Genomic DNA, 57671 nt, shown 5'->3' with positions numbered 1-57671 from the left:
CATGCCAAAGTGCACTTTCTTCTCGATCATAATGTTTGTGAAAAGGGAATGCATCGATGAGTTCATCTGGGAGCTGATTAATATCTTTCTCATATTCATCCCAATCTCCAAACCACACATGCGTAAACAGCTGAGTTAAAACTAACTTTCCATAAGTTTCTTCAATTGTATTTGGCATATGACTTTCCTCCTTTTCAAATCTATCCTTTACGTTTGATATTAACATACATGTCTAGTTGACCAGGTGACCCACCTATTTCATCAAATAAAACACCATTTTCAAAGTTTTCATCTACTTCGGTTAGTTTATTAACAACGAATCCGTCGCCACGATGCCCTGGATAACCGCCTTCTTCATGCATGACTTCTGAGAAAGCATAAGGTGTATGGTTGTATGATGGTAGCTTTTTCTCTTTTGTACCATCAATTGAATTTCGAGTAACACCATAGCCAGTCTGTCCCATATTATATGCAGATCCTACAACACCAGGAGCAATTCCTCCAGTAACATAGACAGTTCCTTCTTGCTCTATGTTTCCATTCGAGATAGATACCTTATCACCTGTTTTAATATGGTCTCTATTGGCGTCTAATGGATTCATCCAAATATAATTATCTGAGCGAATTTCACGAAGCCAAGCACTGCTCACATTGCGATACGTACCAAGATTTCTTGATTTCCAGTTAATAAATTGAAGTGGTTGATTATTATCGACTACTTTTCTATCAAATGTTTTGATTTCTTGATAGAGTGGCATACCTTCAAAAAAATCACCGTCAAATGAATTCTTTCCTGCTGCTACACCTTCATCATAAAAATCGGCCTGACCACCGTGACCATATTTAATGTGGTTTCCTACATACTCATTTCCAGCAGCTTCAAATCTTCCGCCACGGTTGAGTACATAAACAACTTTCTTCCATTCTTCAGGCTTAACAGCTTTTTTCCACTTTTCTAAATCAAAGAATTTACCTAAAGCTTTTGTACGTGCTCTTTCGAAAATTTCTAGTTCTCTTTGATTGGCATCTGGAACAGGCTTTTCATCATAAGCAATATTTGCGACACGCTTGATATAGAAATCTTCTTCACAATGTAATGAACTTCCATCTGCAAATGCATTATCGCCAACTCCACTGAGACCTAGCATTTTACCCATTTCGATTGCGCTATCTTCAAATGAACGAACATTTGGATAGACTCTTGTCACTGGTTGATAAATACTTGCATATTTCGTTGTAATGTTAGGGTAGATTGCTTCTCTTCCCCAGCGTTCGAGATAAGTTGTATCAGGCAAGATAAAGTCAGCATATTTAGTTGAGTCACCAATTTGTACGTCTGAAGCAACAAATAGCGGTAATATATCAGGATCTTTGAGCGCTAGTTCTTGTATCTGACCATTTGGGGCAGATAGTACAGGTGATAGTCTGTGTGTAATCAACGCCTTAAGTCCATATGGATATTTTTCCAATGCGCTTGGAAGAACATCTCCAACCGTTTGGGGACTGAAAGGGAACCAAGGTCGTTTTGCGGGATAACCGTCTTGTTCAAATAAACTTGTGTCTTCATAATTTACTTGGTTTCTTCCAATTGGAATACCCCATGCTTCACGTCCATCAGGTACAGTTGTTAAGTCATATCGACCTTCAAACTCTTGATAGAAAGCACCCGTTGTAATGTTACCGCCTTTCCAGTCATAGCTTCCAATAAGGTGATTCAAAATAGCAAGTAACCGTTGACTATAATAGCCATTTTCATGCATTGCTGCTCCACGATAAGTTAGGATTGATGAACGTTTTCCGTAAGATGTGAGTTGTTTTGCAACTTGTTTAATTTGTTTTTTAGGAATTGTGGTAATCTCTGAGTATTCATCCAGTGTTTTTTCCATTGTTCGTTCTTTATACATTTGGAATGTTGACTTGACTTTTTTGCCGTCAATTTTCATGTCAACTTCTAATTCACCCTCGTTTGCTTTATCATGTGGAACTGGTTTTCCATTTTGAATGACAACAAACTGATCTTCTGAGCCAATTCCTAAATCGCTTGCACGTAGTTTAGGTCGTTCTGGATTACTCAGGTTTACAAGGTGAGTTGCATCACTCCAAGTTGGTTCGTTATCATCTTCCGCTGCATCTTTATTAGGATTTGTTAAATATATTTCATCATATAACTCTTTTTCAATAATTTCTCGACCAATGGCTAGTGCAAGAGCACCATCCGTTCCGGGTTTAAGTGGCAACCACATTTGTGCTTTTTCTGCAGTTTTACTAAAACGCGGATCAACAACCGCCATTTGCATACCATCCATTATCGCATTTGTTATTTTGGGTGCTAGGTATGTTGGTCCTTTATTTGCGACCATCGGGTTTGCTCCCCAGACAAGTAAGAAGAGGGTATTCTCAATGTCTGCATATTGACGCTTTTTCGCTTTCTCACTCGCAGAGTAAGATCTAGTATTACCAACAACAGAACTAATTCCGCAAATACCCCCATGGTGATAATAGTTTTTGGAACCTAGGCTATTCGTAATGAAACGTTCCATGAAGTCACGACGATCACCAACCATAAAGCTAATCTGATTTACTTTTGGACCAAAGTCAGGATGTTTCGTATCAATTAAGCTATCTTTATATTTTTTATCAAACTCTTCAAATGTCATATCATCGTTTTTCACTTTATCCCAATCTGACATGACTTCTTCTTCAGGAATATATTGTGCAAGTTCCTTTAGCCCAGGTGTACCAAGATCAGAGCTACCATTAATAATTTCTTCATAGGCTTCATCCCAGGAAACACTCTTCCATTTTCCACTACCGCGGGGGCCGACACGTTTTAATGGATTTTTCACACGAAAGGCATCATAAGCGGTTTGAATTCCTGCTTGCCCTTTAAGACAAATTCGTCCACCACGTGCACCGCGTCCACCACGCTTCACATCACCTGTACCTTTAACAGCATCATCTACAGAAGTGTTATAGGCGATAGCTCCCATTGGCACCATATTGAGTGGGCTATATTGATTTCCTGCAAGTTTACGAATAATTGATGTATAAGGACCGGCCTTATCTCCACCAGTTATATAAGCCTTTATCGTACAATACGTATTACATTGTTCACATGTTGAGAAGATAACATCTTCAGCACCGTAATCTTGATAATCCGTTCCAACCCCGTGACCTTCATCAGCAAATACTCCATTGATCATTTGATTCACTGGACCAATAAAGGCTGGACCAACAGCAGCTACTGCACCAAAAGCGCCTAGTGCTTTTAAGAATTTTCTTCGATTCATCTTTTTATCAACCATTGCTTATCCCTCCACTTCTTCAAGCTGATCGTTTTCTTCAAGAGGAAGTAGTCGATCTCCTATAGTAAAAATTAATAATCCCATAGCAACAATTCCGACACTGACTAACCATTCTCTTATTGTAGGGAAATAGTTACTAGCTGGAAAACCCTCCATAATTGGTATAATTTGGGATGGGACAACAATATTAAATCGAACACCGATGATTCCTATAACTACTGATATAGCAGCAATTAAAAGTGCGTTAATGTTATGGGATGTTTTCTTGAAAAATACTAGAAATATTGGTACAACCACACCAAGCCCCATCTGAACTCCCCAATAAGACCAGCTATAAGCACTTCCCATCATTGTTCCCAAGCTTTGCAATGATGTTTCACTTAAAGAGTACCAACCAACTAGTAAATCGTAAAATTGCAACAATAAGTCAACGAATAAGAATGCTGCCATCATTTTTGCTAAACTGACAACCATTTGTGTATCAATAGGTTTTTTCATTGCTTTATTTTTAATGACATAGATTGCGAGTAATAAAGCAGTTCCAGATACCATCGCTGATACAACGAAGATAATGGGGAAGACCCCTGAGTTCCATGATTCTTTCGCACTGACAACAGCGAAAATAGCCCCCGTTCCTCCGTGTACACCTAATATCGCTAATGGAATACCAATTGTTCCAAGAATTTTCATCCATTTATTATCCCGTTTTTTAGTTTTGTCATTAATTTTACTGTTCTTGAACGTTAACATACGGGCGATTTTACCTTTCAAATCATTGACAGGTCGAAGGCGAACAAGATCTTCTCGCATCGCGATATAAAGCTCTGTTACAAGAAGTGCAATATAGACAACATAGAAATGAATCTCCCAGGCTAAAATGCTCGTAACGTTCCAGTAAATCATTGCATTCATAGCACGTTCAGGTTTTCCTAAGTCCATTAGTACGAATGTTAATGCAATAATCATACAAACAATGGCAGTGAAAAGAGCCATCTTTCCAACACGTTCATACTGTTCCATTCCGAAAACGAAAATCATTGTTGATAGAAGAAAGGAACCTGCACTTAAACCGACGAAAAAGATATAAAAAGCAATCCAGGCTCCCCAAGGAGTGAATGATGAGAGATTTGTTGTTGTTAGACCAACAACCAATCGTTCAATAATGAAGTAACCACCAATGGCAAATAAAACCATTAGTATCCCAATCCACCATTTAAACATAGGAGAAAATTTTTTATGCTGATTATGTTGATTTAATTGAGCATTCCCAGTAATTGCTGGCATATTTACACCACCTTTATTTTAAGTAAATAACGTTTGGTCCAGCGCCAAGTTCACTTTTTAGAGTAAATGCACGTGGACTGCTGGCTAATTTAGAAACTGTACTGTTTGGATCGTTTAAGTTACCAAAAAATCTTGCGTCTCCAATACAAGTTTCAACACATGCTGGTTCTTCACCACGTTCAAGTCTATGCAGGCAGAAGTTACATTTTCTAACTGTTCCAATTGGTGTTTTTCGTGTACCACGTTCCCCGCGTTCAATTCCATATTCAGGACTTGTAACATCATTAAAACCAAGCATTTCATCTTCATAAGTTTCTCCAAAGTCATAAGAACGTGCTCCGTATGGGCAGGCAACGATACAATATCTACATCCAATACAACGATCGTTATCAATTGTTACGATGCCATTATCAAGTTTGAACGTTGCTCTTACAGGACAAACTTGAACACATGGAGGATTGTCACAATGCATACAAGGCATTGGTAAGTTGACCTTAGCTAAATGTGGGAAGTTACCAATTTCTTTTTCTAAGACAACGTTATAAGAAATTCCTGGGGGTGTGCGGTTTTCTGCTTTACAAGCAACCGTACACGAGTCACACCCAACACATTTCTGGAGATCAATTACCATCCCCCATTTAACAGGCTGATCTTTACCATCTTCTTCAGGGGCTGCTTCCGCAACAACGTCTCCAAATTCACCCACTAATGACGAGTAATATTTTTTATGGAAATCTTTGATATTCAGTTTTCCACCGACAACCTTACGAGCATCATCAGCCATGTTTTTACCTAAGACAGAGTCGTAAGGTGAATTTTTAAGTTCGTCGTCCGGGTTGGGAAGACGTTGATCTGCCAGCTCATTCCAATCTTTTTCAAGCATTTGTTTGAGCATTCAATCTCACCTCTTTCATGTACTATCTTCAATGTAAACGATGGCACGCTGCAAAAGATGTAACATCCGTCACAAAATGGGTTGTTTTCAACGAGTTGTCAGAAAGCCGCCATATTTCATGAGCCAGATAAAAAGTGCTTGGAATGTGGGAAAATAAGGTTTAGATAGAAAGTGAGAGAGCAGAGTCTTTTAATCACGGGCAGGTATCCATTTGTGGAAGAATGGTGTCAGGAGCGTATCTATAAATTTAAAATATTCCCAGATTAATTCGGAAGCTCAAAAAGAAAAGCTTGATTATATTTTGACAGCCAATAATATGAATTCTTCGTTCATATTGTTCATATAGAATGACACAATTTTAAAAAATTAATTATTTTAGGTGTAGCTTGAAAACCTTGTGGCTACATCTTTTTTGTGTATTTTTTAAAAGTTACTTCTTTACATTTCACAATTTAGACACATTTATGACAATAATTAGTCACATTTTATTCATCTTCCGTTCATTGTTATATGTATGGTTTGTTGGTATCTTTAATATAGTGTGAAATAAGGGGATTAAAAGTTGGTTAGCTCAATTTAATAAAATATTAAACAAGGTTACGGTAGTTGATACATAACTATTCAAACAAGAGTAAGTCTTCAACAGCTTGATCATGGATGCTGGGCACATATGAATCTACCAGTATACCATTAATACCTTGAAGCTAGATAACTTTTAAAATCTCTATCCATAAAGACATTTTTATTTTTATAAGGAGGAAGAAGGAATGGCTAAAAGATTTTCATCTTTCATAGCTTTAACAGCTATGGTATTAACGCTCTCATTATTTATCTTGCCTCAGGAACCCATTTTTGCCGACATTGCGGATGGTACATATGAGGTCAATTATGAAATGAAAGAAGCAGGAAGTGACAACACTTCTATTGCTGACGGTTATTTTTCTAAACCAGCTACGTTAACGGTTGAGAATGGAGTTAAAACTATTCAATTGACAGTAACGGGAGCGGACATGATTAAATCACTAAGTGCACCAAACGGGCCAGTTGATGTTGTAAGTGATAATGGCGACACAAGAACTGTTAAATTCAATGTCGATGGTGATTTTTCACAACCAGTCAGTATGGAAATGCATATCAAAGTTCCTGATTTGTATGACACAACTCACACAGCACGTGCCGTTTTTGATGTCAGTGGTTTAGATCAAGCTGGGTCAACTGCATCTAAAGAAGATTCTTCAGACGAAGATAATGCTACACCAGCAGCAGGATCTAACAAAGCTGAAGAAAATCCACCAACAGGAGACAGTACACCAATTGTCATGTACACTATTTTACTTGTTGGCTCAGTTGTAGCTTTAGTTGCTGCAAGAAAATTACGCCCAGCAAAAAACTAAATCATTGTTAAAGGAGAGAAGACTTTAATGAAGAAATTTTTATCTATATTATTAACCTTAACGATTGCTTTCTTCACATTGCCATTCAGCGGTAATATGGTTTTAGCGGATGGTAAAAATATTGACGATATTGAAGATGGCGATTATGGCATAACAGCAAAAGCAATGCATGAAGATAAAGATGAAGCATCAGGAGCTGCAGGATTTATTAATGAAGAAGCAGTGCTTTCTATTAAAGATGGAAAAGCGCAATTGACAATAACAGTACCGAAAACTGACGGGGCTGAAATCACAGGTCTCCAAGTAGAAGGGCAAGAGCCTGTAGTGAATGAAGGCCAAGACGCTAAAGACATGACTTATGAATTAACTAATCTGAAGTCAGAATTAAACGCACAAGTTCAATATGAAGTTCCTTCAATCGGCTTGGATCATGATGTTCCCTTTAGATTTATCCTAGAAGGTTTAGATGACCTTCCAGTCAAAGAAGAGGAAGCAACTGAACCGGAAGATGATGACACAGATGGTGTAGAAGAAGATAACGATAAAGGAAATAATGACTCTGAAGAAGGAACGGAACCTGAGGAAGAACCTGAACAGGACTCTGATGATTCTGTAATTAAACTAGACAAAGGTTATTACACAATCGATACTTCTTATTTACGAGATGATAATGATGATAAATCATCAATGGCGAGTTATCTCGAGTCACCAGTATTCCTTGAAGTAAAAGACGGAAAAGTCCTTGCAACCATCACAATTAGTGAAGATGAAACTGTAACAAAGATGCAAGTTGAAGGTAAAAATGCTGTGAACAAGGTCGTGGATGGGAAAAAACGTCACGAAACATTCGAGTTAGATCAATTAGACTCAATTATAAACGCTTATGTTGAATATCAAGCACCATTTCAGGGTGATGTCTTTAAAGGTAATGCAGAATTTCGTATTTCATTTGATAAGGATTCTGTAGAAAAATCTAAAAAATCGTTAAAGCCTGGTATAGATGCAGAGCAAGACGCTGATAAGGATTCTGATAAGAATAAAGATGGAGATAAATCTGATGAAAAGGATAACGGTAAGCAAGAATCAGATCAAAACAAAGATAACAAAGGAACAAAGCAAGAGAAGAAATCCGATCAGCTTGTTCCAGACAAAGCCTATGAAATTAACTATACCATTATGCACGAAGACGGTAATAAGCCATCTATATCAGATGAGTTCTTTAAGAAACCAGCAAAATTATTTGAAAAAGACGGTAAGACATATTTACAGATGACAATTATGAATGGCGATATGATTAGTGAGTTAAGCAATAAATACGGTAATGCTGTTATCGTTGAGAAAAATGACGACGGATCTATTGTTGTTCAGCTTAGAGTAAATGATAACTTATCTGATATGCTATTAGACATGCATGTTAAGGTTCCAGCAGGTGCGATTCCGGGCTTCCCTGGTTATGATGAAGATCATGCTGCTATTCTAGTTTTTGATAAAGATAGTATGAAAGAAATCGACGTAGGAAACTCAAAATTAGTAGCTTCAGACAATGAAAATGGTCCAACAGTCAAAGGTACGGGTAACGGGGATCAATTAGGTTCAAAAGGTGATGAGAATGACAAAACTCCTAAAAAACCAGAATTCGGTTCCAATGATGATAACGGATCAAATGGCTCCAATGGTAATAAAGCACAGAACCCTAAAACAGGAGACACAAGTGGTATTCTTCTATACACACTCTTACTTTTAGGTTCGGCACTACCTTTAGTAGCCAAATTAAGACGCCGTTTCATCTAATAGTTTTATAAAAGAACATCAAGAGCAAGGGAGTCTTACAGTTTATTAAACTGTAAGACTCTGTTTAATGTTTATGTGGTAATTATATAGGGGCATGTCCTATCTCAAAAAGAGGTGAAAGCAACATGAAAAATAAATTATCATTATTGATGATTATTCTTTTTGGTCTACTTTTATTTGCTGGATGTGGATCAGACGATAATTCAAGTGCAGCAGAAGATCAAGCGAATGATGAAGCAAGCAATGAGGAAGAAAAAACAACCTCTGAAGATGTTAAAGAAACTGACGGTGACATTATCGCTACCACAGTGGCTTTGGTGGAAATCATGGATAAATTAGAATTAGATTTAGTTGGTGTACCAACTAGCTACAAAGACCTTCCCGAACGCTATGCTGACGCTACAGAAGTAGGGATGGCTATGGATCCTGATATGGAAATCATTAAATCTCTCAAACCGACAGATGTCTTATCTGTAACCACGTTGGAAGCGGATTTAGAAGATACATTTGAAAAAACAGATACACCTGTTTCTTTTATTGATCTTGAAAGTGTTGAAGGCATGTACGATGCTATTCTTGACCTTGGTGAAAAATATGATCGCACCGAACAAGCAGAGGAACTTGTCAATAGTTACGATCAACAGCTGTCTGAACTAGAAAAAGAAGTCGAAGGGAAAGATTCGCCTTCTGTTCTTATTTTATTAGGTGTTCCTGGCAGTTACTTAGTAGCAACAGAAAACTCCTATATCGGTGATCTTGTCAAACGCGCTGGTGGCGAAAATGTCATTCAGGGAGAAGACGTCGAATATATCTCCTCAAACACAGAACACTTACAACAATCAAATCCAGATATCATTTTACGGGCCGCTCACGGCATGCCAGATGAAGTGGTGGAAATGTTTGATAAAGAATTTAAGGAAAACGACATTTGGCAACACTTTAAAGCAGTACAAGATAATCGTGTCTACGATTTAGAGGAAACCAGATTTGGCACGACGGCTAATCTAGCAGCCCCAGAAGCGCTCGATGAACTAGTCGACATGCTCTACCCTAAAGAGAATGAATAAAACAGATATTGGTAAAGAGGTTTTAACATGAACAAAAAGGTCATTAGCTTCATAGCAATTATTATTCTACTTCCGGTAGTTACCATATATTCAGCTATTACAGGCAGCATTGAAATTTCAGCTTTTGAAATGATAAAGGGATTATTTTCTGGAGCGGATGAAAATGTTGCAATTATCCAAGATTTACGTTTTCCACGGATTATCATTTCCTTATTTGCAGGTGCTGCTTTATCTGTTTCAGGTGTTTTGCTTCAGGCGGTTATGCGTAATCCATTAGCTGAACCTGGAATTATTGGAGTTTCTTCTGGAGCGGGCTTTTTTACAATCTTAATGGTGACTCTATTCCCGACGTTATTTTTCTTTAGTCCGTTATTCGCTTTTCTCGGAGGGGCACTTGCCTTTTTACTCGTCTATCTTTTTTCATGGAAATCTGGATTAGACCCTTTACGGATGATACTCATCGGGGTGGCGATTAACGCGGTGTTCACAGGATTAAGTGAGTTGATGAGTGCGCAAGCAGCGAGTAGTATGATGTCTAATATTTCTGTTACGACGTCAACGCTGTCGATGAAGACTTGGGATGACGTTGAAATTATGGTTCTATATGGTTCCATCGGTTTGATAGCGAGTTTTCTCCTTTTTGCTTGGTGTAATCATTTGTCACTTAGAGATAAAACATTAAAAAACTTAGGATTTAATGTTAATCGAGCAAGATTTGTGATTTCAATTGTTGCTGTTTTGCTTGCCTCAATTGCTACAGCCATTGCTGGTATGTTTACGTTTGTTGGCCTATTGATTCCACATATTGGAAGGTCTCTGGTAGGAACAGATCATAAGGTACTTATTCCTTTTTCAGCTATGGCAGGGGCTTTGTTAATCGTTGTGGCTGACACGTTAGGAAGAACGATTATAGCACCGATTGAAATCCCAGCTTCGATTATCATGGCTGTCATTGGTGGTCCATTCTTAATCTTCTTGCTTAGAAAGAGTGATCGTATTTATGGAAATTAAAAACATAACTTTTGCCTATCAAGATAAAATTACAAGACTTCATAACATAGATACGGACATTAAGAAAGGCGAGATAACGACCATTATCGGACCGAATGGTTCTGGGAAATCAACGCTACTCAGTGTCATGACAAACAACAACCAACCCCAACAAGGGAAAATCCTACTTGAAGGAAAAGGTATTAATGAATATAAGCCAAAAGAACTTGCTCAAACGTTGGGTGTCGTACACCAACAGAACTCAGCTCCTTCAGATATGACGGTTGAAAAGCTAGTGGAATATGGTAGATTACCATACAAGGGAACGTTTTCTCCCCTTTCAGAAAAAGATCAAGAGATGATAGATTGGGCACTTCACGCAACAGGGATATATGAAAAACGTGACATGCCGATTGATACTTTGTCAGGGGGACAACAGCAGAGAGTATGGATTGCTATGGTTCTTGCTCAAGATACACCTTATTTATTTTTAGATGAACCTACATCTAATTTGGATATCTATTTCCAATATGAAATTTTAGAACTTGTGAAGAAACTAAATGAAGAGCATAACTTGACGATTGGTATGGTTCTTCATGATATCAATCAAGCAATTCAGTACAGTGATACTATCATTGCCATGAAACAAGGTGAAATTATTCAAAAAGGAAATCCAAAGGAAATTATCACTGAGCGATTAATTTATGATGTCTATGGTGTTCATGTCGTTGTTAAAAGAGATGATAGCTTAGGCACATATATTGTCCCAACAGGGATTTAATTTCAAAAGAGTTAATATTTTTACGGTGAAAGTTCGGGGGAGTATAACGATGAAAGATAAACGTAAATCAACCAAAAAAATGTTTTCAAAACTGGTTACCATCATTTGTATAGGTGTGTTCGCTTTTGCTGCACATGGTTTGTTTGATATATTTATGGATTATTATCAAAATAGAAAAATGATGAGCAATGTCCAAGACACATTTTATAATGCCGTATCAGCAGAGGAAGGTACTCAACAAGAAGGAGATGATGGGTCCAAGACCATCCGTCCAGGATTTGAAGAACTACTTAAACATAATCCAGATGTTGTTGGCTGGATCACCATTGACGGAACACAAATTGATTATCCAATCTTGCAATCAAGCAATAATCAAACCTATCTAACTAAGAATTATAATAACAATGAGTCCCGTGCGGGGAGTATCTTTTTAGATTATCGTAATGATGTGGGAATAGACGAGTTGAATACCGTTGTTTACGGTCACCGTATGAAAGACGGATCGATGTTTCAGCACCTCACTAAGTTTTTAGATAAGGACTTTTTTGATGAACATCGAACATTTGAGGTTGATACGTTATATGACAGTTATGAAGCAGAAATCTTTGCTGTTTATAATACATTGACAGATTTCAATTATATCGAGACAGATTTTGCAAATGAAGCAGAATATGAACAATTACTTAAAGATATCCAAGATGTATCAAAGTTTAAAACAGACGTCGATATTACTCCAGATGACCGAATCATTACATTATCGACGTGTGATTATGAATTAGACCAAAATGAAGGCAGATTAGTCATTCAAGCAAAGTTGGTTGAAAAGTAATCGATGCTCCCTTTTCGCCAGGAATAATAATATTAAATTTGTAATGGGCCTACTGCTAATCTCTTATTTTTTATGATTGGACAGGGGCTTTTTTGTCAGATTGCTTCACATTTAAGTCGGCTACGAATATAGTATAACTGACTATTGTTACTTTCTGTTCTACCCATAATAAGAAGTGAGTTCAATTCTTTTCCCAACTTGCTGATAAGATTAATAGAGAAAAAGCCATAGAGAGGGGATGCCCACTCTATGGCTTTTTTATATTGAGATTTAAGCTTTAACACTTTCCGCTTCTTGTTCTTTTTTATGTGATAAATAGATCTTTTTAGAAATCAATGTTTGGAAAATCATAAACAAGCCACCAACAGCCCAATATAAAGGTAACGCTGCGGGGAAGTTAAATGACATTAACCCAATCATCACGGGAGAAACAATCCCCATAACTGCCATTTGCTTTCGTTGTGCTTCGTCAAGTCCAATTAATGATACTCGTGATTGGATGAAATAAACGGTAATCGCAATTAGAGCTAAGATGATATCAGTTTGTCCTAGATTAAACCAAAGAAAATTATGCGCCGCAATTTCTGGTGTCCTTCGAATAGCATGATAAAAAGCAATTAGGATCGGCATTTGAATCAGCATAGGCAAGCACCCTGAGAATGAAGCTAACGGATTAAAATTGTGCTCTTGATAAAGTTTCATCATCTCTTGCTGCATTTCAGATTGTGCTTTAGGATCTTTTTTACCTTTATATTTCTTTTGGATGGCATCCATTTCTGGTTTAATGACTTTCATTTTATCTTGGACTTCTAAACTATTACGAGTTTGCTTAATCATGAACGGCATAATCGCTAAGCGAATGATTAATGTAATTAGAATAATTGACCATCCATAACTACCATTGAAAAATGAAGCAAGTCCTTTAATGATTATTGAAAAGTTGTAAACAAAATAATGGTCAAACCAACCTGATGACTGGGCATCAATCGGTTCATTCATATTAGAACACCCAGTCAGTAGTAGAATTAAAATAATTCCTAAAAAGCTATATTTTCTAAGGGACGTGAATACAGTTTGTTTTTCCAAAATAGTCCTCCTCTAATTTTTATAATTTGCTTTGAAATCGAGGAGGAATCAACGTCACTATCATCATCGGGTGTTTCGATGCGTTTTGTTTTATGTGTTAGCCACGTTATGACGGCATCATTTCCAACCATAGGTTCTTGAATTAATGTGGTATCAACTTGGAACGTATTCACATTTTTTACATACAAATAGTGATTCTTTCTAAATTTATGCATGTCCATGTTGATTAGTTGAAGAGCGCCAACCATAGACCATAACAATCCAACATAAAGATAAAATGGTGACGTGTTATTAATCAACTCACTTAAAAGATCGAAAAACATGTGTATTCACCTCCTTATTGCAGTCTTATCATTCTATTATACATCATAATTATCATCAACAAAAGAGTAGATCATTAAGAGATTAAATTAATAGCTATATAAAGAATTTATTCCTACTGGGCATCGAAGATAAATGGAGATGGACTTTTGATTATTCATTTAACCCCCCCCCTCTTGCCTGGTCAGTGTAATTAAGAATTCTTTTAAGAATACCATTCGTTTGGAAGGATTCTAAATTATTATAAAATAACTTCTTTAAAGGAAAAACTACCACTTTTCTTGTTACAGAGTTACTAGCTATAACAGCGGCAACCCTTCGATTTGGACTTGCGGGATTTTTTTGATGGTCATCGTTGCTTTTCGTGAAAAATACCACAGCCCTAATCGCGGTATTGATTTATGGCTTTCCACTTACTTTTTCACAAGTTTTTGGTATGATAATGGTATTGACAGGTGTTTATTTAGTAACGTTTCATCAGTATCTGAGAAATAAACGAGCTGTGCGAAAAATGAAAGCATCACAGCAGGCCGTTAATTAATAAATAGGATGTGACTAAACAATGGAAGAAGGAATTAATAAGCGGAAAACCGAGCATATTCGACTTTGTTTAAATGATAATGTGGAAGGTGTAAACAAGTCAACAGGCCTTGAGGGGATTTCTTTTATACATAATGCCCTGCCTGAAATCAATTTTAAAGATGTTAATTTAGAGACGAGCTTCTTGAATAAACCGCTACAAGCACCGTTTTTAGTAAGTTCGATGACAGGCGGTTCAAAACTTGCAGCTGATATTAATCAAAATTTAGCCCGAGCTGCGGAAGAAAAAGGGTGGGTTATCGCACTTGGTTCAACTCGTGCCTTACTGGAAAGTGATGCTCATCAAGAGTCATTTCTCATTCGCAAACAGGCACCAACAGTTCCGTTGATTGCCAATCTCGGTGCAGTTCAGCTTAATTATGGATATGGTGCCGAGGAAGCACAGCGTATTGTTGATATGACTGAAGCCGATTCACTCGTGCTTCATTTCAACAGCTTGCAGGAAGTCTTCCAAGACGAGGGGGACTTGAACTTTGACACCTTATTGCCAAAAATAGAAGCACTTTGTAAAAAAGTTAATGTTCCAGTTGGGGCGAAAGAAGTGGGCTTTGGAATTGACGGGCCCGTCGCTAAGAAATTATATGATGTAGGTGTATCGTACATTGATGTAGCTGGTGCAGGTGGAACGTCTTGGAGTCAAGTTGAAAAGCTGCGTTCCGAAGATCCGATGCGAAAAGCAGCAGCTGAAGCATTTAATAATTGGGGAAATCCGACAAAAGATTGTCTTGTTTCCGTAAAAAGCCTATTGGATAACGTGCCCCTTGTTGCTAGTGGTGGTATGAAAACGGGTGTTGATGCAGCTAAGGCACTCACAATAGGGGCTGATGTTGTCGGCTTTGCAAGGCAACTACTCCAAGCTGCTACTGAATCGACTGAAGCGGTAATCAAACAAATGGATCAAATTGAATTTGAACTAAAAACAACAATGTTTGGCATCGGCGCTAAGTTCTTGGATGAGTTAAAAAATACAAAACGTGTCAATATTATGGGTCGTTCATTGTTAGAGGATAACTTTTAAAGGTTACAAGTATGGGAGCTAACTTCTAAAATACTTTGTGAACTTTTAAGGGTAAAACAAAGTCATTAGTCCATAATAAGATAAGAGTTTTCGCCCAAAATAAATGAGTAGGGAGGTAGACAAATGAACAAAGAAATGCATCAGGGAAAAGACGAAAAGTTTATCCCGATGACGTCTATTTCAAGTGGTTCACTGCGAAAAATAATGGATGACGTCTATTACTTCACAGACCAAATTGCGAATGTGATTCTAGTTGGTAAGTCTAAAGATGATTGGGTATTAATTGATACGGGTTTGCCGGAAAGAGAGGATGCGATTCGAAATGCTATTCACGAGCGTTTTGGACAGGATGCAAAACCAAAGGCAATTCTGCTTACCCACGGCCACTTCGATCATGTAGGCGGGTTGGTTGAACTTCTCGAGGATTGGAAGGTTCCTGTTTATGCGCATGAGTTAGAATTCCCCTATTTAACGGGTGAACAAAGCTATCCTGAGCCTGATGTTACAGTAGAAGGCGGATTACTTGCAAAAATTTCAAGTATCTACCCAAACGCTCCGATTAATGTTGAGCCTTATTTAAAGCCGTTGCCAGCCGATCACACTGTTCCAGAACTTTCAGGGTGGGAGTGGTTGCATACGCCAGGTCATTCTCCTGGGCATGTTACCTTCTATCGACAAGATGATGGACTTCTCATTGCTGGAGATGCATTTATTACAGTTAAACAAGATTCGTTCTATAAAGTATTAACGCAAAAAACTGAATTGAACGGTCCGCCAAGATATTTAACAACGGACTGGAGTGCTGCAAAACAATCCGTGGAGCAATTGGCAGATCTACATCCTAAAATGGCTGTCACAGGTCATGGCACTGCGATGAAAGGAGATGGGTTTGCTGAAAAACTCCATCAATTTGTAAAAGAGTTTGATCAAGTGGCGGTGCCTGATTACGGGATATATGCGCCTGATCAAGAACATTAAAAAGTTAAGATCTTGATGTAGATGCACCGGCCTAAAAGGTTAGTCGGTGTCTTTTATAACTTTTTAGAAAACTATAACAGGAAAAGTTCTGTGGCCAATTTATACTGAAATTGGCCACGTCTAACTTCAGCGCCCAGCCCCTAGAGGTCTTAAGCAATAATCCTTCATGGCATAGATCGCCATTATGGCTTCTTGCTTAAGCTTGTCGGGGCTACCCGGGCGCTTCAGCTTTTGTTGGTCTAACTTCAGCGCCCAGCCCCTCGAGATTTTAAGCAATAATCCTTCATGGCATAGATCGCCATTACGGCTTCTTGCTTAAGCTTGTCGGGGCTACCCGGGCGCTTCAGCTTTTGTTCGTCTAACTTCAGCGCCCAGCCCCCTCGAGGTCTTAAGCAATAATCCTTCATGGCATAGATTGCCATTACGGCTTCTTGCTTAAGCTTGTCGGGGCTACCCGGGCGCTTCAGCTTTTGTTCTTATTTTTTATCGTGACATGTTTTAAAGGCGTCGTACATGTGATTGAAATGGACGGCATCTAGCGCTGATAATTCACTTAGTTGAATGACATCTATTATATAGAAGTGGAACGACCATATTTTATGTTTTGTTTGTTCATCACTAACCACAGACAATTTATAAAGCACTTCCAAAATGCCATACATGATGGAAATATCATGTTTACCATAATGGCGGATTTGGTAAAAACTTTTATATAAATAATCCTCAAATTTCTTTTGTTTTAATATACAACGTATCTGTTGTTGCTTGTCGGCCAAATAGAGAAGCTCAGGATTACCTTTTGTCAGTTCATGTAAAAGCTCTCCCATCCGATTAATACAGTTGATCGCTGTATGAGGGTCGTTTACAGCGGGAGAAATTGCCTTAAGGGCTATGTCCACTAACTTTTGAATTGAGAATTCAATGTCTAGGAGATCCGTTCGTTCACTGTCGATAATGATGTGCTCGTGCAATTCCTTCATAGGTGGTTTGTCGTTATTTATTGTAACGATATAGGCTAAAGGATAATCATTGAAAACAAACGCACCAACTTGGACATTCATAAATATTATAGTTTCATATTTTTTAGCCCATGAAACAAGGTCATTAAAATCCATTGATTGGATGTAGCCTGATTTTTTTGCCGTAAGCTTTTCGGAAATTTGTTTTTTATATGTTTTAATTTCTGCTTGATTCCAATGTTTGAAACCTAAATAATGTTTACTCGGCTTATTATTATTTTTAATAACGCGCGCCCCATCTGCTCGAAGCTTCGAAATGAGATGGTTAACATGAACCCAATTGGACGAATAATGTATAAAGTAAATAAAAATACCAAGAATCACTATCGCAATCACGCCCATAAGGATAGGACCTGCGACAAGGTTGTTTTTATCAACCATAATTAAATGAAGTAAGGCAAATATAAAACCGAAACTATAAAATCCTAAGACATGGTGTGTTGAGCTACTCCGCATAAAGTCTTGTAATGTCCGGGGTGAAAATTGTGAAGAATAGGTCGTAAGTACAGCCATAATGACTGATATACTAATTGTTGTTAACGTCAAAATGGCAGTGACAAGCGCTGAATACAGTTCTTTTGCTACCTCTGGATGTGTAAGCAGAATATTAGGCAGCGCATCCTTATATTCATCAATGAGCCAAGAATCGATTTTATGCACTAGAAAGGAGAGGATAATAGCGATAACTCCATATATCGTAGGTAAAAACCAGAAACTACTTCTCAGTTTTAACCATATTTTCTCCTGTATCATGTTGAACCTCCACTTAGATAACTTACTAAATGGTAATTACCCCTCTTTCCAGTTGTTCACACGTCAATTGAATACTTAGATGTTAACTATTTTCGTTAAATAAACTTTATGCAATCTTTAGTTTGAATTGTAATTACTGTCAAATTAAGCAAAAAATTATTAACACTTCTTTTGGCTGTGCTAGAATGACATCATAGAATGCGAGGTGTATAGCATGAAAATCGAAATTTGGTCAGACTATGCTTGTCCATTTTGCTATATCGGTAAACGTAACTTAGAACAAGCTATTGAAAATATTGATTTTAAAGATAATATTGTCATTCGACATAAAAGCTATGAGTTAAATCCTAACTCTGATTACACACGAGAAAAGACATATTATGAAGTGTTAGTTGAAAAGTATGATTTGTCTTTAAAAAAAGTAGAACAGATAAATGAAAATATAACAAACCAAGCTGCTAGGGTGGGCTTGGTATATAATTTTGATACGTTGAAACCTACAACTACATTTGACGCACATCGAGTAACACAATTAGCAACAAAAGAAGGAAAAGGTGACGAAATGGCTGAACGTTTGTTCAGGGCTTTCTTTACTGAGGGTCAATTGATTAGTGATGAAGACGTACTAAGAAATCTTGCGGATGAAGTGGGATTGAATTGTGACAAGGTGGATAAAGTTCTGGGATCAAGAAAGTTTTCATCGATGGTCCGTGATGACGAAGACGAAGCTGAGCAAATGGACGTGCAAGGTGTGCCGTTTTTTGTCTTCAATGAAACCTACGCTGTGTCTGGAGTTCAGTCCGTAGAAACTTTCACAGAAGTAATCAATGCCGTTTGGAAAGAGGAAAATGAAGACCCAGTCTTAAAATCATTGACCACAGAAAACTCGGAGACATCTTGTTGTTCCGGTGAAACATGTAGAATCGATAAAGAATGGAGCTAACAGACGGAAAACGAAAAAATTTAGCTCTTCAAATAAATTAGTTAAAGCATATAACATCTCGACATGATATTATATGCTTTTTCATATTGTGGTAACCTTTATCTTCCCAAAATCATTGGAAGTCGTTCCTAAGCGTAGTATAAAGAAGCTTTTTATCTCACAATCAGCTTGCCCTATCCTTTTAAAGGGCAAAGGTAAATCTCCTTTTTTCAGTTTACTTTCAAATAAATTTAGAGACCAGCTCACATTAATAAAACAAGCAATCATGTTATTTAATTCAACAAGCATGATGGTTAGCATGAATGTCTATTTAATGAAGCTTTCATTATTTTGGTATGGAGTTTAGGATTTATCCATAATTATAAAAAGAGCAGACCGACTTTTCATTGACTGTATGTATTTATATGCTATACTTTAGATAGAATCTAATTGATAATGAATCTCATTCTTAATTAGATTTATTTAAATGTAATAATCATTATTATTAGGCAAAATTATGAGAGCCCGTCCAAAAAGGTGGAAATAAGGGCATCTGTAAGTAGGTCGTCTTATGAAATTACGTTACTTAATTGCATCTTTAGTTATTTTATCCTTGGTGTCCATATTTATTGGTGTTTCTGATGTTTCACCTTTAGATATCTTTCAACTCACCGAAGATCAAAGAGAAGTTTTACTCATCAGTCGAATTCCCAGGCTTATGAGTATTCTAATTGCCGGGATGAGCATGAGCATCTGTGGTTTAATTATGCAACAGCTAAGTAAAAACAAATTTGTCTCGCCTACAACGGCAGGCACATTAGATTCTGCTAGACTTGGTATTCTCGTGTCAATGATGTTTTTCACGGGATCCAGTCCGATTATAAAAATCATAGTATCTTTTGCATTTGCTCTAATGGGTACATTTATATTTATGAAAATACTTGAGAAGATCAAGTTTAAAGATGCTATATTCATTCCGTTGGTAGGGTTAATGTTTGGTAGTATTATTAGCTCAGTCGCTACATTCTTTGCATATGGAAATGACTTGATTCAAAATATGACGTCATGGATGCAGGGCGACTTTTCAATGATTATGAGTGGTAACTATGAGCTAATGTATATTAGTATACCTATCCTGTTAATCGCTTACTTTTATGCAAATAAGTTCACGATAGCAGGCATGGGTGAAGACTTTGCTAGAAACCTAGGGCTCGATTATCGTCAAGTTGTCAATATTGGCTTGATAATTGTGGCGTTAGTAACAGCTTCAGTCGTATTATCAATTGGAACAATTCCATTTTTAGGCTTAATTATCCCTAATATTGTTACTATCTACCAAGGTGATCATTTGAAAAAGAGTCTGGCACATACGGCAGTGCTTGGCGCGGTTTTCGTTCTTCTCTGTGATATTATCGGAAGGGTCATCATTTATCCATATGAGATTCCAATTAGTTTAACAGTTGGAGTCATTGGTAGTGGGATATTTGTCTATTTACTGTTAAGGAGAAAGAAATATGGGATATAAAAAAAAGACAATCATCCTAGCCGTCATTGCCGTAGTTTTGACAGCTTTATATATTTTCTATAACTTAACAGGCAATATTGGATACATATTGCCGAGACGAATTATTAAAGTCATAGCGATTATTATAACAGGTGGAGCTATTGCCTTTTCAACAACAATTTTTATGACGATAACAAACAATCGAATATTAACTCCAAGTGTATTAGGTCTCGACTCGTTATACTTATTAACACAAACAATGATTATTTTTATCCTAGGTTCTAAATCACTTGTCATGATGAATAGTAATATCAACTATTTATTATCAATTGGAGTGATGGTGCTCTTTTCTTTAATTCTTTATCGCCTGTTATTTAGAGGTGAAGGTAATAATATTTACTTTCTCTTGCTAATAGGAATGATACTAGGCACTTTCTTTCAGAGCTTCACCTCATTCATGCAAGTGCTGATTGATCCAAATGAATTTATGATTGCACAAGACAAAATGTTTGCGAGCATTAATAATGTTAATAGTGATTTAGTTTATCTATCAATCATACTCATTATTGTTATTACACTCTACTTTTTACGGTTTTATAAGTATTTAGATGTGCTTGCGCTTGGAAAGGATCATGCTGTTAATTTAGGTGTTCCTTATGATTCTGTGGTAAAGCAATTGCTTGTTATCGTGGCAATGTTAATATCTATTTCAACTGCTTTAATTGGACCAATTACATTCTTAGGATTACTCGTCGTTAATATTGCACATGAATTTTTAAAAACTTTTCGCCATCTTTATCTTATACTCGGTTCAATGTTTCTTAGTATTATAGCCTTAGTGGGTGGTCAGCTTATTGCTGAGAGAATTCTCGCATTCCAAACACCGATTAGCGTCATTATTAATTTTGTTGGCGGAATTTACTTCATATATCTTTTGTTAAAGGAGAATAAATCATGGTAGGAATAAGAAATCTTTTTAAATCATATAACCAAAAAAAGGTTATTGACGATGTCTCTGTAGAAATTGAGAAAGGGACGATTACCTCGTTTATCGGTCCTAATGGTGCAGGAAAAAGTACGTTGATTTCAATGGTGAGTCGCTTGATTGAAAAAGATGATGGAAAAATCACAATTGACGGCCAAGATATTATGGAGTCGAAAAATAATGAACTTGCAAAGAAAATCTCTATATTAAAACAATCCAACGAAATTAGAATGAAATTAACTGTACGCGAATTGGTGTCTTTTGGGCGTTTTCCTTATTCTCAAGGTAGACTTAAAGATGATGACTGGCTGAAAGTGGATGAAGCCATTGATTATATGGAACTTCGAGATATGCAGCATAAATATTTGGATGAGTTAAGTGGTGGTCAGCGTCAACGCGCCCATATTGCTATGGTTATTGCCCAAGATACTGAATATATTTTACTCGATGAGCCACTAAATAACTTAGATATGCGCCATTCTGTACAAATCATGCAAACATTACGCCGTCTTGTTGACGAGCTAGGTAAAACAATTTTAATTGTTATTCATGATATTAATTTTGCTTCCTGCTATTCTGACAACATTGTAGCTTTGAAAGATGGGAGAATTGTTAAACAGGGAAGAGCTTGCGATGTTATTGATAAATGTGTGTTGAAGGAAATTTATGATATGGATATAGACATTAAGCATATTGAAGACAAACGAATTTGTGTTTATTTTTGATCACTAATACTGCATGATATGTTTCGTATATATGATTATGGTTAAAGAGAATAAAAAGAGTCCCAAATATTAGAAAGCCAAGGACGGGGCAAAACTAATATAAGGAACTCCACTACTTTTACTGTACCTTATTTTCTTTTGTTAGTAAAGTAATTGATTTTACTTAATACAAGAATAAGGCTGTTATGGTGACAAAGAATATCGACTCTATCATATAGGCAAAAAATTATTTCTATGTCACTGTTTAATTAATGGACATGAACATACTCTTTATTATAGAAGCCTTTTACATCTGGTAGTAATAAGGCGCTCTCTTTAGTCGTGAAGTACTGACTATAAGTTACATATTTATGCAGTATTAGTTATTTAAAATAAAATTGCATAAAAAGGAGTTTTTTATATGAAAAAACATAGGTTGTTAATTATCTTAGGTATATTGTTATTTGTTTTAGGAGCATGTGGGTCAGCTGATGATGAAGATGAGGCGGGGAATGATGCCGCTGATGAACAGCCCGAAACAGTGACAGTAGAGCATGAATTAGGCACAACAGAACTTGAAAAAAACCCAGAAAAAGTTGTTGTATTTGATTTTGGTGTACTAGATTCACTTGATGAATTAGGTATTAACGTAGCAGGTGTACCACAGTCTAACCTTCCGTCCTATTTAGATAAATATGAGGGTGATGAGTATGAGAATGTCGGAGGTCTTAAAGAACCAGACTTTGAGAAGATTGCAGAAATTGATCCGGATTTAATCATTATATCTGGGCGTCAGTCCGACCTTTATGATCAATTCACTGAGATTACAGACAATACAATTTACCTAGGTGTTGATGCTACACGATATATGGATTCATTTGAAGAAAACATGCATGTTTTAGGTGAAATTTTTGATAAAGAATCAGAAGTTGACAAAGAATTAGCAGATATAGAAGATTCAATCGATACAATACATGAAAAAGCTTCTGACAGTGACAAAGAAGGTTTAATTATTTTAGCGAATGATGATAAAATTAGCGCTTATGGATCTAGCTCACGCTTTGGTTTGATCCATGATGTATTTGGAGTTAAAGCATCAGACGAGAACATTGAAGTATCTACACACGGTAAAAACGTTTCGTTTGAATATGTCAAAGAGCAAAATCCCGATCTTTTATATGTGATTGATCGCAGTGCTGCAATAGGTGAAGAATCTGCGGCGGAACAAATAGTTGAAAATAAATTAGTCGAAAGTACAAATGCTTATAAAAATGATGATATCATTTACTTAAATCCTGATGTATGGTATCTTTCAGGTGGCGGTTTAATTTCTGTCAAAGAAATGCTTAATGAAATTGATGAAAGTATTGAATAAATGAAACTAATAAGAGCAACCCTAATTATAGGCGTTGCTCTTTAATAGTTTATGGCAAAAGTATGGAAAAGGGTGGGATTTTGTTATTCAAATGTAAACAAGCTGTATAAAGACTGTGGTGAACGGGATTACAGGACCTTTACGACAATCATGTCACTTGCAAATGTATGAAGGTCTATGGTTGAATAGAAATACAATGTTTAGAAATGAGGGTCAATCAAATATGAAGAAACTTACGATGTTTTTAATAACTTTAACTTTGGCTATGGTACTTGCTGCATGTGGCAATGATGATGCTGAAGAAAATCAAGAACCTGATGAAGATGTTGCTGAGCAGGCGAATGCCGAAGTAGAAGTAACAGATGAGGAAAAAGTTAAAGATGATGACATTGTTGCTAATATAAACGATGAAGGTGTCAAAGGGACACATTATAATATAATTTATAAACAAACAAAAATGCAAATGCACCAATTCGGCCAAGATACAAGTGATCTAGATACAGTGAAAGAACACACTCTCGATGAACTTATTGCACAGGAGTTATTAAAACAAGATGCAGAGAAAAAAGGCGTCAAAGTAAGTGATGAAGAAATACAAACAGAGTTAGAGGATTTTAAAGAAGAAAATGATGAAGATCTCGAATCTTATCTTGATGAATTTGATATAAGTGAAGAAACATTCAAAGAACAACTTTTCTTTAGTCTTGTTCTTGATAAATACATGGACGAAGAAATAAAAGGTGAAGAAGTGTCCGACGATGAGGCTAAAGAAATGTATGAGGACTTAAAACAGCAAAACGATGAGATTGCTGAGTATGATGAACTTAAGGATGAATTAAAGGACTCAATTGAAGCTCAGAAAAAACAAGAGAAACTTCAAGCTAAATTAGAAGAACTTAAAGATTCTGCAGACATCGAAAAATTAATCTAAATTATTATAAAGAACCCCGTCGATAAAACGGCGGGTTTTTTTACGTATAATTCCACTATAAGACTAGAAAAACAGGGTATACTGTAGTAGCTCGAATTTTTAGTTAGAGGTGTCAAATTTATGGGGAAACAACATACTATAATTACTGTATCTGTCTTGATTTTACTTATGGGATTATTTTTAATCATACCACGCTTATTCGGAATGGTTAATTCTAAACAATTGTCCGGAATGCCGACTGTTTTTGTACATGGCTATAAGGGGACTTTTAATTCATTCGCTAATATGTTGAAACGATTTGAAGACCAGGACTGGGGAAAGAAAGTACTTGTCTATCATATATCTAAAAAAGGTAACATCCGTGTGACCCATTCAGGCGATATAGATGCTAGTCCAGCATATATCCAAGTTGTTTTTGAAGATAACCGAGCCAGTTTTGAAGATACATCCGAATGGCTATCAAAAGTACTTGCTCATCTGAAGAAAAATTATAACGCTAAGTCAATTAATTTAGTGGGTCACTCAATGGGTGGCGTCGTGTCATTAAAGTATATTGAAGACTATCAAGATGAGAATAAATATCCTCGCATTAATAAGCTTATAACATTAGGCAGTCCTTTTGATGGCATATACAGTGAGGAATATTTTCGATTACACCGTGACGCTGCGGCAATAGATTTAATGCCGGATTCAGCTGCACTGAATATATTAAGAAGTAATAAGGATGCGTTTCCAGATCATATTGATGTGCTGAATGTAGGGAGTACCGGAGATTTGATTGCTGTTCCCGATAGTGTAAACTCTCTTCAAGATATTGTTACTGATGATAAATTAACCGAAGTAATAGTTGATAATGAAAAACTGGGTCATAGCGCTCTTCATGAAAATGAACATGTTGATAAACTTGTCCATGACTTTTTAAACGAAAAGTAGCAATTAAAAGTGGCAACTGTGTCTAGAATCACTTACAATAAAACAGGAGATTAAAATTTTCACAAGAAGTGAAGGAATTTTTCATAAGGGAATGATTTAAGTGGTGAATCATCAAACGTACAAACAATTGGTTAGTATTGTTTCAGAGGAAAATGTAATGGTTGATGAACCCTTGAAAAAACATACGTACACCAAATTAGGCGGCAATGCTGATTATTTTATAACACCTGAAACATATGAACAGGTTCAACAAACTATTATTTTAGCCAATCAAGAAAACATACCTTTTACATTATTAGCCAATGGGTCTAATCTGATTGTTAAAGACGGAGGAATCCGAGGTATTGTTATGAACCTTCATAAACTAAGTGATATCTCGGTAGATGAGAAAGTTATTGTCGCTCAAAGTGGGGCGCGGATCATCGATGTATCCCAAGCGGCTTTAAAAAAGGACTTGACTGGTTTGGAATTTGCTTGTGGTATTCCCGGTTCAGTTGGTGGGGCTTTATATATGAATGCCGGAGCGTATGGTGGGGAAATAAAAGACGTTCTTCTAAAGACGACAGTAGTCACACGTGCAGGAGAACTTCTAAATCTTAGTGCCGAAGATCTTGATTTAGAATATAGAACAAGTAACATTCCAAATCATGGATATATTGTCTTGGAAGCTACATTTGGTTTAGAATATGGAAGCCATGAAAATATTAAAGCTGTTATGGATGATCTTACATTTAAGAGGGAATCTAAGCAGCCCTTAGAATATCCATCATGTGGAAGTGTCTTTAAACGCCCACCAGGATATTTTGCAGGAAAACTAATTCAAGATAGCGGGCTACAAGGAAAGCAGATTGGCGGGGCACAAGTATCATTAAAACATGCTGGATTTATCGTTAACAAAGAGCATGCCACTGCAAACGAATATATGGAACTCATTAAATTTGTGCAAGCCACCGTAAAAGAAAAATACGGCGTCACCCTCGAAAGAGAAGTGCGGATTATTGGAGAAGACTAAGTAGGACAACTAAAAAAGCTGTTACAATCAAAGGAGATTGTAACAGCTTTTTTTAGTATAACATCTGTATGGAACTTAATAAATTCACTTAACACATAAACTCCGACATAGTTTCAATGCTGAATTTTCCCCGTCCTGTTAAAGTAAGCGATAATCCGAACGCTACGGAAAAAACGCTACGCTTTCCGTGGGCGGCTGATGAGCCTCCGAATGCTAACGCATTTCGGGGTCTCATCTAGGCCTCAGCTCCCACAGGAGTCTCCGCGTTTTTCCTTCGCTTATAATAGCTTTCTTTCATGGTATGAAGATGTTTGTAATAATCAACCTTCCGGAGAATGTCTAATCATGAATCGTAGAGTATATCTTAGCGTAGGCAGAATACGAAGACTCCTGCGGGAATAGCACGAGTCTGAAGACCCCGCAGAGTGGTTTTCTCGAGGAGGCTGAAGCCGTGCCCGCGGAAAGCGAAGTATTCTGCCGAAGCGAAGTGCACGCACTCAATTTGCTAGGAGAACCTCATGATTAATTCTCACTGTGTCGTAGTTTACATCTGTTGTGCAATATCTACTATTTCTATATTGCACAAGAAGTGTGGCTACATGTATGAATGAGATAACTAAACGCTTTTGTATTTTTACCGATTAAATCGGTGCAAGAAGTCTTGGAGTCGTTCGTTTTCTGGGTTTTCGATGACTTCTTGTGGTGTGCCTTGTTCTGCAATGACTCCTCCGTCTAAGAAGAGGACTTTATCAGCAATGTCAAGAGCGAAGTCCATCTCATGGGTGACCAGCACCATGGCCATTTCACCTTCTTTTGCTATATCTCGAATAACTTCAAGCACTTCACCGACTAACTCAGGGTCAAGGGCCGACGTAACTTCATCAAACAGCATAACTTTTGGTTTCATCACTAAAGCTCTCGCCATGGCGACCCTCTGTTTTTGTCCACCTGAAAGTTGCTGTGGATACTTTTCAACATGATCGCCAAGTCCAACTTTTTCTAGCATATCAATTGAATCTTTCTTTGCTGTTTCTTTATCTACTTTTTTAACATTTGTTAATGCGGTCATACAATTTTCTAAAATAGTCATATGCGGAAATAAATTGAAATGCTGAAACACCATGCCAATGTCCCCTCTGACTTCACGGAGGTGCTTCTCATTGGCTCGAACCATTTTACCGCTCTTTTCCATCTTCCATAAATTTTCACCATCAACAATAATATCGCCAGAAGTGGGCTCTTCTAAAGTCATTAACATTCGGATAATCGTTGTTTTTCCCGATCCACTTGGACCAATAACCGCAACCTTTTCAGCAGGTTGAATATCTAAATCAATTCCTGTCAAAACTTTGACATCTCCAAAGGACTTATGCACATCTTTATAACTTACGATTGGCTTTGCCATTACGATACTACTCCTTTACTTTCTGAAAGTGGTTTACTTCCAGTAGGTTCATTTTTATCAAAACGTCGATTCAACTTTTGTTCCAGTTTATTAATTAATAAAGCAGATGGGTAACTTAAAACTAGGAATAACATAGCCACAATTGTCAAAGGTTCTAAATAATTGAAGTGTTGCGCACCGAAGTCCTTTGCCAATTGTAATATACCGACAACACCGATGGTTGAAGCTAACGGAACTTCTTTAAATAAGATGATTAAATAGTTCCCAAGCATTGGAATGGTCGGTGGTATTGCTTGCGGGAGGATAATTTTAAACCATTTTTCCCGCGTTGAAAAGTTGAGAGCTTTCGCAGCTTCCCATTGCCCTTTTTCAACTGCTTCGATACCGGAGCGATAGACTTCTCCAATATACGTACTAAAGTGAATTCCTAATCCGAGTACCGCACTAGTAAACGGTGATAATGCTACACCAATGCCAGGTACCATCGGAAAAGCATAATAAAGGAAAAACAGCTGAACCAGCGGTGGTGTTGAACGAATAAACTCCATTGTCCAGACCACAACCCACTGGACTATCTTACTAGGAATGTTTCTCATAAAGACCCAGAAAAAGCCAAATACTAATGCAAAGAGAAAACAGGCAAAAGTTAAACCAATAGTTATTTTCAACCCTGTTACGACAAATGGAAATGCTTCGAGAAAATAACTCCAATCCCAATTATTCATTAATTTGCCACCCCTTTCTTAGAAATACTTTCCGCTTTCCGTGTTAGCCAGATGAGAGGTAAGGCAAGGACGAAATAAAACAGAAGAACAATCAGATAAATTGTTGGAGCCATTGCTAAGTTTGAGCTTCTTAAAATGTCTCCATGATATAACACGTCAGTAAGTCCGATTAAAGACACAAGTGATGTTGCTTTTAACATTTGAATCAAGTAATTTCCAAATTCAGGTAACATCATACGAACAGCTTGAGGCAAAATGACAAGGCGCATTCTTTGGAAACGTGACATATTTAAGGCAGTCGCCGCTTCAGTTTGTCCCTTCGCAACGGAAAGAATTGAACCACGAACAATTTCAGACATATATGCGCCATAGTTAAGGCCAATTGCTAGAGAACCTGCCCAGAATTCGTTCCCTAAATTAATATTAAATAAGATAGGTAAGGCGTAAAACAACCAAAACAATTGTACAATTAACGATGTGCCTCTGAATACTTCAACATAAAACGTGGTGAATCCACGCAAAATAGGATTGCTTGATAATCTGCATAACCCAGCAATGAATGCTAGTGAATAACCGAAAATGGCTGAAGCAATAAGGACGGTTATAGTTATGTTAATCCCTTTCCAAAGTGCGGGAAATATATCAATGATGCTAATCGTCATCACTCCTTTAATTTTTATTATTTGTCTATATTAATCTGTATGATAGTAAGCCTGTAACTTACTCTTTTTTATATCTTTTTAAATTTTTAGCAAGTCCACTTTTCTTGCCAAATGAGAAAGGGTCAAACTCCCTTAGGTGCGGGAGCCTGACCCTTTGGAGTGTTGTTAGTTAAATGTCTGTTCTAAAGAAACAAAAATCTCGAGAATTACTCTTCACCATCACAAACCATTTCAGCTGTGACATCATCTTCTGGGAAATTCATTTCCCCACTGAATCCGTTATCCTCTAAGATTTCTTCAACAGTACCGTCATCCTTCAACTCCTGAAGCTTTTCATTAAATGCATCTAAAAGTTCTTGGTGTTCAGGGTGGAATGCAACCGCACCATAACTAGGTACGCCCTCTATATCTGGTTGCTCAAAATCTTCAACGAACTCTAAGTCTTCTGTATCTGCTGACTCAAGAGCCATTTTAATAGTCATTTCTGTACCAGTTGTAGCATCTGCACGATCAGATTCTACTGCTGAAAATGTTGCAGGTATGTCCGGTGCACTTTGAATTTGATCAGGATCTACTCCCTCAGATTTCAAGAAGTCATTCTCAGTTGCTCCTGACATAACTGAAACAACAACATCTGGATTATCAGCAATATCTTCATAACTGTGTAAATCTAGTGGATTACCTTTTTTAACTATTAAACCTTCACCATATTTCATATCAGGCTCTGCGAAAGCGACGTTTTCACAACGATCCGGTGTGATCGCCATCCCCGATGTAATTGCATCAAATTTTTTAGCAGCAAGTCCAGAAACAAGTTGGTCATAATCTGTTAGGTGACCTTCAACGTCATCAATACCAAGTTCTTTGAAGACAGCTTTTGCTGTTTCAACTGATGCTCCCGTTATTTCACCGTCATCATTCTGATAACCATAAGGTTCCTCATTCGCGAATCCAACTTTAACTGTTCCTTTTTCTTGTAATTCTTCTAATATACCTTTCTCTCCATCATTTCCACTTGTCTCGTCTGACCCACAAGCAGCAAGGAAAATGATTGAAAAAATGATGAGTGGTGCTAATAAATAGTTTCTCATCTAAAAAATAGACCTCCCCTTTGTATTAACACTCAAATGTAAAAGTGTTTGTCTAGAATTTAGTCGCACAACTTTCGACCGACTAAGCCCATAGACATATTCTTATGTTAACGATATTCAAATATCACTTCAAACCTAATATGTTTAGATAATTTGGAAAAAAGTTTCGTATAAAAGTATATGGACAATCAAGCTAGTTTTAACTGAAACATCCTCTTATATGTTCTCCTTTACTCGTATATCCACAATTTTCATAAAAATTCTATTTTATATTGGCTAATATATGAGTTTTTTACAGATAAACTAGGTAATTTCGACGGAAAAAGGTAGTAGGAGTATACGATTTGTTTGACTTATTTAGGAAAACATAAAAAGAAATCACTTTTTTAAAGAATTCATGTTAATATGGAAGGTGAATTATATGTATCTTATACAAGGTCATTTATATAGAATCTTTTTATAAACATACAAATATAAGGAGAATGGTAAATGGGAATTTCAATGTTTGTATCGATTGTAGGGACAATTGTTGTGTTGATTCTAACCATCATAACCATCACAAAGGGTTATGGTTATAAACACACGGTTGATGAACTTCCTGAGGAAGAAGAGCAAAGTACAACATATGAAGCAAGTAAAGAATCATCGAGGTGAAACTAGATGAAGTTCTCAATTATAGGAACAAACTGGATTACTGAAATGTTTATTAAAGCGGCTAAAGAAACTCAACTAGCAAAACTCAATGGGGTATATTCGCGGACTGAAACAAAAGCTAAAGAATTTGCTGAAAAACATGAGGCAGAGCATTGGTATACACAAATAGACGAACTATTAAGTGATGAGAGTGATTTTGTTTATATTGCCTCACCGAATAGTTTACATTATGAACAAGTTCTTGCTTGTGTCAATTACGGCAAGCATGTTTTTTGTGAGAAACCGATGGGGTATACTGAACAACAGATTGTTGAAATAGATGATGCAGCATCTAAACATGGCGTCTATGTATTTGAAGGTTACCGTCATTTGTTTTCACCGAATTATGTACAGTTGAAGAAAAATTTAACCACAGTTGGTAAAATACGAGGTGTCTTATTACAATATATCCAGTATTCTTCCCGTTATGATGCTTATCAAAAAGGGCAAATAGCAAACGTCTTTTCTAAAGAGTTTGCGGGTGGAGTATTGATGGACTTGGGTGTTTATCCATTAAGTATGGCGATTGATTTATTTGGAGAACCAGAAGCAATCGATTACCATCCAGTCAAACTGTCGAATGGAATTGATGGAAGTGGTACCCTTGTTTTGAATTATTCGGAACACCAGGTGACTATCATCGTTTCAAAAATAGCTGACGCTACGCTGCCATCTGAAATTCACGGGGAAGAAGGAACTCTCACAATCAATCATATCGCCCCTATTTCAAAATTAACTTTTACAGACCGAGAAACTAAGGAAGTTAAAGAATTAGCCGGTGAACAGCTCGAATTGGATATGATCTATGAGCTTGATAAATTCAAACAAATGATTGATCAAGAGGATAAACAAAGTTATGAAAAATGGATGGAACGTAGTAGACGAGTGGCCAAATGGTCTGAAATAGCAAGACATAAGGCTGGAATCTATTTTCCGGGGGAGTAAGTATGAGTAGCGTGTAATTTAATAATACTAAATGAGAAAACCACCAGTGAAAAGACCAATCAAGAACTTTTTTACTGGTGGTTATTTCGTTTGAGAAAAGTAGTTTGAGTTCCCGCTGGAACAGGAAAGTGTATGTTGTGGTAAGAGTAAACAGCATAATTTGTTATTATTCTTGTAAAAGTGGCTAGAATGTTAATTAGCTTTAGTTTATAGTACAATTTATTATATAAAGTCTACATGTTGGAAGGTAGTCACATGACAGATATTTTACTTTGGATAGTTATTATATTGTTATTTATAGCGAGTTATATTGGCTTGATTTACCCAATTATTCCATCATCTTTATTTATATGGATTAGTTTTTTGATGTATCATTTCCTTATAGATTCCACGAATCTAGGATGGTTTTTTTGGAGTGCTATGGTAGGGCTTACCGCTATATTATTGTTTGCTGATGTGATTGCGAATAGTTTTTTTGTGAAAAGGTATGGAGGGAGTAAGTGGGGCGAGCGTGGAGCAGCCATTGCTGTGATTGTTGGATCATTTATTATCCCACCGTTTGGAATTATTATCGTTCCTTTTATAACTGTTTTAGTGATTGAGATGATTCAACAAAATACATTTAAAAAATCTTTCAAAACAGCAATTGGATCATTGTTTGGATTTCTAGGTGGAACAATAGTAAAAATAATTATCCAAACGGTTATGATTATCTGGTTTTTGTTCACAATTTTATTCTAAAAAGAGAGGGTTTTTAAAAAATGACATATCCATCACGAGTCATGACAATTGCGGGTTCAGCATCTGGGGGAAGCGCAGGTATTCAAGCAGATTTAAAAACATTTCAGGAATTAGATGTCTACGGTATGAGCGTTGTGACAGCTATTGTTGGTAGGCATCCTGTTACAAATAAAAATGTGCATCCTATGACGATCGAAGCAATTGAAGCGCAATTTGATACAGCTATGAAACAGGTTGGAATTGATAGTTTGAAAACAGGGATGCTTTTTTCAAAAACTGTGATTGAAAAAGTAGCGGAACTTCTTGAAAGTGAAACGATTAAGCATATTGTTGTTGATCCAGTTATGGTAGGGAAGCTCGATTCCAAGTTATTAGAAGATGAAGCGATCGAAGCGTTAAAAGAGAAGTTGATCCCATTAGCAGAAATTATTACACCAAATATGCCTGAAGCCTCTTTCTTATTAGATGGACGAGAAATTAAAAGCGTTGAGGATTTATACCAGGCAGCAGAAGATCTTTATAAACTGGGTTCTAGATATGTACTTGTTAAAGGTGGAAGACTAGATGGACCAGCCGTTGACGTGTTATTTGATGGCGAAGTATTTACCGAATTTGAAGCCCCGCGTATTGACACCGTTAACACAAGTGGAGCGGGTTGCTCATATTCTGCGGCGATTACAGCTAATTTAGCGAAAGAAATGACAGTCGTGGATGCAGTGCTCCAAGCTAAAAACTTTGTCACAACAGCAATTGAGCATGGTTTTACCTATACAGAAGCCGTCGGGCCAACCTATCACGCAGCATTACGTACACGTGGAGAAGCACATAAGATTAAAATGACACAATCTAAAAAATAAAGTAGGAGGGACAAGATGGAACATGAACACGGGCACGATCACCGTCACAGTACGATAAGTAAGACTGAAAAAGAAGATTTACTAGGTCTCTTGCACATGCGATTTGGTCATATTTCTCATGAGATTCATGAAAAGATATTTGCAATTGATGATTTGGATGTGTTGGACAGACTATTTTTAATCGCAGTCAACTCAGCAAACTGGGAAGTTTTCGAGGCTGAATTAAATGAAGGAAAAGATTCTTTTAAGATGGTCGGCGATGGTTTTGATCCACTAGCTGAACATCGTGATGATGAGTAGTTTATTTTTAAAATTCTTTAATTGAAATAAGCACAATCAAACTGAAAGGGAGGAATGAAATGGACATTGATAAGATGAGAAATGACTTATCAATTAGAGGAAAAAATGGATTGCCATTTTTGATGGCTGCAACTATAATATGGCTCATTATTACCGTCATTTATTTTCAGTCAGGTTTAGATATAAAAACAAAAAATATTTTTATGTTTATATTTACAGGTTTGATGCTTCCTTTAGCTGTTGGGTTTTCAAAAGTTATTAAGGCAGAGTGGAAATTTGACCATCCTTTAGGAAATTTAGGCTTATTGTTCAACCTGGCTCAATTTATCTACTTTCCGATTATTTTTTGGGCGTTTATTAAAAGCCCATCTGAAATGGTTGTCTTTTTTGCTATTATTACAGGAGCACACTTACTCCCGTATGGATGGTTTTATAATGTCCGTGCTTATTATATTTTGGCTCCTGTGACGTCACTATTGATATTTCTTTTAAGCTTGCAAACTAGTATTGCACTATGGTTCATACCTTTAGTCATGGCTGCTTTGTTAGTCATATTAAATATTTGTTTATATGTTGACTATAAATCTAAAAAGAGGGATATAAATGGGGAAACGAGCATTAATCAACATCGATTACACGTATGACTTTGTAGCTGAAGATGGAAAACTGACATGTGGAACACCGGGACAGGTTTTAGAAGATTATATTGTTTCTTTAACGGAAGAATTTATTGAAGCAGGTGACTTTGTGGCTTTGGCTATTGATGCACATGAAGAAGGGGATACATTGCATCCTGAATCCAAACAGTTTCCACCACATAATATCATTGGAACGTCAGGTCGGGAACTATACGGAAAGCTAGCTGATGTTTATGAAAAGCATCAAGATAATAAAAATGTTTATTATTATGACAAGACAAGATTCAGCGCTTTTGCCGGAACTGACTTAGAACTCAAACTCCGTGAACGAGGTATTCAGGAGCTACACTTAGTTGGTGTGTGTACCGATATATGCATCCTACATACAGCCGTAGATGCTTATAATAAAGGCTTTGACATTATTGTACATAAAGGTGGCGTCGCCAGTTTTAATCAGACAGGTCATGAGTGGGCGCTTGGTCATTTTGAAAACACAATGGGTGCGAAAGTCGTGTAATATGAAATCTTAGGTTAGGGAATCGACTGTAGATGATTCCCTAATCCCAATAAACTTGACTTTATGAGAAGTCCGATATATATTTAAAGCTAACTATCATCATATATTTAAAACGTAAAAAAGGACTAGTACAATTTTTGAGATGTCTTATACAGAGAGGAAATGGTGCTGAGAATTTCCTAAGGCTGAAATTGGAACCTGCCTTTTTAGTTCGCATATGAAGTAAGGCTTTGCCTTAAAAAAATGTGCGCGGTTCGATACCGTTATCATGATAAAGTGTGTAGTCGAATATCGGCTACAAACAAGGGTGGTACCACCAGACCTCGGTCCCTTATCGGATGGAGGATTTTTTGTGTTCAATTTTAATTTCAATATAAAATATAAAAGGACGTGTTAACGTGGCTAAAAACAAACAATTTGTTGAAAAAGTTACCGCGATGGAGGATGACTTTGGACAGTGGTATACTGATGTCGTCAAGCAAGCTGAACTCGTGGATTATGGTCCGGTCCGTGGAACGATGATTATTAAGCCCTATGGTTTTGCTATTTGGGAAAATATTCAATCGGAGTTTGACCGCCAGTTTAAAGAAACGGGTCACTCGAATGTTTATTTTCCACTCTTTATTCCTAAAAGTATGCTTCAAAAAGAAAAAGATCATATTGAAGGGTTTGCTCCTGAAGTAGCATGGGTTACGCATGGTGGCGATGAGGAGTTAGAAGAACCAATTGTTGTTCGTCCGACATCTGAAGTGTTATTTGGTGATTATTACTCAAAAAACATTCATTCTTATCGTGATTTACCGAAACTTTATAACCAGTGGGCTAACGTTGTACGCTGGGAAAAAACGACAAGACCATTCTTGCGCTCATCAGAATTTTTATGGCAGGAAGGTCATACATGTCATGCGACACAAGATGAAGCGGAAGGTGAAACAAGCCAGATGCTTGAAGTCTATGCAGACATATGTGAGAACTATTTGGCAATTCCAGTTTTAAAGGGAAAGAAAACGGAAAAGGAAAAATTCGCTGGGGCAGAGTATACATTAACCATTGAAGCTTTAATGCATGACGGACGTGCTTTACAATCAGGAACGTCGCATTATCTTGGTACAGGATTTGCGGAAGCCTTTGACATCCAATATCTAGATAAAGAGGGCAAACAGCAATATGTTCATCAAACGTCTTGGGGTGTATCAACTAGAATTATGGGAGCTCTTATCATGGTTCATGGTGACAACCGCGGACTCGTCGTTCCACCACGTATAGCCCCGACTCAAGCTATGATTGTGCCGGTTGCTCAGCATAAAGAAGGTGTGCTTGATAAAGCATACGACTTACGTGACCAATTAAAAGAAATAGCGCGTGTCGACATCGATGCGAGCGATAAAATGCCTGGCTGGAAATTCAACGAATATGAAATGAAAGGGATTCCCGTTCGAATTGAAATGGGACCTAGAGATATCGAGAAAGATCAAGTCGTTCTTGTTCGTCGCGACACCGGAGAAAAAGAATTCGTTGCTATGAGTGAACTTGAAGAACGCTTACCTGCACTACTTAATGAAATTCAAAAGGGTCTTTATGATAAGGCCGCTGCTCACAGAGCTGAAAAGACATCCGTCACCACAACACTTGATGAATTCAAACAAAAGCTTGATGAAAAAGGTGGGTTCATTAAAGCTATGTGGTGTGGTGAACTACAATGTGAGGAGAAAATCAGAGAAGAAACATCCGCAACTTCCCGTTGTATTCCATTTGAACAGGAAGAAGTGTCAGACAAATGTGTCTGCTGTGGAAAAGATGCTAAAGAAATGGTAGTTTGGGCTAGAGCGTATTAATTTTTTGAAAATGAGGATGGGACATAAGTATTTTAGTTAATGTAAAAGCGAACGTATTAAAGTATATTTCTTTTAATATACACTTTTAAAATCAGCGTAGGAAAAATACGTAGACTCCTTGAAAAAATCGCGATGAATCGCTGTCGAAGCATTCCTTGTCCAGCAGGATGAAAAGCTTAGATGAGACCCCCGCAGAGCGCCATGAATGATGGAAGGCTAAATTCGCGACGTCCTGTGAGGGCGCCTTCATGACCAACATCCTGTTGGCCCGAGGCTCATCAGCAAAGAAGAATGAACTGCAATTCTTCTCCCCCTGCGGAAAGCGAAGTATTTTTCCGAAGCGAATAACGCTCGCTTAAAATTGTTCGTCTTTTAATTACTAATACTTAGTTTTGTCCCAGCCTCTTGCTTTTGTTTAATGCTTGCTCAATATCGCTCTCTAGTTTGTTTGGTTTCGTTTGAGGTGCAAAGCGATCAATTACATGTCCCTCTCGATCAACTAAAAACTTAGTGAAATTCCATTTGATTTGATCATTAAGCATACCGCTCGCTTCTTCGGTTAAATATTTGAAAAGCGGATGGGCATCATTTCCCTTAACATCGACTTTAGCGAACATAGGAAAAGTGACCCCATAATTCTTCTGACAAAAAGTCTCTATGTCTTGCTCTGAACCAGGCTCTTGCTTGCCAAATTGATTACATGGAAATCCAAGAATTTCAAATCCTTGGTCATGATACTTTTCGTAAAGGTGTTGTAACCCTTTGTATTGTGGTGTAAATCCGCATTCACTTGCTGTATTCACTATAAGAAGTACTTTTCTCTTAAAATCTGATAAAGACTTATCTCCCCCTGAAATTGTCTCTGCCGAATAATCATATACAGTCATATTAACTCAGCCTCCTATTATATTAATAGTAACAAGGATTGCAGTATATTAAAATTGATTGCATCCAGGGTAAACGAAAACGCTCATTAAACAGTGAAACTATTTAATGAGCGTTTTATTTACGCGTTTTGTTTCATATTTTCTTTTTCCTCATTCGCAATAATATCAAGTCGGCGTTCAATTTCCTCAGTTGCTAAATCATGTTCTTTTACGTACATATTACGAGGACTCACGCGACATTCATGTGTACAACCACGCATATATTTATGTTCATTTTCTTCTGAACAAAGGATTTGTTTATTACATTCAGGGTTGGCACAATTGACGTATCTCTCGCAAGGCTCACCGTCAAAGTAATCTTTTCCAACCACGACATGTTCTTTTTGATTAACTGGGACTGATATACGTTCATCAAATACGTAACACTGACCATCCCATAGCTCACCTTGTACTTCTGGGTCTTTACCATAGGTGACAATACCACCGTGAAGTTGATGGACGTCTTCAATTCCCTCTTCCATAAGCCATCCGCCAAATTTTTCACAACGGATACCGCCAGTGCAATACATTAAGACACGTTTATCTTTAAGATCTTCTTTGTTGTCTTTAATCCATTGAGGCAATTCGCGGAATGTCTCGATATCAGGATTGATGGCGCCACGAAAATGACCTAACTCATATTCATAATCATTTCGAGTGTCTAGGATAACGGTGTCTTCATCTTGCATGGCCTTAAAAAACTCTTGAGGCTCCATAAAGTGAGCTGTTTTCTCTAATGGACTAACGTCTTCATCATTAAGACGAAGTGTCACGAGTTCTTCACGAGGACGTACATGCATTTTTTTGAAAGCATGACCATCATGCTCATCAATTTTAAACATCATATCCTTAAACAAAGGATTATCATGCATGGTTTTCATATATTTTTCAGTTTGTTCGACAGTTCCAGAAACGGTTCCGTTAATTCCCTCTGGAGCAATTAAAATGCGGCCTTTTAAACCTAATTCTTTACAAAATTGAAGATGTTCAGCCGCAAACGTTTCAGGATCCTCAATTTCAACAAAATTATAATACAATAATACTTGATAATTATTACTGTTCTCCATGTTTATTTACCACCTATCATTTATATTTGCAAGATACAAATGTATGGGGTTTGGTATTAATTTATATTCTTGCAATAATATATTTTACCACGATTGTCACCTTTTAACCAGTATCGATTTATTTGAATCAATTATCTAAAATAATCAATCTATTTAATTGAGAATTATTATCATTTACTGTATATTGGACAGTAACGAAATATAACAGATTAAGGAGAGAATATATAATGAAAATATACTGGACTAAAATAAATGAGATCATCGAAGAAACCCCTGAGGTTAAGACGTATCTGCTCGACTGTCCTAAAGATTTCACATGGGAAGAAGGGTCCTTCACTCACTTTGCACTGGAAGGGTTTAATTCTGGAGATAAACCAAACCGCGAACTAGTTCGCCACATGTCAATTTCGACTTTACCACACGAAGACACAATCGGTATTACAACTCGTATTAGAGAGAACTGCTCTGAATTTAAATCGGTTTTAAGAAACCTTGATGTTGGCAGTAACGTTGCCCTTTTTAAAACATATACAAATGTTCCACTTAGGAGAGAAGACAAAAATGTTTACCTACTGTCACAAGGGGTAGGCTTGGCAACTTTCAGACCACTCGTACTGGATTACTTTGAACGTGCTGACAATATCAAACATATTCATTCCCTGAACATCGATTCATCCAAAGATTTCTTATTCACTCATATTTTTGACCCTGCACCTGATAAGAAATTCACATCACAGTTCATCGATAATCGCCAAGACTATTATGAAGAAGTGAAAAACCTTGCTGCAGATAAGGATGGAATTTTCTACGTTGTCGGCAGCGATGAATTTCTTGTGCAGAACATTGACGTACTGCGTGAACAGGGCATTAAGCCAGAACAAATTATGCTCGACAAACATGAACAAGAAAGACTTGAGTTTTTACCAGTTGATTTATCAATTTTAGCAAGGCTTGGGAAATACAATATTCGATTAATATGCGTGAAAATGGAACAAAACAAGATTATTGTAAATCGCTAGGGAATATTAAACTGTAAACTTTGCAAATTTGTTTCGGCAATACAGTTGATATAACGAATCCATCAATGATGTCTACTAAAATAATGCTCAGAACATTAAAAAGCACAGATTAATTTAAATCTGTGCTTTTTAAGTTGATCTTTATATTGTTAATTCGAAAACTTAACTCCTTACTAATTCTTTTTCTTTCTCTTTATCTTTACTATTTTTGACGTCTTCTATTCGCGTGATTTGAGCGCTGGATGAGTTATTAATATGTCTTGCTACGTTGTTTCTATATTTGCTCACGTCATTATTGGATTCGCGTAATGCAATATGCTCTGTGCTGAATTTAGATGGCGAATCGATGCCACATGATGCACCAAGCATGAATAACCCTTCACGCATGGTTCTTAAATAGTTGGCAGTACGGAATCTTTTTTCTTCTACAACTAAGCCAGCTTCAAGATGTGGTAAGTGTGACGTAACACCTACAGGGCAATGGTTTGTATGGCATTTGCCTGCATTAATACAACCGACAGTATTCATAGCGGCACGTGCCACGTAAATAAGATCAGCACCTAACGATAAGGCAATCGCCATTTTATCCGCTGTCGCGAGCATTCCAGATGCAATAATTTTAACATCTTTACGGACACCGTATTTTCTTAATGTTTGATCAAGAATATGGATACCTGAGTAGATCGGCATTCCTAAACTATCGGCCATTTCTTGATAGGTTGCACCTGTTCCACCTTCAGCACCGTCGATTGAAATGAAATCTGGTTCTTTGCCTGTTTCTTTCATGTACTTTGCTAAGCTTTCAAAAGAATCATTATCCCCAGCTACAACTTTGATTCCAACAGGTTTCCCAGTAATGCTTTGCCAATGTGTGACCCATTCGAACAAGCCGTCCATATCTGAGAAGAGTGGGAAACGGTTCGGGCTTTCAACGTCATGGCCCATGTCAACTCCACGAATCTTGGCAATTTCTTCTGTTATTTTTTCTTTTGGTAATTTACCACCGCGCACTTTAGCGCCTTGAGCCAACTTCAATTCAATGGCTTTTACTTCAGGTTTCATGGCATTTTCTAGGAAAACTTCCTCAGAATACTTACCATCTTTTCGTGCGCCGAATAGACCTGAACCAACTTGGAAAATTAAATCGGCTCTTTTATCTTTAAGGACACCTTGTTCCACAAGTTTATCTAAATGGGACATAATTCTTTTCCCAAAACGATCTTCCATTTCGAAATTAGAGCAATTGGGATGTTCTTTAATATAGTTAATAAGTTTTTCACTCAAACGGTCAAAAGGTTCAATGCTATAATCGATAACCTCATAAACACGTGATAAATGATAACGTGAAATACTTCCTTCCCCTGTGTTCATATAACTTCCGCCACTTATAGCGACTCCTTGAGCGAGCGCTTTCACAGCACTCTTTGATAAAGCTCCAAAACTCATCGCCGAGACTCCAAGCAATCCTTTAACATGGAAAGGATGTTCTCTTTCCGGACCAATGACAACTTGATTCTCATCAGACAAGTGCCATGGTTTCACTTGAACTTGGTTTCGTTTCTCTTTTCGTTTTGTGACAGTTTCACCTAAAATTTGATATGTGTACGTTTCAATCGGTGACTTGTTATCAACGCTTAATTCATCAATATTAAGTGGAAACATTGAGTTCGTTAAATAAAAGCTAGTTAAGGAAAAATCTTTTTTAGATCCAAAGCCAATCACCGTATTAGCGTACTTTCCAGCTTTTGCTATTGTTTCTTGTGTGTCACGATCAACAGGTTTACCTTCTTTATCTCCAGAAAACCAATATTGTCGAAACTCTGGACCTACCATTTCAAAGATATAACGCAACCGACCTAATAAAGGATGCGTTTTTAAAATAGCATGTTGATTTTGATATTTGTCTTTAATAATTAGGAAAATAATAAGTGCAATAATTCCGTAAAACATGATGTATGGTAGCAGTTTGAACATTGATATAAACATTGACAGAATAATCCCCCCACGTACAATAATAGCACCATTTATAAATACTTAAAGACCATTAGATTACTTTTCTTGATTAATCTCAAAAAGGCATAAGACCTATGCTTTTATGATATCAATTAGATTGATTATAACTTATGAAATTGATTTGTTAAAGAGGAAGTTATAGAAACTTTTTATTGGATAAAGGTGAGTTAAGATACTATGTCATCTATCACTAAATTCCCAATCTGTTATTTTAAATGATATACTTTAAACGGTAAATAGCTTATTTTTATATAAATTTGTTTCTTAGGCAGAATATAGACTAAATATGAACTTTCTTAAAGGGTGTGACATAGTGACAGACAACGCAGCAATTCAATTCGAACATGTTGACTATCAGGCGGATGGACTAGCTATTCTTCAAAATATTAATGATTATTTCCCTAAAGGTAAAATAACTGCTCTTGTCGGACCATCTGGAGCGGGTAAGACAACGGTGTTTAAGCTTTGCAATGGTTTAAAGTCACCGACCACTGGAAATATACTTTTTAATCAACAACCAGTGAATACATATGAACCTGTCGAGTTACGACGCCGAATTGGGCTTGCACTTCAAGACGCTACGATGATACAGGGCACAGTTAGGGATAATTTGGCATTGCCACTTGAATTACAAGCTAAGCAGCTGTCTAATGAAACAGCTGAACAATATATGAACTTAGTAGGGTTAAAAGCGGAATTTCTAACTCGTGACGTGAGGGATTTATCCGGTGGTCAACGGCAGAAGTTGTCTATTGCTCGGACACTTATTAATCAACCAGAAGTTTTGCTGTTAGATGAAATCACATCTTCACTAGATCGCATCTCGCGTCAAGATATCGAACGACTCATATTGAAAATTAATAAAGAACTGGAAACAACAATTATTTGGATCACCCACAATATAGAGCAAGCTCAAGCCATGGGGGAGCATACATGGGTAATGATGGATGGTCGTGTCGTTGAATCAGGGGAAATCGGTTTGCTAGATAATCCTAAGAATAAAGAAGTCGAACGTTTCATTAAGGGGGAAGTGGAATGAGCTATCTCACTCTGTCTTTAACATTAATTTTCGTATTGATTCCACTGTTTCTGTCCAAAACATTCAATCTAGGCCTTGAGAGAGACACTGTTATTGCTACAATTCGTTCTATTATCCAACTATTAGTTGTAGGATACCTCCTGCAATATGTGTTTGATGCAGACAATATGATTTATATGATTTTAATGATAGGTTTGATGATTGGAGCAGCTACACAAAATGCGAGAAAAAAAGGTGTCACGATTAAAGGTGTGACCTGGAAACTCGTGCTGACCTTTGTGTTTGTTGAACTGCTGACACAAGGTATTCTATTAGGCTTGAAAATAACACCAGCCACCCCGCAATATATTATCCCGATAAGTGGAATGGTGGTCGGAAATTCAATGGTCTTATCCATTTTATTTTTAAACCGATTTACGGCAGAAGTGGAGACACACCAAAATGAAACAGAACTCATTTTGTCACTTGGAGGAACACCGAAACAAGCGATTCACCGTCAATTGATTAACTCGATTAAAGCGAGCACCATTCCTACCATTGAAAGTCAAAAGACAATCGGACTTGTTCAACTGCCAGGAATGATGAGCGGCCAGATCATTGCAGGGGCTAATCCAGTTCAAGCAGTGCAATTTCAGCTACTCGTTTTATTTCTTTTGCTAACGACTGCTGTCATAACAAGTATTTTATTAGGATTTTTATCCTATCCAACTTTATTTAATCAACGTATGCAGATGCTGAAGTTCACTGCTGAATAAGACGCTGTGGTGACACTGGTAACAGTGACGCCACAGTTATTTAATTTACCAGCTCATCAGCGTCAATGATCCACGTTGCTTCTCCTGATTGAAAAGGGTTTGAAAAGTGCAGCTCATACTGATCGGAATTGGACACGTCAAAGGGAATATCGCCTGTCATAGTTTCCCCTGGTTCAACGCTACCATCAAATTGGTCACCGGCCTCAGTTAAAATTGTCGCTGAATACGTGTTTCCCTTTGCATCTTCTAATTCTACATTAAGAAGAGAGCTCATAACGAATTCTTGGTCTTTTGAATTATTTACCGCAGTTAAATTAGCGATTAAAAAGTTATCGTTTGTTGGCTTTTCAAACTCCCCTCCGGGTTCAATCCTGGCTTCGTTGAAAGTAATGGTCGTTTCTTCAAATTTAACGCTTTCACCAATCGTTAATTGCTTAATGTTTTCTTCATCTGTTTTGCTTGCATTACGTTCTTCTTTTTCAGATGAGTGTTCTGCCGTGTCGTTTGCTTCAACTTTTTCAATAGATGTTTCATTTGCCGAACACCCTAGCAACAAAAGAAAAATAAAAATACTAATAATGAATGTTAAAGTCCGTATTTTCATATGAGTCACCCTTAATCTTTGTTTTTCTAAGCATAGCATATCAAAAAACATCTCAAAAATCTTTACTTCAAAAAGATTAAGAGCTTATTTGAAAAATATTTATATATATCCTTGCAATTTGCAATTAAAAGGGTTATGCTTGAATCAGCAAATGGCAATTGAAGTTTGAATAATACTTTACGATCTCTTTAACAAGTGGTGTAAAAGTATTTATGATTCAATTACTTTGCACGATATTTGTATAAGGAGGTCATCCTACATGACTGGTAAAGTAAAATGGTTTAACGCAGAAAAAGGATTCGGTTTCATCGAGCGTGAAGACGGAGACGATGTATTCGTACACTTCTCAGCTATTCAAGCTGAAGGTTTCAAAACTCTTGAAGAAGGTCAAGACGTTGAATTTGAAATCGTTGAAGGTGAACGTGGTCCACAAGCAGCTAACGTAGTTGCTCTATAATAAATTAACGTATTAAAAGGTTTATCTCTTTCTGAGATAAACCTTTTTTAGTCGTTTAGGAAACTATAACATTAAAACTTCTGTGGATAATTTATACTGAAATTGGGCACGTCCAGTGCAAGGCGTTCTGCCCGCCTAAGGTCTTAAGCAATAATCCTACGTGGCAAAGATCGACTGTGGTTTCTTGCTTAAGCTGTGCCTGAGGCTAGACGGCGCCCCGCGCTTTTGTTTTTTGAGTAGGAGGTTAAGTCATGTCTAGGGAACGAGAACAAATGGAAAAAAAGGTCATTGAAAGCTACCAGAATGATGAAAAAATGATGATTTTGGTTTATGCCCAGTGGTGTATTAATAACGATATTGATCCACAATCACTTTACATGGAGGCGTATCCTGAACAAACCACAAATAAAATCTTGTTAGAAGTATTAGAATTAACAGTTCCTCAAAATGAATCTGAGCATATTCCGAATGAAACAGTTTTGAATATGTTGCAGCTATATGGAAACGATGATCTAGCCTTTATAGTTCAGCGTGAAATCGATCGGTTAAAGAGTAAGTCGCAAAAAGAATAAGGGGGAATCTAGTTAACCCCCTCAGGCAATCTATTCTTCAAACCACTTAATTAAAGCTTGCGTGCCACTATCATCTTCACCCTTTTCAGCTAATTCTTCATATAGCTTTAACGACAAGGTAAGCCCCGGTGTCGCTAGTCCCATCTCCTGAGCGGATTCAAGCGCTATTTTCATATCTTTTATAAAATGTTTTATATAAAACCCTGGTGAATCATCACCTTGAATCATACGCGGGGCAAGGTTAGATAATGACCAGCTTCCTGCCGCACCAGTTGTGATGCTGTCGAGAACTTGTGAAGGATCAAGACCTGCTTTTTTTGCATACATAATTGCTTCTGAAACACCAATCATATTAGAAGCAATCGTTATTTGATTTGCCATCTTCGTATGTTGGCCTGCTCCTGCTGCTCCCTGTAAGACTATATTTTCACCAAGCACTTGAAAAATAGGTAAAAGTTTATTGAATACATCTTGTTCGCCCCCAACCATAATTGCAAGGGAACCATTTTTAGCTCCGATATCCCCACCTGAAACAGGAGCATCCAGCGCTAATAAATTTTTATCCTTTGCTTGCTTATAAATTTCTTCGGCCAAGCTTGGCTTAGACGTCGTCATATCAACTAAATATGTACCTTCTTTTGTATTTTCTAAAATTCCATTCGCTCCAAAATAAACTTCTTCAACATCACTTGGATAGCCAACCATCGTAATCACAAGATCTGTTTTTCGTGACAATTCTGCAACGGAATTTACCCAGTTAGCACCTTGTTGTATCAGCTCATCGGCCTTTGTCTTTGTTCGAGTATAAACCGATACTTGATAACCCGCCTTAATTAAGTTACTAACCATACTTTTACCCATGACGCCCGTACCTATAAAGCCAATCTTCATATTTTTAGTCATTATTTAAACCCCTTTAAATTTTCTGGTGTATAATAATTTCGACGTACGGATATAAATTTCCTTTAAAATTAATGAAAGGTGATAAAGGCATGAGATATATTATTAAAACATTTAATGACTTAACAAACGAAGAGTTATATAAAATTATGAAGGCACGAGTGGATGTATTTGTGGTGGAGCAAACTTGCCCTTATCCAGAAATAGATAATTATGATCAAGAAGCAATCCATTACTTTTTAAGTGATGGGGAAGAAATAATGGGCTACGTAAGAATTTTGCCGAGCGGCTCGCGTTATAGTGAAGCATCTATCGGTAGAGTACTTGTCACAAAAGCAAGTCGTGGCAATGGCTACGCTCGTGATATCATGGAAAAGGCAATTCAGTATATACGCGACGAATGGAAGGAAACTAAAATTAAACTTCAGGCTCAAGTGTATTTGGAGAAATTTTACGCTTCACTAGGTTTTGAAAGAATATCTGAAGATTACCTAGAAGATAACATTGCACATGTTGATATGATCCGGAGGGGAGAGGTTAGTTAAATTTAATCTTTTTAAAGGATATGTAATTTTATTCTATTCAATTTTAATCCATTTAAAAGAGAAATGATTTAACCAAGACAGCTATAAGTGACTCTGTGGAATGTCTCGACATATCATGATCCTAAAAGGATAGTGATTATGTTGTTTGGTTTGATCTTTCCTATAGTCAAAAGAATTATGAGCTGTCCTCGCAATGAAACGGCGCATAGAGCTGGATGATGACGCATAGAACGAGACGACGACGCATAGGTCGAAATGATAGCGCATAGCACGGAACGACCGCACACAGATCGAAATAAAAAACGCATAAACCAAAACACACCACACCCAAAAATGCTTTGAAAGTAAATTGATGCGACAAACTTTTTGCACTCTAAAAAAATGGCCATATGGCAAAACAAATTGACATGAATTGGGAGCGAAAATAAAGAATCAACTTAGGTCAATAACACATAGTATAATTAGCAATCCTTTTTTAAATTTTAAATGAATCGAGAAGGAGGCTAATGAACATGTTATCGAACGAACAACTTGATGAAATCAAAAGAGATTTAAATAATAGACAAAATGATTTAATAAAACAAGTTAAAGATCATTATGGCACGTCCTTTGAAATGGCTCAGGAATCTACAGGTGAATTGTCCCATTATGATAATCATCCAGCTGATATGGGGACTGAGCAATTTGAGCGAGGAAAAGATGTGGCCTTAAATGAACATGCAGAAAAAGAACTTGAAGATATTAATGAAGCAATCCATGCTATTGCAGAGGGGACTTATGGTATTTGCAGCAAATGTGGAAAAGATATTCCTTTCGAACGCTTAAAAGCTATGCCAACCACTGATCGCTGTTTTGATCATGCAGAAAAAGACACGTTCAAACATAATCGACCTATAGAAGAACAAGTATTTAGTCCAAATATTAATCCAGACGAAGTAACAGAAGAAACTCAGGTTGGTTATGACGCTGAAGATACGTGGCAGGAGATTAGCCGATACGGTACAAGTGAAACGCCATCTGACTTTTATGGCGATCAAGATAATTATGATGAAATGTATCCTAATAGTGATGAACTTGTGAGCAGTGTGGAAGAGTTGGAAGGCTTTTTAGGCGCTGATGCTGAAGGAAACTTTTCAGGTGTTACCCCAAATCATAAAAGATATGAAGAAAAGTTAGATGATGATGAATAACAAGGCTCCTTCCCATAAGTGGAAGAAGCCTTGTTTCTTTCATATCAAGTGAATATAGACATTAACGCTTCGAATAAGAGTGCTCGTAAAATATAGGCTACAGCAAAAACAGCAATTAAAATATATACGAGATCGAATTCTTTCTTTTTGCTATTAAGAATAATGAGTGCCGGAATTACTAAAAGTGGAGCATTTGTACTCGCCCCCATAATAGCAGTTGGAACTGTTGGAAGTTTAATGAGTTCAAGTATAAAACCTAATGTAAAAAGCAAAACGAACGGAATAAGAAAAGCTGTATATTTTGCAAAAACATCCTGAAAGGTAAGTTCCTTTTCGGTGAATTTCAATCCCCAGAAAGTAAGAGCAACAACTCCAACAAGAACAAGGTCAAATCTTAAAAAGGGTACTAAGAAATCTTCTGAAAAGGATGCAGAAATATAACCTCCAGCCAACTCATTCATCAAATAGTAGGACTCAGATCCAACAAGTAAAGCAAAAACAATCAGTGTAATCAAGCCAGGAATCCAGTCATTGGCTGTTGCTTCAATCGCTTGAGACGGTTTTTTGACCAATCTTCCGTAGTAGTCAGCAATATCCAGCCCACCACTTTCTTTCTCTTTAACAGATTCAGCTGCCGGTTGGTCTGTGTCTTGCGCAATAGTCTCTTGTGGTGGCTCAGATGTGTTTTCTGAATCGGTACTCCCAGGAAGTGTAGTTTCTTCTAATTTCGTCCCGCAATTGGTACAAAATTTTCCTTCTTCAATAAAAACGCCACAATTTGGACAGTTCATTTAGTCACTTCTCCTTTTTATATAATTTAGTATGTACGACCACTAAAAATGACATATTCGACAAAAAGCTATAAAACCCTTTAAAATCCATCCTAAATGAACATAAAGCACTAAGAGGATGTTGGTAGAAAAATTAATTCTAACATATTTAATGTTTATTATACGAAAATAAAAAAAGAAGGAGAATCATCTCCTTCTTTAATATTCATCCGCTATTCTTTTGGTTAACTCCAGGTTAGCTGTGTCTTTTTCACCATTTCGGTAATAGTTTATTTTTATTTTTTCGCCAATGTTTGCCTTGTCGTATAAAAACTTACGCAAGTCTAAGAAAGATGTAACGTCTTCTCCGTTTATTTTCGTAATGACGTCAAATTGTTGTAACCCTGCTTTGTCAGCTGGTGAGCCTGCCTCAACATTTGCGATAACTAGGCCATCTTTGACGTCTTTCGGTAAGGCGATATTTTCTTGATAGGCTGGTGGTACTTCCTCAAGAGCAGCAGCACTGATGCCAACGTATGGTCTAGCGATTTCTCCATCTGTTTCCAGTTGTTCCATAAGTGGTTTTGCCGAATCAATAGGGATGGCAAAACCAATACCTTCAACTGCTTGTTCGGCTATTTTCATTGAATTGATACCAATGACTTCACCTTCTGTATTGATTAAAGCACCACCACTATTGCCTGGATTGATTGCAGCATCTGTTTGAATGACTTCTGTAGTCCAATCAGGTTGTCTGTCTCCTGTTGTATCAACACTGACAGAACGATTTACTCCACTGACAATACCTTTAGTTAGTGAATTAGAGAACTCTAATCCAAGTGGGTTTCCAATGGCTATGACAGTTTCACCGACATTAAGGTCTTCGGAAGAACCAAGCTTAGCAACGGTGTCAATTTTACTGCCATCAATTTCTAGGATGGCTAGGTCGGCTAATTCATCAGATCCTAATACTTTGCCTGGAATGGTTTCATCATTATTTAATGTGATTTCAAGTTCTTCAGCTCCGTCAACAACATGGTGATTTGTGACGACGTACGCTTTACCATCTTCTTTTTTATAAATAATCCCTGAACCTGTCCCAGTTTCTTGATTTGGTTCCCAAATATTTTCTTTCTGTAACCGGCTAACGCCAACGACTGCTTTGGACGTTTCTTCTACATCTGTGGACAAATCATCGTCATCTGATACATTTATTGATACAGGTTGGCTGTCAGATTGCTGTTCTGATTGGCTTGCTGGTGCTGAATCATCAAATGAAATGATTTGATTTGAGAATAATAGTAAGACAGTTAACGTAGCAATGATTCCACCTGTCAGGCCACCAATGAGGGCGCTGATGCCGATATGGCGCTTTTTCGTTTTATGTTTTTGCGGTGGATTAGGAACATGATGCTCATTTTCTGTTTGGTTAAATGAATGATTTTCAGATGTTTCCTCATCACTATGTGTGTATTCCGACGTATTATCTGTTTCAGTTATATGTTCCTGATGATTGGATTCATCATCCTCCAGATTTTGATGTGTTGATTGGACCGGATCAGTTGGCGAAGTTTCTTTATCGGTTTGATCTGTGTCATCTTCTTTAAGCTCACCATTTTGTTCTTGATTGTTGTTTTTTTCATCAAATTCCATTTGTCTCACCCTTTACTTATTGATATGTTATCTTTATCGTAGGTTTTACTTCCAGCTAACTGGTGATAAAGTTTAACTTTATGATACATACAAGATTCGGCAGAGGTTTGGTATAATTGTGGCAAAAGAATAGAAAAATTTTATTGTTTGCCTGTTTATTAGTAAAAAAGTAAATGAAGGGAGCTCTTAGAAGATGAAACAAATTGCTATTGTTGAAGACGATGCAAACATTCAAAATATCGTTGCTGCTTTTTTGAAAAAAGAAGGCTATCAAGTAACAGTATTAGACTCAGCAGAAGATGGAATGGAATTATGGAAAACAAATCCACCCGATATGTGGGTATTAGATATTATGCTCCCTGGAATGGACGGATATGAGTTTTGCAAAGAAATTCGAAATAAAAGTGAAGTACCAATTATTATCATATCAGCAAAAGATGAAGAAATCGATAAAATTCTGGGACTGGAATTAGGTGGAGATGATTATTTAACAAAACCTTTCAGTCCGAGAGAATTGGTTGCACGAGTGAAACGTTTGTTTAAACGTACTCAAAACGTGAATAGTAATAATAACGATGACATGACGCCAGACCGATTGAAACTTAATCATCTTTTAATCGATCGGAATGAACGGCGCGTTTTTTGGGAAGGTGAAGAGCAAGATGTCACTACGAAAGAGTTCGATATGTTGCTTTTATTTGCAGAAAATACGAACCGTGCTTTTTCTAGAGAAGAATTGCTTATAAAGGTTTGGGGAGAAGATTATTTTGGAAGCGACCGAGCAGTTGATGATTTAGTTAAACGTCTCCGGAAAAAGTTTGCGAGTCTGCCTTTAGAGACTGTATGGGGATTTGGTTACCGATTACGGCATGATGAGGAATGACACTATGAAATTACAGAACCAATTGAACGCTGCTTTTTCCTTATTACTGCTAATTATTTTGACAGTAACCGGCTATGTCATTTACTCACTTATTATGGATTTGCTTATCCAAGATGAGCAAAGACAGCTTGAACAAAAAGGAGAAATTCTTGTTAATGCATTGAGTGACCGCTATGAAAATCAGCATCCAAGCCAACTTCAAGAATTTCTAAAAGAACAGGATTTGCAGCTATTTTTATACGATCGAGCCACAGATACAATTTTATTATCCACTTTACCAGATCGTGTGGTTCAAGGATTTACTAGGGAAAATAATTTAGCAGACACGTCAAAGCAATTGTGGGAATACGGAACAGATAAGTTTGTGACGTCAAGGATTCTATTTTACCCGGAAAGAACAAATCTGGAATTAATATTGCTCACCCCGATGAGTGATTTACGTAGTGTCCAGCATAACTTTTTTGTAAGATTGTTAATCGTATTCATCGTTGGGGCGGCGGCAGCTATATTTATCAGTTATTTTCTCACTAACAGGTTGGTGACACCGTTAACGCGATTAAATCGTCAATTGAAAAAAATCGAAGAAAGAAAGTTCGAGGAAATTCAGCCGATCGAGGCAACTGGAGAAATAAAAGATGTAGCCCGTAGCGTCTATGATATGGCGAACGAACTACAACGTTATATTAGCACCCAGCAAATATTTTTCCAGAATGCAAGTCATGAATTAAAAACGCCACTCATGACAATTCAAGGCTACGCAGAAGGAATTAAAGAGAAAGTATTTGATGAAGCAGAAACTGAAAAAGGTTTGGAAGTGATGGTGACGGAAGTGGCTCGATTAAAAGCCATCATCAATGAAATGACCCTACTGGCAAAATTAGATAGTGAGCAAGAAATATATCACCCAGAGCTGGTAGACATAGATTCCTTTATCAACCACATCGTGGAGCGCGCGCTGCCTATGACGAATGAGGAAAATGTTAAATTGACTTATGAAATAAATGAGCAATTTACCTTTAGGATTGATGAGGAAAAAATGTTACGTGCTGTTCTCAATTTAGTGGTAAATGGGTTCAGGTATGCAGCAGCTGAAGTGAAACTAACTGCAACCAAGAATAATGAGCAAATCGTTTTGACTGTAGAAGATGACGGGAAAGGTGTACCAGAGGATTTACTTCCTAATATATTCCACCGATTTGTAAAAGGTAAGAGTGGTGAAACAGGATTAGGATTAGCCATCGCCCGAGCAATTGTTGAACAATCGGGTGGGAAAATAACAGTGGGACGTTCTGAACTTGGCGGAGCGTTATTTAAGATTACGTTTTAATTGTTGGGGATGCGGAGTTCCCGACGATGAAGACCACAATTAAGGGGGAACTTACGCGAAGTTGTCGTTCATTGACGGTATGAAGCCCAAATTTGTGAGAAACGCAGTGGAAGTTGTCGTTCATCAATGTGATGAAGCCCAAATTTGTGAGAACCCAGTGAAAATTGTCGTTCATTACTCATTTCAAAACCAAAAGTGGTTTTCTTAATAAATTAGACGGAGAATAAAAAATTACTTGCTGTTATATATTTTATTGGCTTTTTGTGGTATAATAACAAAGTTTGATTCAGAAAAGAGGAGCGGTTCTTAATGGAATTAAGAGAAAATATTCGTAATATAGCGATCATCGCCCATGTAGACCATGGTAAAACAACCCTTGTTGATCAGTTACTCAAGTATAGTGGGACATTTCGGGAACATGAACAGGTGGAAGACCGTGCCATGGACTCAGGAGATATCGAAAGAGAACGGGGAATTACGATTTTAGCTAAAAATACAGCTATCAAATATCATGATACAACCATCAATATTCTTGATACGCCAGGTCACGCCGATTTCGGTGGTGAAGTGGAACGTATTATGAAAATGGTAGACGGTGTGGCTTTAGTAGTTGACGCGTTTGAGGGCACGATGCCACAGACACGTTTTGTTTTACAGAAAGCATTAGAACAAAAACTTACACCGATTGTTATCGTTAATAAAATCGACCGACCGAATGCAAGACCAACTGAGGTCGTCGATGAAGTTTTTGATTTATTTATCGATTTAGGTGCGGATGATGACCAATTAGAGTTCCCTGTCGTCTATGCATCAGCAATCAATGGTTTGTCAGGGGAAGATCCAGATGACATCACTGAAACAATGGATCCTGTTTTTGATGCCATCCTAAAATATATACCAGCACCAAAAAGTAATCAGGACGAGCCTTTCCAATTCCAAGTTGCTTTACTTGATTATAACGACTATGTTGGTCGTGTTGGAATTGGACGTGTGTTTAGAGGAAGAGTCAAAGTAGGAGATAATGTGGTTGTCTTGAAAAAAGACGGCACCACCAAAAACTCACGCATTACAAAACTTTTTGGATTTATCGGATTAAAACGCGTTGAAATCAATGAAGCTGAAGCTGGTGACATTGTCGCTATCACGGGAATTGACGATTTAAATATCGGTGAAACCATTGCTTCACCTGAAAATCCCGAAGCTTTGCCACTACTCAGAATAGATGAGCCAACCCTACAAATGACATTCTTAGTTAATAATAGTCCATTTGCAGGTAGAGAAGGAAAGTATTTAACGTCAAGACAAATTGAAGAACGTTTAATGAAAGAACTTGAAACAGATGTTAGTTTACGAGTTGATCCAACAGAATCACCGGATGCTTGGGTTGTTTCCGGACGCGGAGAATTACATTTATCTATTCTAATTGAAAATATGCGTAGAGAAGGATATGAACTCCAACTATCCAAGCCAAAGGTTATTGTAAAAGAAATTGACGGTGTACTTTGTGAACCAATGGAACGTGTGCAAATTGACGTACCGGATGAACATACAGGAGCTGTCATGGAGGCTCTTGGTTCCCGTCACGCTGAAATGTTGAACATGGTCAACACAGGTAACGGTCAAGTACGCCTTGAGTTTAAAGTGCCTTCCCGTGGATTAATTGGTTATACAACTGAATTTATGACACAAACTCATGGTTACGGAATCTTAAACCACTCATTTGATGCCTATGAACCTATGGTAAAAGGAAATGTAGGTGGCAGACGAGAAGGTGTGCTCGTTGCTATGGAAAATGGTAAAACAACGACATATAGTACAATGCAGCTTGAAGATCGCGGCACGATTTTCTTAGAGCCAGGTTCAGAAGTATACGCTGGAATGATTGTTGGTGAGCACAACCGCGAAAATGATTTAACCGTTAATATTACGCGCGAAAAACACTTAACCAATATGCGTACTTCTACTAAAGACCAAACAGCTACCATTAGAGGAACGCGAAAAATGTCACTTGAAGATGCACTTCAATATATAGATGACGATGAATACTGTGAAGTAACACCGGAATCCATCCGCTTACGTAAAAAAATATTAAATCAAAGCATGCGTGAAAAAGCAGCTAAAAAAGATAAAAAGTAAGCATCATATCGAGGATGGGACATAAGTATTTTAGTTAATGTAAAAGCGAACGTATTAAAGTATATTTTTTTTAATATACACTTTTAAAATCAGCGTAGGAAAAATACGTAGACTCCTTGAAAAAGAAAACCACTTTTTCTGCGTGCGATGAATCGCTGTCGAAGTATTCCTTGTCCAGCAGGATGAAAAGCTTAGATGAGACCCCGCAGAGCGTCATGAATGATGGAAGGCTAAATTCGCGACGTCCTGTCGCAACGCCTTCATGACCAACATCCTGTTGGCCCGAGGCTCATCAGCGCCTGCGGAAAGTGAAGTATTTTTCCGAAGCGAATAACGCTCGCTTAAAATTGTTCGTCTTTTAATTACTAATACTTAGTTTTGTCCCAACCTCTGGTTTTAAATATAGATAAAAATGACGGTGACGGCGCATAGAACGGGATGAGAGCACATAGCCTCTAACAATAATATACAAAATTAAGCGAATCTAATTAAAAAAAGAGGAATGAGCCACGCTCATTCCTCTTTCAATGATTTGCTATTTGTATTCTTTTCATCTGGAATATATCTTGTGAAGTATGTTGCTAATGATAAACATATAAAAGATAATCCCCAGGATACCGCACCTTTAAACTGAAAGTTAGTCCGCAAACCAATGACTAAAACAAGAATACTCAACGTTAGAAAAATAAGTGTTAAATATCTTTTCAAGAGAGACACCTCTGTTATAAGGTCAATAATGACGCTAACTTACTAATTATAATATCATACTTTTTGAACTTTTAAGTTGTGGCAGGAAAATAAACGTTTCCCATTCTATTGGCTGGCAACATCTCTTTTTATGAATATGAGCCAGGATAATCCTATGAAGATCGCATAGTAACCAATTAAAACGCTAATTGAAAAGCCAAGCGTCATACCTTCAATCAAGACGTTTCCGTTGGCATATTGTTGTAAGTCAGTATTTGCGAACAGGATATATTTAGCCCATGGATATTCTGCAAAAGCAAAAACAATTTGATTTCCAGCCATCATTAAGAAAATGGCTAGCCCAATTGCAAGAGCGCTACTTCTGAAAACAGTTGAAATCATAAAAGCAAATGTCGCCATCATGATTAAGTTAATTAATCGATAGCCGTACGTTGAAAGAAGGTCACCTATTATAGATACATATTCAAATCCATTGTTTTTGTGTAAAAGAATATGTGGATTCGTTCCTTCAATGCCAAAAAAGAGTGCCCCGACAATGAAAGAAAAGACGTATAGAAAGAGCGATGTTATGATAGCAAAAATAATTACAGATAAGTATTTTGATAATAAAATTGTCACCCTTGAGATAGGCCGGATGAGTAACAGTTTAATCGTTCCCCACCTAAATTCATTAGCGACAACGCCTCCTGCTACAATAATCGTTAATAAACTGACAAGAGAGAGTAATCCTTGATTTTCATGGACGTATTGCCATGCTCCGTAACTTTCAGGTTTTATATCGTTTTCTAGATAATAGTCATTTTCCGCTATGAAATCCCCATTAATCGTCGCTACAAAACCTTCATTTTCTCCAGCTTCCTCAATCTCCCTTAATAAAGAATCATTTTCTTCCTGTAACTCCTCGCGCCAATCGTCTCCTGTCGGTTTACTTAAATCATCATCAAATACTGAAACGATGACTGCACCACCGATGATTAATGTGGCGAGAATAATGTACATAATCCAAGTTGTCTTATTTATGTATAATTTAAGTTGCTCATTATAAATTAATTTTAAAAATCTACTCAATGACATTCTCTCCAATCACGTCAAAGAATTTATCTTCAAGACTCGCTTTGGCTCTGCCTATTTGATAGATGGCGATGTCATGTGCAACCAATGTACGGGCTATGTTTGGAATACTTTCTCTTTCACATTGGAAGGTTAGTGATTCTTCGATTTGTAAAGATTCAATATTAAGTTCAGATTCTAGAACTTTGCTGGCTTTTTCAATAGGAGTTGCGATGAGTTCCAATTGTTGAAGCTGTTTGTCAGCGTCTGAACCGTGTATTTGTTGTGTTGAAATGAGTTCGCCGTTTTTAATGATACCAATGCGATCACACATCAGTTCAATTTCTGATAATAAGTGGCTTGATATAATAACAGCCACATTTTCTTCTGATGCAAGTCGTCGTATGTACTGTCGTATTTCACGAATTCCAGCAGGATCGAGTCCATTTGTTGGTTCATCTAATATCAAAATGGATGGGTGATGGAGCAGAGCTTGTGCAATTCCTAGGCGTTGCCGCATTCCAAGCGAATACCTGCCAACTTTTTCCTTAAGTACTTTTTCAAGTCCTACAAGAGCAACCACTTCGTCAATCCGTTCCTTAGTTATTTCAGGAGTCATATTGGCATAATGTTTCAAGTTTTGAAGACCAGTCATAAACGGATACATTTCCGGATTTTCTACGATGGCTCCTACTTCGCGAACAGCCTTCTGGAAATCCGTCTTGATACTATGACCTTGAATGAGTACATCACCTTCAGTTAGTTTCATTAAACCAACCATCATTCGAATGGTCGTTGTTTTACCAGCACCATTTGGTCCGATAAACCCGAATACTTCTCCTTTATTTATTTCAAAAGACAATCCTTTGATAATCTTCTTTTTGCCGATTGTTTTTGTGACATTAATTAATTCCATTGCTGCTTGCTCCATATTTAACAAAACTCCTTTCTCGTATAAATAGTTATACGTAAATTCGGAGAAAAGGTTTCAGAAAAGTGCGGAAGGATCAAACGATCACATGATACCGATTAATGAAAAAAACTGCATATAAAAAACATACTAAGATTAGTGGGTAATGTCATCGACGGATGACATTACCCACTATTTTCTTTTTATAAGGTATAGTGAGAAGTGAAAGAAAGCCCGACCGAAGCCTCAGGGATCACGAAT

55 protein-coding genes and 1 other annotated feature (1 of these 56 running past the window's edge) are annotated in these 57671 nt (G+C 37.1%); of the genes, 34 read left to right on the top strand and 21 right to left on the bottom strand.

Annotation, left to right across the window (positions count from 1 at the left end; genetic code table 11):
- The 4 genes in view from KQI49_RS12210 to dsrO are tightly spaced (at most 22 nt apart) and all read right to left on the bottom strand, a layout consistent with a single transcriptional unit that may run on beyond the window.
- Positions 1-178, bottom strand: partial view of a molecular chaperone TorD family protein gene (locus KQI49_RS12210; protein WP_216489380.1) — the 5' end (the start) only. Its footprint begins 413 nt before the window's first position; 178 of the gene's 591 nt are visible here — the first part of the coding sequence; its start codon is at positions 176-178; the stop codon falls past the left edge of the window.
- 22 nt (positions 179-200) lie between these two features.
- Positions 201-3305, bottom strand: coding sequence for a molybdopterin-dependent oxidoreductase (locus KQI49_RS12205; protein WP_216489379.1), 3105 nt, complete (start codon positions 3303-3305; stop codon positions 201-203).
- A gap of 3 nt (positions 3306-3308) precedes the next feature.
- Positions 3309-4589 (bottom strand): NrfD/PsrC family molybdoenzyme membrane anchor subunit, encoded by a 1281-nt coding sequence (gene nrfD / locus KQI49_RS12200; protein WP_216489378.1) that lies wholly within the window; start codon positions 4587-4589, stop codon positions 3309-3311.
- 13 nt (positions 4590-4602) lie between these two features.
- Positions 4603-5484, bottom strand: coding sequence for a sulfate reduction electron transfer complex DsrMKJOP subunit DsrO (dsrO, locus tag KQI49_RS12195; protein WP_216489377.1), 882 nt, complete (start codon positions 5482-5484; stop codon positions 4603-4605).
- A gap of 767 nt (positions 5485-6251) precedes the next feature.
- Between dsrO and KQI49_RS12190 the strand changes: the two genes are divergently transcribed.
- From KQI49_RS12190 to srtB, 6 genes are all read left to right on the top strand, one after another.
- Positions 6252-6878, top strand: a complete 627-nt coding sequence (locus tag KQI49_RS12190; RefSeq protein ID WP_216489376.1) for an NEAT domain-containing protein — start codon at positions 6252-6254, stop codon at positions 6876-6878.
- 27 nt (positions 6879-6905) lie between these two features.
- Positions 6906-8669 (top strand): NEAT domain-containing protein, encoded by a 1764-nt coding sequence (locus tag KQI49_RS12185; RefSeq protein ID WP_216489375.1) that lies wholly within the window; start codon positions 6906-6908, stop codon positions 8667-8669.
- A gap of 125 nt (positions 8670-8794) precedes the next feature.
- Positions 8795-9736: a heme ABC transporter substrate-binding protein IsdE gene (isdE, locus tag KQI49_RS12180; protein ID WP_216489374.1), complete on the top strand. Its 942-nt coding sequence runs from the start codon at positions 8795-8797 to the stop codon at positions 9734-9736.
- Positions 9737-9763: 27 nt separating this feature from the next.
- Positions 9764-10747 (top strand): FecCD family ABC transporter permease, encoded by a 984-nt coding sequence (locus KQI49_RS12175; protein WP_216489373.1) that lies wholly within the window; start codon positions 9764-9766, stop codon positions 10745-10747.
- On the top strand, positions 10737-11507 hold the full coding sequence (locus KQI49_RS12170; protein ID WP_216489372.1) for an ABC transporter ATP-binding protein: 771 nt from the start codon (positions 10737-10739) through the stop codon (positions 11505-11507). Before KQI49_RS12175 ends, KQI49_RS12170 begins: the two co-directional genes overlap by 11 nt.
- Before the next feature lie 49 nt (positions 11508-11556).
- Positions 11557-12336, top strand: a complete 780-nt coding sequence (gene srtB / locus KQI49_RS12165) for a class B sortase (protein ID WP_216489371.1) — start codon at positions 11557-11559, stop codon at positions 12334-12336.
- A gap of 270 nt (positions 12337-12606) precedes the next feature.
- Here srtB and yidC read toward each other — a convergent pair whose 3' ends face one another.
- Together yidC and KQI49_RS12155 are read right to left on the bottom strand one after the other, a co-directional pair.
- Complete coding sequence (yidC, locus tag KQI49_RS12160; RefSeq protein ID WP_253286815.1) at positions 12607-13422, bottom strand: membrane protein insertase YidC; 816 nt, start codon at positions 13420-13422, stop codon at positions 12607-12609.
- Positions 13374-13745 carry a hypothetical protein gene (locus KQI49_RS12155; protein ID WP_216489370.1) on the bottom strand — a complete coding sequence of 124 codons (372 nt, stop codon included), beginning with the start codon at positions 13743-13745 and terminating at the stop codon, positions 13374-13376. Before KQI49_RS12155 ends, yidC begins: the two co-directional genes overlap by 49 nt.
- Positions 13746-14305: 560 nt before the next feature.
- On the opposite strand from KQI49_RS12155, the gene fni reads away from it, so the two are divergent.
- On the top strand, positions 14306-15361 hold the full coding sequence (fni, locus tag KQI49_RS12150; protein ID WP_216489369.1) for a type 2 isopentenyl-diphosphate Delta-isomerase: 1056 nt from the start codon (positions 14306-14308) through the stop codon (positions 15359-15361).
- Positions 15362-15484: 123 nt separating this feature from the next.
- Positions 15485-16339 carry an MBL fold metallo-hydrolase gene (locus tag KQI49_RS12145; RefSeq protein ID WP_216489368.1) on the top strand — a complete coding sequence of 285 codons (855 nt, stop codon included), beginning with the start codon at positions 15485-15487 and terminating at the stop codon, positions 16337-16339.
- Between the two features lie 476 nt (positions 16340-16815).
- On the opposite strand, the gene KQI49_RS12140 is transcribed toward KQI49_RS12145, so the two are convergent.
- On the bottom strand, positions 16816-18111 hold the full coding sequence (locus tag KQI49_RS12140; protein ID WP_216489367.1) for a DUF2254 domain-containing protein: 1296 nt from the start codon (positions 18109-18111) through the stop codon (positions 16816-16818).
- A 214-nt stretch (positions 18112-18325) separates the two neighbouring features.
- Here KQI49_RS12140 and KQI49_RS12135 point away from each other — a divergent pair, with 214 nt between their 5' ends.
- The 8 genes from KQI49_RS12135 (at position 18326) to murB (ending at position 26477) form a co-directional block, all read left to right on the top strand.
- Positions 18326-19054 carry a DsbA family oxidoreductase gene (locus tag KQI49_RS12135; protein WP_216489366.1) on the top strand — a complete coding sequence of 243 codons (729 nt, stop codon included), beginning with the start codon at positions 18326-18328 and terminating at the stop codon, positions 19052-19054.
- Between the two features lie 550 nt (positions 19055-19604).
- Positions 19605-20558: an ABC transporter permease gene (locus tag KQI49_RS12130; protein ID WP_216489365.1), complete on the top strand. Its 954-nt coding sequence runs from the start codon at positions 19605-19607 to the stop codon at positions 20556-20558.
- Positions 20548-21498, top strand: a complete 951-nt coding sequence (locus KQI49_RS12125) for an iron chelate uptake ABC transporter family permease subunit (protein WP_216489364.1) — start codon at positions 20548-20550, stop codon at positions 21496-21498. The genes KQI49_RS12130 and KQI49_RS12125 overlap by 11 nt, the downstream gene beginning before the upstream one ends.
- Entirely contained in the window at positions 21492-22247 is a 756-nt protein-coding gene (locus KQI49_RS12120) for an iron ABC transporter ATP-binding protein (RefSeq protein ID WP_216489363.1), read from the top strand. Before KQI49_RS12125 ends, KQI49_RS12120 begins: the two co-directional genes overlap by 7 nt.
- Positions 22248-22647: 400 nt before the next feature.
- Complete coding sequence (locus KQI49_RS12115; RefSeq protein WP_216489362.1) at positions 22648-23601, top strand: siderophore ABC transporter substrate-binding protein; 954 nt, start codon at positions 22648-22650, stop codon at positions 23599-23601.
- A gap of 223 nt (positions 23602-23824) precedes the next feature.
- Entirely contained in the window at positions 23825-24532 is a 708-nt protein-coding gene (locus KQI49_RS12110; protein WP_216489361.1) for a SurA N-terminal domain-containing protein, read from the top strand.
- 120 nt (positions 24533-24652) lie between these two features.
- Positions 24653-25465: an alpha/beta fold hydrolase gene (locus KQI49_RS12105; protein ID WP_216489360.1), complete on the top strand. Its 813-nt coding sequence runs from the start codon at positions 24653-24655 to the stop codon at positions 25463-25465.
- 100 nt (positions 25466-25565) lie between these two features.
- Complete coding sequence (gene murB / locus KQI49_RS12100; protein WP_371817566.1) at positions 25566-26477, top strand: UDP-N-acetylmuramate dehydrogenase; 912 nt, start codon at positions 25566-25568, stop codon at positions 26475-26477.
- A 634-nt stretch (positions 26478-27111) separates the two neighbouring features.
- Here the strand turns inward: murB and KQI49_RS12095 are convergent.
- The 4 genes from KQI49_RS12095 to ehuB form a co-directional block, all read right to left on the bottom strand.
- The gene (locus KQI49_RS12095; protein ID WP_253286814.1) at positions 27112-27882 is read right to left on the bottom strand and encodes an amino acid ABC transporter ATP-binding protein; all 771 of its coding nucleotides are present in this window, start codon (positions 27880-27882) and stop codon (positions 27112-27114) included.
- The gene (gene ehuD / locus KQI49_RS12090; protein WP_216489359.1) at positions 27882-28607 is read right to left on the bottom strand and encodes an ectoine/hydroxyectoine ABC transporter permease subunit EhuD; all 726 of its coding nucleotides are present in this window, start codon (positions 28605-28607) and stop codon (positions 27882-27884) included. The genes KQI49_RS12095 and ehuD overlap by 1 nt, the downstream gene beginning before the upstream one ends.
- The gene (gene ehuC / locus KQI49_RS12085; RefSeq protein ID WP_216489358.1) at positions 28607-29269 is read right to left on the bottom strand and encodes an ectoine/hydroxyectoine ABC transporter permease subunit EhuC; all 663 of its coding nucleotides are present in this window, start codon (positions 29267-29269) and stop codon (positions 28607-28609) included. The genes ehuD and ehuC overlap by 1 nt, the downstream gene beginning before the upstream one ends.
- 206 nt (positions 29270-29475) lie before the next feature.
- Complete coding sequence (gene ehuB, locus KQI49_RS12080) at positions 29476-30360, bottom strand: ectoine/hydroxyectoine ABC transporter substrate-binding protein EhuB (RefSeq protein WP_216489357.1); 885 nt, start codon at positions 30358-30360, stop codon at positions 29476-29478.
- 489 nt (positions 30361-30849) lie between these two features.
- Here ehuB and ytzI point away from each other — a divergent pair, with 489 nt between their 5' ends.
- The 8 genes from ytzI (at position 30850) to proS (ending at position 36886) form a co-directional block, all read left to right on the top strand.
- Entirely contained in the window at positions 30850-31014 is a 165-nt protein-coding gene (ytzI, locus tag KQI49_RS12075; RefSeq protein ID WP_216489356.1) for a YtzI protein, read from the top strand.
- A 6-nt stretch (positions 31015-31020) separates the two neighbouring features.
- A complete protein-coding gene (locus KQI49_RS12070) occupies positions 31021-31998 on the top strand; it encodes a Gfo/Idh/MocA family protein (RefSeq protein ID WP_216489355.1) in 978 nt (325 codons plus the stop codon).
- A 255-nt stretch (positions 31999-32253) separates the two neighbouring features.
- Positions 32254-32739, top strand: a complete 486-nt coding sequence (locus KQI49_RS12065) for a DUF456 domain-containing protein (protein ID WP_216489354.1) — start codon at positions 32254-32256, stop codon at positions 32737-32739.
- A 20-nt stretch (positions 32740-32759) separates the two neighbouring features.
- On the top strand, positions 32760-33596 hold the full coding sequence (thiD, locus tag KQI49_RS12060) for a bifunctional hydroxymethylpyrimidine kinase/phosphomethylpyrimidine kinase (protein ID WP_216489353.1): 837 nt from the start codon (positions 32760-32762) through the stop codon (positions 33594-33596).
- A gap of 15 nt (positions 33597-33611) precedes the next feature.
- The gene (locus tag KQI49_RS12055; protein WP_216489352.1) at positions 33612-33896 is read left to right on the top strand and encodes a hypothetical protein; all 285 of its coding nucleotides are present in this window, start codon (positions 33612-33614) and stop codon (positions 33894-33896) included.
- A 59-nt stretch (positions 33897-33955) separates the two neighbouring features.
- Positions 33956-34540, top strand: coding sequence for a DUF7010 family protein (locus KQI49_RS12050; protein ID WP_216489351.1), 585 nt, complete (start codon positions 33956-33958; stop codon positions 34538-34540).
- Positions 34500-35051 (top strand): cysteine hydrolase family protein, encoded by a 552-nt coding sequence (locus KQI49_RS12045; protein WP_216489350.1) that lies wholly within the window; start codon positions 34500-34502, stop codon positions 35049-35051. Before KQI49_RS12050 ends, KQI49_RS12045 begins: the two co-directional genes overlap by 41 nt.
- Positions 35052-35157: 106 nt before the next feature.
- Positions 35158-35386, top strand: a binding site (T-box leader).
- A gap of 102 nt (positions 35387-35488) precedes the next feature.
- Entirely contained in the window at positions 35489-36886 is a 1398-nt protein-coding gene (proS, locus tag KQI49_RS12040) for a proline--tRNA ligase (protein ID WP_216489447.1), read from the top strand.
- A gap of 386 nt (positions 36887-37272) precedes the next feature.
- Here proS and KQI49_RS12035 read toward each other — a convergent pair whose 3' ends face one another.
- Together KQI49_RS12035 and trhO are read right to left on the bottom strand one after the other, a co-directional pair.
- Positions 37273-37773 carry a glutathione peroxidase gene (locus KQI49_RS12035; protein WP_216489349.1) on the bottom strand — a complete coding sequence of 167 codons (501 nt, stop codon included), beginning with the start codon at positions 37771-37773 and terminating at the stop codon, positions 37273-37275.
- A 119-nt stretch (positions 37774-37892) separates the two neighbouring features.
- Positions 37893-38879 (bottom strand): oxygen-dependent tRNA uridine(34) hydroxylase TrhO, encoded by a 987-nt coding sequence (trhO, locus tag KQI49_RS12030; RefSeq protein ID WP_216489348.1) that lies wholly within the window; start codon positions 38877-38879, stop codon positions 37893-37895.
- Between the two features lie 227 nt (positions 38880-39106).
- Here trhO and KQI49_RS12025 point away from each other — a divergent pair, with 227 nt between their 5' ends.
- Positions 39107-39898, top strand: a complete 792-nt coding sequence (locus KQI49_RS12025) for a ferredoxin reductase domain-containing protein (protein ID WP_253286813.1) — start codon at positions 39107-39109, stop codon at positions 39896-39898.
- 162 nt (positions 39899-40060) lie between these two features.
- Here the strand turns inward: KQI49_RS12025 and KQI49_RS12020 are convergent, their stop codons facing one another.
- Entirely contained in the window at positions 40061-41884 is a 1824-nt protein-coding gene (locus KQI49_RS12020) for an FMN-binding glutamate synthase family protein (RefSeq protein ID WP_216489347.1), read from the bottom strand.
- Positions 41885-42197: 313 nt separating this feature from the next.
- Here KQI49_RS12020 and KQI49_RS12015 point away from each other — a divergent pair, with 313 nt between their 5' ends.
- Positions 42198-42950 (top strand): ABC transporter ATP-binding protein, encoded by a 753-nt coding sequence (locus KQI49_RS12015; RefSeq protein WP_216489346.1) that lies wholly within the window; start codon positions 42198-42200, stop codon positions 42948-42950.
- Positions 42947-43705, top strand: coding sequence for an ABC transporter permease (locus KQI49_RS12010; protein ID WP_216489345.1), 759 nt, complete (start codon positions 42947-42949; stop codon positions 43703-43705). The genes KQI49_RS12015 and KQI49_RS12010 overlap by 4 nt, the downstream gene beginning before the upstream one ends.
- A gap of 40 nt (positions 43706-43745) precedes the next feature.
- On the opposite strand, the gene KQI49_RS12005 is transcribed toward KQI49_RS12010, so the two are convergent.
- Positions 43746-44309 carry a DUF4352 domain-containing protein gene (locus KQI49_RS12005; protein ID WP_216489344.1) on the bottom strand — a complete coding sequence of 188 codons (564 nt, stop codon included), beginning with the start codon at positions 44307-44309 and terminating at the stop codon, positions 43746-43748.
- Between the two features lie 259 nt (positions 44310-44568).
- Between KQI49_RS12005 and KQI49_RS12000 the strand changes: the two genes are divergently transcribed.
- Both KQI49_RS12000 and KQI49_RS11995 read left to right on the top strand, forming a co-directional pair.
- Positions 44569-44766: a cold shock domain-containing protein gene (locus tag KQI49_RS12000; protein WP_216489343.1), complete on the top strand. Its 198-nt coding sequence runs from the start codon at positions 44569-44571 to the stop codon at positions 44764-44766.
- Between the two features lie 251 nt (positions 44767-45017).
- The gene (locus KQI49_RS11995; RefSeq protein WP_216489342.1) at positions 45018-45338 is read left to right on the top strand and encodes a hypothetical protein; all 321 of its coding nucleotides are present in this window, start codon (positions 45018-45020) and stop codon (positions 45336-45338) included.
- Positions 45339-45368: 30 nt separating this feature from the next.
- Here the strand turns inward: KQI49_RS11995 and KQI49_RS11990 are convergent, their stop codons facing one another.
- Positions 45369-46241, bottom strand: a complete 873-nt coding sequence (locus KQI49_RS11990) for an NAD(P)-dependent oxidoreductase (RefSeq protein WP_216489341.1) — start codon at positions 46239-46241, stop codon at positions 45369-45371.
- Between the two features lie 89 nt (positions 46242-46330).
- Here KQI49_RS11990 and KQI49_RS11985 point away from each other — a divergent pair, with 89 nt between their 5' ends.
- Positions 46331-46783, top strand: coding sequence for a GNAT family N-acetyltransferase (locus KQI49_RS11985; RefSeq protein WP_216489340.1), 453 nt, complete (start codon positions 46331-46333; stop codon positions 46781-46783).
- 512 nt (positions 46784-47295) lie between these two features.
- Positions 47296-47973: a TraR/DksA C4-type zinc finger protein gene (locus tag KQI49_RS11980; protein WP_216489339.1), complete on the top strand. Its 678-nt coding sequence runs from the start codon at positions 47296-47298 to the stop codon at positions 47971-47973.
- A gap of 44 nt (positions 47974-48017) precedes the next feature.
- On the opposite strand, the gene KQI49_RS11975 is transcribed toward KQI49_RS11980, so the two are convergent.
- Positions 48018-48764 carry a Yip1 family protein gene (locus KQI49_RS11975; RefSeq protein ID WP_216489338.1) on the bottom strand — a complete coding sequence of 249 codons (747 nt, stop codon included), beginning with the start codon at positions 48762-48764 and terminating at the stop codon, positions 48018-48020.
- 198 nt (positions 48765-48962) lie between these two features.
- Positions 48963-50396, bottom strand: coding sequence for a S1C family serine protease (locus tag KQI49_RS11970; protein ID WP_216489337.1), 1434 nt, complete (start codon positions 50394-50396; stop codon positions 48963-48965).
- Positions 50397-50589: 193 nt separating this feature from the next.
- Between KQI49_RS11970 and KQI49_RS11965 the strand changes: the two genes are divergently transcribed.
- The 3 genes from KQI49_RS11965 to typA all read left to right on the top strand — a co-directional run bounded on the left by KQI49_RS11965 (position 50590) and on the right by typA (position 54742).
- Positions 50590-51279: a response regulator transcription factor gene (locus KQI49_RS11965; protein WP_216489336.1), complete on the top strand. Its 690-nt coding sequence runs from the start codon at positions 50590-50592 to the stop codon at positions 51277-51279.
- Positions 51280-51283: 4 nt separating this feature from the next.
- Positions 51284-52606 carry a sensor histidine kinase gene (locus tag KQI49_RS11960; RefSeq protein WP_216489335.1) on the top strand — a complete coding sequence of 441 codons (1323 nt, stop codon included), beginning with the start codon at positions 51284-51286 and terminating at the stop codon, positions 52604-52606.
- A gap of 309 nt (positions 52607-52915) precedes the next feature.
- Positions 52916-54742, top strand: a complete 1827-nt coding sequence (typA, locus tag KQI49_RS11955; RefSeq protein ID WP_216489334.1) for a translational GTPase TypA — start codon at positions 52916-52918, stop codon at positions 54740-54742.
- 513 nt (positions 54743-55255) lie between these two features.
- Here typA and KQI49_RS11950 read toward each other — a convergent pair.
- The 3 genes from KQI49_RS11950 to KQI49_RS11940 all read right to left on the bottom strand — a co-directional run bounded on the left by KQI49_RS11950 (position 55256) and on the right by KQI49_RS11940 (position 57431).
- Complete coding sequence (locus KQI49_RS11950) at positions 55256-55450, bottom strand: hypothetical protein (RefSeq protein WP_216489333.1); 195 nt, start codon at positions 55448-55450, stop codon at positions 55256-55258.
- Between the two features lie 105 nt (positions 55451-55555).
- Positions 55556-56518, bottom strand: a complete 963-nt coding sequence (locus tag KQI49_RS11945) for an ABC transporter permease (protein WP_216489332.1) — start codon at positions 56516-56518, stop codon at positions 55556-55558.
- Positions 56511-57431, bottom strand: a complete 921-nt coding sequence (locus KQI49_RS11940; RefSeq protein WP_216489331.1) for an ABC transporter ATP-binding protein — start codon at positions 57429-57431, stop codon at positions 56511-56513. The genes KQI49_RS11945 and KQI49_RS11940 overlap by 8 nt, the downstream gene beginning before the upstream one ends.
- Positions 57432-57671: the final 240 nt, after the last annotated feature.

Origin of the sequence: Virgibacillus sp. MSJ-26 (assembly GCF_018918075.1) — a bacterium.
In the GTDB taxonomy this organism is placed as follows: Bacteria; Bacillota; Bacilli; order Bacillales; family Amphibacillaceae; genus MSJ-26.
Note: the sequence above shows the minus strand (reverse complement) of the source record. Positions and strands in the feature narration are given on the sequence as shown.

Excerpts from the sequence above, each read along its gene's own strand:
- ytzI (WP_216489356.1), top strand. The coding sequence starts at position 30,850 with ATGGGAATTTCAATGTTTGTATCGATTGTAGGGACAATTGTTGTGTTG.
- KQI49_RS12205 (WP_216489379.1), bottom strand. The coding sequence starts at position 3,305 with ATGGTTGATAAAAAGATGAATCGAAGAAAATTCTTAAAAGCACTAGGC.
- KQI49_RS12110 (WP_216489361.1), top strand. The coding sequence starts at position 23,825 with ATGAAGAAACTTACGATGTTTTTAATAACTTTAACTTTGGCTATGGTA.
- KQI49_RS12035 (WP_216489349.1), bottom strand. The coding sequence starts at position 37,773 with ATGACTGTATATGATTATTCGGCAGAGACAATTTCAGGGGGAGATAAG.
- KQI49_RS12175 (WP_216489373.1), top strand. The coding sequence starts at position 9,764 with ATGAACAAAAAGGTCATTAGCTTCATAGCAATTATTATTCTACTTCCG.
- KQI49_RS11990 (WP_216489341.1), bottom strand. The coding sequence starts at position 46,241 with ATGACTAAAAATATGAAGATTGGCTTTATAGGTACGGGCGTCATGGGT.
- KQI49_RS11980 (WP_216489339.1), top strand. The coding sequence starts at position 47,296 with ATGTTATCGAACGAACAACTTGATGAAATCAAAAGAGATTTAAATAAT.
- typA (WP_216489334.1), top strand. The coding sequence starts at position 52,916 with ATGGAATTAAGAGAAAATATTCGTAATATAGCGATCATCGCCCATGTA.
- KQI49_RS12045 (WP_216489350.1), top strand. The coding sequence starts at position 34,500 with ATGGGGAAACGAGCATTAATCAACATCGATTACACGTATGACTTTGTA.
- KQI49_RS12000 (WP_216489343.1), top strand. The coding sequence starts at position 44,569 with ATGACTGGTAAAGTAAAATGGTTTAACGCAGAAAAAGGATTCGGTTTC.
- KQI49_RS12105 (WP_216489360.1), top strand. The coding sequence starts at position 24,653 with ATGGGGAAACAACATACTATAATTACTGTATCTGTCTTGATTTTACTT.
- isdE (WP_216489374.1), top strand. The coding sequence starts at position 8,795 with ATGAAAAATAAATTATCATTATTGATGATTATTCTTTTTGGTCTACTT.
- proS (WP_216489447.1), top strand. The coding sequence starts at position 35,489 with ATGGAGGATGACTTTGGACAGTGGTATACTGATGTCGTCAAGCAAGCT.
- KQI49_RS11975 (WP_216489338.1), bottom strand. The coding sequence starts at position 48,764 with ATGAACTGTCCAAATTGTGGCGTTTTTATTGAAGAAGGAAAATTTTGT.
- KQI49_RS12115 (WP_216489362.1), top strand. The coding sequence starts at position 22,648 with ATGAAAAAACATAGGTTGTTAATTATCTTAGGTATATTGTTATTTGTT.
- KQI49_RS11960 (WP_216489335.1), top strand. The coding sequence starts at position 51,284 with ATGAAATTACAGAACCAATTGAACGCTGCTTTTTCCTTATTACTGCTA.
- KQI49_RS11940 (WP_216489331.1), bottom strand. The coding sequence starts at position 57,431 with ATGGAGCAAGCAGCAATGGAATTAATTAATGTCACAAAAACAATCGGC.
- trhO (WP_216489348.1), bottom strand. The coding sequence starts at position 38,879 with ATGGAGAACAGTAATAATTATCAAGTATTATTGTATTATAATTTTGTT.
- ehuC (WP_216489358.1), bottom strand. The coding sequence starts at position 29,269 with ATGACGATTAGCATCATTGATATATTTCCCGCACTTTGGAAAGGGATT.
- dsrO (WP_216489377.1), bottom strand. The coding sequence starts at position 5,484 with ATGCTCAAACAAATGCTTGAAAAAGATTGGAATGAGCTGGCAGATCAA.
- fni (WP_216489369.1), top strand. The coding sequence starts at position 14,306 with ATGGAAGAAGGAATTAATAAGCGGAAAACCGAGCATATTCGACTTTGT.
- KQI49_RS12190 (WP_216489376.1), top strand. The coding sequence starts at position 6,252 with ATGGCTAAAAGATTTTCATCTTTCATAGCTTTAACAGCTATGGTATTA.
- ehuB (WP_216489357.1), bottom strand. The coding sequence starts at position 30,360 with ATGAGAAACTATTTATTAGCACCACTCATCATTTTTTCAATCATTTTC.
- KQI49_RS12015 (WP_216489346.1), top strand. The coding sequence starts at position 42,198 with ATGAACTTTCTTAAAGGGTGTGACATAGTGACAGACAACGCAGCAATT.
- KQI49_RS12005 (WP_216489344.1), bottom strand. The coding sequence starts at position 44,309 with ATGAAAATACGGACTTTAACATTCATTATTAGTATTTTTATTTTTCTT.
- ehuD (WP_216489359.1), bottom strand. The coding sequence starts at position 28,607 with ATGAATAATTGGGATTGGAGTTATTTTCTCGAAGCATTTCCATTTGTC.
- KQI49_RS12050 (WP_216489351.1), top strand. The coding sequence starts at position 33,956 with ATGGACATTGATAAGATGAGAAATGACTTATCAATTAGAGGAAAAAAT.
- KQI49_RS12095 (WP_253286814.1), bottom strand. The coding sequence starts at position 27,882 with ATGGCAAAGCCAATCGTAAGTTATAAAGATGTGCATAAGTCCTTTGGA.
- KQI49_RS12185 (WP_216489375.1), top strand. The coding sequence starts at position 6,906 with ATGAAGAAATTTTTATCTATATTATTAACCTTAACGATTGCTTTCTTC.
- KQI49_RS11970 (WP_216489337.1), bottom strand. The coding sequence starts at position 50,396 with ATGGAATTTGATGAAAAAAACAACAATCAAGAACAAAATGGTGAGCTT.
- KQI49_RS12025 (WP_253286813.1), top strand. The coding sequence starts at position 39,107 with ATGAAAATATACTGGACTAAAATAAATGAGATCATCGAAGAAACCCCT.
- KQI49_RS12055 (WP_216489352.1), top strand. The coding sequence starts at position 33,612 with ATGGAACATGAACACGGGCACGATCACCGTCACAGTACGATAAGTAAG.
- KQI49_RS12140 (WP_216489367.1), bottom strand. The coding sequence starts at position 18,111 with ATGATACAGGAGAAAATATGGTTAAAACTGAGAAGTAGTTTCTGGTTT.
- thiD (WP_216489353.1), top strand. The coding sequence starts at position 32,760 with ATGACATATCCATCACGAGTCATGACAATTGCGGGTTCAGCATCTGGG.
- KQI49_RS12125 (WP_216489364.1), top strand. The coding sequence starts at position 20,548 with ATGGGATATAAAAAAAAGACAATCATCCTAGCCGTCATTGCCGTAGTT.
- KQI49_RS12020 (WP_216489347.1), bottom strand. The coding sequence starts at position 41,884 with ATGTTTATATCAATGTTCAAACTGCTACCATACATCATGTTTTACGGA.
- KQI49_RS12145 (WP_216489368.1), top strand. The coding sequence starts at position 15,485 with ATGAACAAAGAAATGCATCAGGGAAAAGACGAAAAGTTTATCCCGATG.
- KQI49_RS11985 (WP_216489340.1), top strand. The coding sequence starts at position 46,331 with ATGAGATATATTATTAAAACATTTAATGACTTAACAAACGAAGAGTTA.
- KQI49_RS11965 (WP_216489336.1), top strand. The coding sequence starts at position 50,590 with ATGAAACAAATTGCTATTGTTGAAGACGATGCAAACATTCAAAATATC.
- KQI49_RS12070 (WP_216489355.1), top strand. The coding sequence starts at position 31,021 with ATGAAGTTCTCAATTATAGGAACAAACTGGATTACTGAAATGTTTATT.
- KQI49_RS12065 (WP_216489354.1), top strand. The coding sequence starts at position 32,254 with ATGACAGATATTTTACTTTGGATAGTTATTATATTGTTATTTATAGCG.
- KQI49_RS12170 (WP_216489372.1), top strand. The coding sequence starts at position 10,737 with ATGGAAATTAAAAACATAACTTTTGCCTATCAAGATAAAATTACAAGA.
- KQI49_RS12155 (WP_216489370.1), bottom strand. The coding sequence starts at position 13,745 with ATGTTTTTCGATCTTTTAAGTGAGTTGATTAATAACACGTCACCATTT.
- KQI49_RS12130 (WP_216489365.1), top strand. The coding sequence starts at position 19,605 with ATGAAATTACGTTACTTAATTGCATCTTTAGTTATTTTATCCTTGGTG.
- KQI49_RS12120 (WP_216489363.1), top strand. The coding sequence starts at position 21,492 with ATGGTAGGAATAAGAAATCTTTTTAAATCATATAACCAAAAAAAGGTT.
- KQI49_RS11995 (WP_216489342.1), top strand. The coding sequence starts at position 45,018 with ATGTCTAGGGAACGAGAACAAATGGAAAAAAAGGTCATTGAAAGCTAC.
- nrfD (WP_216489378.1), bottom strand. The coding sequence starts at position 4,589 with ATGCCAGCAATTACTGGGAATGCTCAATTAAATCAACATAATCAGCAT.
- KQI49_RS12010 (WP_216489345.1), top strand. The coding sequence starts at position 42,947 with ATGAGCTATCTCACTCTGTCTTTAACATTAATTTTCGTATTGATTCCA.
- srtB (WP_216489371.1), top strand. The coding sequence starts at position 11,557 with ATGAAAGATAAACGTAAATCAACCAAAAAAATGTTTTCAAAACTGGTT.
- KQI49_RS12135 (WP_216489366.1), top strand. The coding sequence starts at position 18,326 with ATGAAAATCGAAATTTGGTCAGACTATGCTTGTCCATTTTGCTATATC.